At 59.3% G+C, this 56,016-nt stretch carries 61 protein-coding genes and 1 tRNA gene (1 of these 62 only partly in view); 22 read left to right on the top strand and 40 right to left on the bottom strand.

Annotation, left to right across the window (positions count from 1 at the left end):
* From FN828_RS08125 to FN828_RS08105, 5 genes are all read right to left on the bottom strand, one after another.
* Positions 1-1,498 carry the start of an efflux RND transporter permease subunit gene (locus FN828_RS08125; protein WP_142492908.1) on the bottom strand. 1,877 nt of this gene lie to the left of the window's left edge, so 1,498 of the gene's 3,375 nt are visible here — the first part of the coding sequence; it begins with the start codon at positions 1,496-1,498; its stop codon lies beyond the left edge, outside the window.
* Positions 1,499-1,501: 3 nt separating this feature from the next.
* Positions 1,502-2,959: an efflux RND transporter periplasmic adaptor subunit gene (locus FN828_RS08120; protein ID WP_142492907.1), complete on the bottom strand. Its 1,458-nt coding sequence runs from the start codon at positions 2,957-2,959 to the stop codon at positions 1,502-1,504.
* A gap of 99 nt (positions 2,960-3,058) precedes the next feature.
* Positions 3,059-3,601, bottom strand: coding sequence for a molybdenum cofactor biosynthesis protein B (gene moaB / locus FN828_RS08115; protein WP_142492906.1), 543 nt, complete (start codon positions 3,599-3,601; stop codon positions 3,059-3,061).
* A 3-nt stretch (positions 3,602-3,604) separates the two neighbouring features.
* The gene (locus FN828_RS08110; protein WP_142492905.1) at positions 3,605-4,225 is read right to left on the bottom strand and encodes a LysE family translocator; all 621 of its coding nucleotides are present in this window, start codon (positions 4,223-4,225) and stop codon (positions 3,605-3,607) included.
* A 1-nt stretch (position 4,226) separates the two neighbouring features.
* Positions 4,227-5,021 (bottom strand): uracil-DNA glycosylase, encoded by a 795-nt coding sequence (locus FN828_RS08105; RefSeq protein WP_142492904.1) that lies wholly within the window; start codon positions 5,019-5,021, stop codon positions 4,227-4,229.
* A 150-nt stretch (positions 5,022-5,171) separates the two neighbouring features.
* Here FN828_RS08105 and FN828_RS08100 point away from each other — a divergent pair, with 150 nt between their 5' ends.
* Genes FN828_RS08100 through plsY form a run of 8 tightly spaced genes read left to right on the top strand, consistent with a single transcriptional unit; the run spans position 5,172 to position 10,553 of the window.
* Positions 5,172-6,131, top strand: coding sequence for an aspartate carbamoyltransferase catalytic subunit (locus FN828_RS08100; protein WP_142492903.1), 960 nt, complete (start codon positions 5,172-5,174; stop codon positions 6,129-6,131).
* Entirely contained in the window at positions 6,128-6,679 is a 552-nt protein-coding gene (locus FN828_RS08095) for a hypothetical protein (protein WP_142492902.1), read from the top strand. The genes FN828_RS08100 and FN828_RS08095 overlap by 4 nt, the downstream gene beginning before the upstream one ends.
* A 3-nt stretch (positions 6,680-6,682) precedes the next feature.
* Positions 6,683-7,123: a hypothetical protein gene (locus FN828_RS08090; RefSeq protein WP_142492901.1), complete on the top strand. Its 441-nt coding sequence runs from the start codon at positions 6,683-6,685 to the stop codon at positions 7,121-7,123.
* Positions 7,120-7,662, top strand: coding sequence for an aspartate carbamoyltransferase catalytic subunit (locus FN828_RS08085; protein ID WP_142492900.1), 543 nt, complete (start codon positions 7,120-7,122; stop codon positions 7,660-7,662). The genes FN828_RS08090 and FN828_RS08085 overlap by 4 nt, the downstream gene beginning before the upstream one ends.
* A complete protein-coding gene (locus tag FN828_RS08080; protein ID WP_142492899.1) occupies positions 7,659-8,207 on the top strand; it encodes a hypothetical protein in 549 nt (182 codons plus the stop codon). The genes FN828_RS08085 and FN828_RS08080 overlap by 4 nt, the downstream gene beginning before the upstream one ends.
* Entirely contained in the window at positions 8,204-8,671 is a 468-nt protein-coding gene (locus FN828_RS08075) for a hypothetical protein (protein ID WP_142492898.1), read from the top strand. The genes FN828_RS08080 and FN828_RS08075 overlap by 4 nt, the downstream gene beginning before the upstream one ends.
* On the top strand, positions 8,668-9,948 hold the full coding sequence (gene pyrC / locus FN828_RS08070; RefSeq protein WP_142492897.1) for a dihydroorotase: 1,281 nt from the start codon (positions 8,668-8,670) through the stop codon (positions 9,946-9,948). The genes FN828_RS08075 and pyrC overlap by 4 nt, the downstream gene beginning before the upstream one ends.
* Entirely contained in the window at positions 9,948-10,553 is a 606-nt protein-coding gene (gene plsY, locus FN828_RS08065) for a glycerol-3-phosphate 1-O-acyltransferase PlsY (RefSeq protein WP_142492896.1), read from the top strand. Before pyrC ends, plsY begins: the two co-directional genes overlap by 1 nt.
* A gap of 165 nt (positions 10,554-10,718) precedes the next feature.
* Here plsY and FN828_RS08060 read toward each other — a convergent pair whose 3' ends face one another.
* The 4 genes from FN828_RS08060 to FN828_RS08045 all read right to left on the bottom strand — a co-directional run bounded on the left by FN828_RS08060 (position 10,719) and on the right by FN828_RS08045 (position 14,327).
* Positions 10,719-12,089 (bottom strand): glutamate--cysteine ligase, encoded by a 1,371-nt coding sequence (locus tag FN828_RS08060; protein WP_142492895.1) that lies wholly within the window; start codon positions 12,087-12,089, stop codon positions 10,719-10,721.
* A 63-nt stretch (positions 12,090-12,152) separates the two neighbouring features.
* Positions 12,153-12,665 (bottom strand): hypothetical protein, encoded by a 513-nt coding sequence (locus FN828_RS08055; protein WP_142492894.1) that lies wholly within the window; start codon positions 12,663-12,665, stop codon positions 12,153-12,155.
* Entirely contained in the window at positions 12,662-13,609 is a 948-nt protein-coding gene (locus FN828_RS08050) for a phosphotransferase family protein (RefSeq protein ID WP_142492893.1), read from the bottom strand. Before FN828_RS08050 ends, FN828_RS08055 begins: the two co-directional genes overlap by 4 nt.
* Entirely contained in the window at positions 13,590-14,327 is a 738-nt protein-coding gene (locus tag FN828_RS08045; RefSeq protein WP_142492892.1) for a 16S rRNA (uracil(1498)-N(3))-methyltransferase, read from the bottom strand. Before FN828_RS08045 ends, FN828_RS08050 begins: the two co-directional genes overlap by 20 nt.
* Positions 14,328-14,339: 12 nt before the next feature.
* Between FN828_RS08045 and ubiA the strand changes: the two genes are divergently transcribed.
* From ubiA to FN828_RS08030, 3 genes are read left to right on the top strand one after another with little or no spacing between them, the layout of a single operon-like run.
* Positions 14,340-15,311: a 4-hydroxybenzoate octaprenyltransferase gene (gene ubiA, locus FN828_RS08040; protein ID WP_235891434.1), complete on the top strand. Its 972-nt coding sequence runs from the start codon at positions 14,340-14,342 to the stop codon at positions 15,309-15,311.
* A gap of 57 nt (positions 15,312-15,368) precedes the next feature.
* Positions 15,369-17,300: an OmpA family protein gene (locus FN828_RS08035; RefSeq protein ID WP_142492891.1), complete on the top strand. Its 1,932-nt coding sequence runs from the start codon at positions 15,369-15,371 to the stop codon at positions 17,298-17,300.
* Positions 17,293-17,622, top strand: coding sequence for a hypothetical protein (locus FN828_RS08030; protein WP_142492890.1), 330 nt, complete (start codon positions 17,293-17,295; stop codon positions 17,620-17,622). Before FN828_RS08035 ends, FN828_RS08030 begins: the two co-directional genes overlap by 8 nt.
* Positions 17,623-17,632: 10 nt before the next feature.
* On the opposite strand, the gene FN828_RS08025 is transcribed toward FN828_RS08030, so the two are convergent.
* The 4 genes from FN828_RS08025 to pgsA all read right to left on the bottom strand — a co-directional run bounded on the left by FN828_RS08025 (position 17,633) and on the right by pgsA (position 19,536).
* On the bottom strand, positions 17,633-18,103 hold the full coding sequence (locus FN828_RS08025; protein WP_142492889.1) for an MAPEG family protein: 471 nt from the start codon (positions 18,101-18,103) through the stop codon (positions 17,633-17,635).
* 117 nt (positions 18,104-18,220) lie between these two features.
* On the bottom strand, positions 18,221-18,664 hold the full coding sequence (locus FN828_RS08020) for a molybdenum cofactor biosynthesis protein MoaE (RefSeq protein ID WP_142492888.1): 444 nt from the start codon (positions 18,662-18,664) through the stop codon (positions 18,221-18,223).
* A 3-nt stretch (positions 18,665-18,667) separates the two neighbouring features.
* Complete coding sequence (gene moaD / locus FN828_RS08015) at positions 18,668-18,913, bottom strand: molybdopterin converting factor subunit 1 (RefSeq protein WP_142492887.1); 246 nt, start codon at positions 18,911-18,913, stop codon at positions 18,668-18,670.
* Positions 18,913-19,536 carry a CDP-diacylglycerol--glycerol-3-phosphate 3-phosphatidyltransferase gene (pgsA, locus tag FN828_RS08010; protein ID WP_142492886.1) on the bottom strand — a complete coding sequence of 208 codons (624 nt, stop codon included), beginning with the start codon at positions 19,534-19,536 and terminating at the stop codon, positions 18,913-18,915. The genes moaD and pgsA overlap by 1 nt, the downstream gene beginning before the upstream one ends.
* Positions 19,537-19,734: 198 nt before the next feature.
* Here pgsA and FN828_RS08005 point away from each other — a divergent pair, with 198 nt between their 5' ends.
* Entirely contained in the window at positions 19,735-21,519 is a 1,785-nt protein-coding gene (locus tag FN828_RS08005) for a sensor histidine kinase (RefSeq protein ID WP_142492885.1), read from the top strand.
* Here FN828_RS08005 and uvrC read toward each other — a convergent pair whose 3' ends face one another.
* The 12 genes from uvrC to FN828_RS07950 form a co-directional block, all read right to left on the bottom strand.
* Positions 21,520-23,403 carry an excinuclease ABC subunit UvrC gene (gene uvrC / locus FN828_RS08000; protein WP_142492884.1) on the bottom strand — a complete coding sequence of 628 codons (1,884 nt, stop codon included), beginning with the start codon at positions 23,401-23,403 and terminating at the stop codon, positions 21,520-21,522.
* A gap of 299 nt (positions 23,404-23,702) precedes the next feature.
* Positions 23,703-24,482, bottom strand: a complete 780-nt coding sequence (locus tag FN828_RS07995) for an SDR family oxidoreductase (RefSeq protein ID WP_142492883.1) — start codon at positions 24,480-24,482, stop codon at positions 23,703-23,705.
* A 14-nt stretch (positions 24,483-24,496) separates the two neighbouring features.
* Entirely contained in the window at positions 24,497-25,444 is a 948-nt protein-coding gene (locus FN828_RS07990; protein WP_142492882.1) for a calcium/sodium antiporter, read from the bottom strand.
* Between the two features lie 3 nt (positions 25,445-25,447).
* A complete protein-coding gene (locus FN828_RS20480) occupies positions 25,448-25,615 on the bottom strand; it encodes a hypothetical protein (RefSeq protein ID WP_185958968.1) in 168 nt (55 codons plus the stop codon).
* Between the two features lies 1 nt (position 25,616).
* Positions 25,617-26,411, bottom strand: coding sequence for a S49 family peptidase (locus FN828_RS07985; protein ID WP_142492881.1), 795 nt, complete (start codon positions 26,409-26,411; stop codon positions 25,617-25,619).
* 110 nt (positions 26,412-26,521) lie between these two features.
* Positions 26,522-27,040 (bottom strand): SRPBCC family protein, encoded by a 519-nt coding sequence (locus FN828_RS07980; RefSeq protein WP_142492880.1) that lies wholly within the window; start codon positions 27,038-27,040, stop codon positions 26,522-26,524.
* A gap of 248 nt (positions 27,041-27,288) precedes the next feature.
* Positions 27,289-29,343 carry a TonB-dependent receptor domain-containing protein gene (locus tag FN828_RS07975; RefSeq protein WP_142492879.1) on the bottom strand — a complete coding sequence of 685 codons (2,055 nt, stop codon included), beginning with the start codon at positions 29,341-29,343 and terminating at the stop codon, positions 27,289-27,291.
* Between the two features lie 94 nt (positions 29,344-29,437).
* Positions 29,438-29,833 (bottom strand): hypothetical protein, encoded by a 396-nt coding sequence (locus FN828_RS07970; RefSeq protein WP_142492878.1) that lies wholly within the window; start codon positions 29,831-29,833, stop codon positions 29,438-29,440.
* Positions 29,834-29,961: 128 nt separating this feature from the next.
* Positions 29,962-30,038 (bottom strand) — tRNA-Arg (locus tag FN828_RS07965).
* 121 nt (positions 30,039-30,159) lie between these two features.
* Positions 30,160-31,542, bottom strand: coding sequence for a sensor histidine kinase (locus tag FN828_RS07960; RefSeq protein ID WP_142492877.1), 1,383 nt, complete (start codon positions 31,540-31,542; stop codon positions 30,160-30,162).
* Positions 31,543-31,560: 18 nt separating this feature from the next.
* On the bottom strand, positions 31,561-32,976 hold the full coding sequence (locus FN828_RS07955; RefSeq protein ID WP_142492876.1) for a dihydrolipoyl dehydrogenase family protein: 1,416 nt from the start codon (positions 32,974-32,976) through the stop codon (positions 31,561-31,563).
* Positions 32,976-33,719 carry a TVP38/TMEM64 family protein gene (locus FN828_RS07950; protein WP_142492875.1) on the bottom strand — a complete coding sequence of 248 codons (744 nt, stop codon included), beginning with the start codon at positions 33,717-33,719 and terminating at the stop codon, positions 32,976-32,978. The genes FN828_RS07955 and FN828_RS07950 overlap by 1 nt, the downstream gene beginning before the upstream one ends.
* 278 nt (positions 33,720-33,997) lie before the next feature.
* On the opposite strand from FN828_RS07950, the gene rpmH reads away from it, so the two are divergent.
* The 7 genes from rpmH to yihA all read left to right on the top strand — a co-directional run bounded on the left by rpmH (position 33,998) and on the right by yihA (position 39,933).
* Positions 33,998-34,132, top strand: coding sequence for a 50S ribosomal protein L34 (gene rpmH / locus FN828_RS07945; protein ID WP_005980833.1), 135 nt, complete (start codon positions 33,998-34,000; stop codon positions 34,130-34,132).
* A gap of 23 nt (positions 34,133-34,155) precedes the next feature.
* Positions 34,156-34,566 carry a ribonuclease P protein component gene (gene rnpA / locus FN828_RS07940; RefSeq protein WP_142492874.1) on the top strand — a complete coding sequence of 137 codons (411 nt, stop codon included), beginning with the start codon at positions 34,156-34,158 and terminating at the stop codon, positions 34,564-34,566.
* Positions 34,567-34,577: 11 nt separating this feature from the next.
* The gene (gene yidD / locus FN828_RS07935) at positions 34,578-34,811 is read left to right on the top strand and encodes a membrane protein insertion efficiency factor YidD (RefSeq protein ID WP_142492873.1); all 234 of its coding nucleotides are present in this window, start codon (positions 34,578-34,580) and stop codon (positions 34,809-34,811) included.
* A 2-nt stretch (positions 34,812-34,813) separates the two neighbouring features.
* Positions 34,814-35,683, top strand: a complete 870-nt coding sequence (ttcA, locus tag FN828_RS07930) for a tRNA 2-thiocytidine(32) synthetase TtcA (protein WP_142492872.1) — start codon at positions 34,814-34,816, stop codon at positions 35,681-35,683.
* 57 nt (positions 35,684-35,740) lie between these two features.
* On the top strand, positions 35,741-37,264 hold the full coding sequence (locus FN828_RS07925) for a putative bifunctional diguanylate cyclase/phosphodiesterase (RefSeq protein WP_142492871.1): 1,524 nt from the start codon (positions 35,741-35,743) through the stop codon (positions 37,262-37,264).
* A gap of 108 nt (positions 37,265-37,372) precedes the next feature.
* Positions 37,373-39,157: a membrane protein insertase YidC gene (gene yidC, locus FN828_RS07920; protein ID WP_142492870.1), complete on the top strand. Its 1,785-nt coding sequence runs from the start codon at positions 37,373-37,375 to the stop codon at positions 39,155-39,157.
* A gap of 125 nt (positions 39,158-39,282) precedes the next feature.
* Positions 39,283-39,933, top strand: coding sequence for a ribosome biogenesis GTP-binding protein YihA/YsxC (gene yihA / locus FN828_RS07915; protein ID WP_142492869.1), 651 nt, complete (start codon positions 39,283-39,285; stop codon positions 39,931-39,933).
* Between the two features lie 55 nt (positions 39,934-39,988).
* On the opposite strand, the gene FN828_RS07910 is transcribed toward yihA, so the two are convergent.
* The gene (locus tag FN828_RS07910) at positions 39,989-40,723 is read right to left on the bottom strand and encodes an SDR family NAD(P)-dependent oxidoreductase (RefSeq protein ID WP_142492868.1); all 735 of its coding nucleotides are present in this window, start codon (positions 40,721-40,723) and stop codon (positions 39,989-39,991) included.
* Positions 40,724-40,856: 133 nt separating this feature from the next.
* Between FN828_RS07910 and argB the strand changes: the two genes are divergently transcribed.
* Genes argB through FN828_RS07895 form a run of 3 tightly spaced genes read left to right on the top strand, consistent with a single transcriptional unit; the run spans position 40,857 to position 42,885 of the window.
* A complete protein-coding gene (argB, locus tag FN828_RS07905; RefSeq protein WP_142492930.1) occupies positions 40,857-41,741 on the top strand; it encodes an acetylglutamate kinase in 885 nt (294 codons plus the stop codon).
* Entirely contained in the window at positions 41,738-42,379 is a 642-nt protein-coding gene (locus tag FN828_RS07900; RefSeq protein WP_142492867.1) for a ferredoxin, read from the top strand. The genes argB and FN828_RS07900 overlap by 4 nt, the downstream gene beginning before the upstream one ends.
* Positions 42,376-42,885 (top strand): SixA phosphatase family protein, encoded by a 510-nt coding sequence (locus tag FN828_RS07895; protein WP_142492866.1) that lies wholly within the window; start codon positions 42,376-42,378, stop codon positions 42,883-42,885. Before FN828_RS07900 ends, FN828_RS07895 begins: the two co-directional genes overlap by 4 nt.
* Before the next feature lie 71 nt (positions 42,886-42,956).
* Here FN828_RS07895 and FN828_RS07890 read toward each other — a convergent pair whose 3' ends face one another.
* The 14 genes from FN828_RS07890 to rpsM all read right to left on the bottom strand — a co-directional run bounded on the left by FN828_RS07890 (position 42,957) and on the right by rpsM (position 55,827).
* Positions 42,957-43,748 (bottom strand): amino acid ABC transporter ATP-binding protein, encoded by a 792-nt coding sequence (locus FN828_RS07890; RefSeq protein ID WP_142492865.1) that lies wholly within the window; start codon positions 43,746-43,748, stop codon positions 42,957-42,959.
* Between the two features lie 11 nt (positions 43,749-43,759).
* Positions 43,760-45,049: an amino acid ABC transporter permease gene (locus FN828_RS07885; RefSeq protein WP_142492864.1), complete on the bottom strand. Its 1,290-nt coding sequence runs from the start codon at positions 45,047-45,049 to the stop codon at positions 43,760-43,762.
* 1 nt (position 45,050) lies between these two features.
* On the bottom strand, positions 45,051-46,319 hold the full coding sequence (locus tag FN828_RS07880) for an amino acid ABC transporter permease (RefSeq protein ID WP_142492863.1): 1,269 nt from the start codon (positions 46,317-46,319) through the stop codon (positions 45,051-45,053).
* Positions 46,320-46,449: 130 nt separating this feature from the next.
* Positions 46,450-47,466, bottom strand: coding sequence for an amino acid ABC transporter substrate-binding protein (locus FN828_RS07875; RefSeq protein WP_142492862.1), 1,017 nt, complete (start codon positions 47,464-47,466; stop codon positions 46,450-46,452).
* 202 nt (positions 47,467-47,668) lie between these two features.
* Positions 47,669-48,379 (bottom strand): ATP12 family chaperone protein, encoded by a 711-nt coding sequence (locus FN828_RS07870; protein ID WP_142492861.1) that lies wholly within the window; start codon positions 48,377-48,379, stop codon positions 47,669-47,671.
* A gap of 3 nt (positions 48,380-48,382) precedes the next feature.
* Entirely contained in the window at positions 48,383-49,057 is a 675-nt protein-coding gene (locus FN828_RS07865) for an HAD-IA family hydrolase (protein WP_142492860.1), read from the bottom strand.
* A complete protein-coding gene (locus tag FN828_RS07860; protein WP_142492859.1) occupies positions 49,054-50,097 on the bottom strand; it encodes an RluA family pseudouridine synthase in 1,044 nt (347 codons plus the stop codon). Before FN828_RS07860 ends, FN828_RS07865 begins: the two co-directional genes overlap by 4 nt.
* Positions 50,094-50,471 (bottom strand): fluoride efflux transporter CrcB, encoded by a 378-nt coding sequence (crcB, locus tag FN828_RS07855; protein ID WP_142492858.1) that lies wholly within the window; start codon positions 50,469-50,471, stop codon positions 50,094-50,096. The genes FN828_RS07860 and crcB overlap by 4 nt, the downstream gene beginning before the upstream one ends.
* A gap of 78 nt (positions 50,472-50,549) precedes the next feature.
* Positions 50,550-51,863 (bottom strand): replication-associated recombination protein A, encoded by a 1,314-nt coding sequence (locus FN828_RS07850; RefSeq protein WP_142492857.1) that lies wholly within the window; start codon positions 51,861-51,863, stop codon positions 50,550-50,552.
* Positions 51,864-51,866: 3 nt separating this feature from the next.
* The gene (locus FN828_RS07845; RefSeq protein ID WP_142492856.1) at positions 51,867-53,246 is read right to left on the bottom strand and encodes a trypsin-like peptidase domain-containing protein; all 1,380 of its coding nucleotides are present in this window, start codon (positions 53,244-53,246) and stop codon (positions 51,867-51,869) included.
* A 118-nt stretch (positions 53,247-53,364) separates the two neighbouring features.
* Positions 53,365-53,787: a 50S ribosomal protein L17 gene (gene rplQ / locus FN828_RS07840; RefSeq protein WP_142492855.1), complete on the bottom strand. Its 423-nt coding sequence runs from the start codon at positions 53,785-53,787 to the stop codon at positions 53,365-53,367.
* Between the two features lie 135 nt (positions 53,788-53,922).
* Positions 53,923-54,939: a DNA-directed RNA polymerase subunit alpha gene (locus FN828_RS07835; RefSeq protein WP_142492854.1), complete on the bottom strand. Its 1,017-nt coding sequence runs from the start codon at positions 54,937-54,939 to the stop codon at positions 53,923-53,925.
* 111 nt (positions 54,940-55,050) lie between these two features.
* Positions 55,051-55,443, bottom strand: a complete 393-nt coding sequence (rpsK, locus tag FN828_RS07830; RefSeq protein ID WP_142492853.1) for a 30S ribosomal protein S11 — start codon at positions 55,441-55,443, stop codon at positions 55,051-55,053.
* A 15-nt stretch (positions 55,444-55,458) separates the two neighbouring features.
* Positions 55,459-55,827 carry a 30S ribosomal protein S13 gene (gene rpsM / locus FN828_RS07825; protein WP_142492852.1) on the bottom strand — a complete coding sequence of 123 codons (369 nt, stop codon included), beginning with the start codon at positions 55,825-55,827 and terminating at the stop codon, positions 55,459-55,461.
* Positions 55,828-56,016: the final 189 nt, after the last annotated feature.

Below are 56,016 nucleotides of genomic sequence, written 5' to 3'. Positions count from 1 at the left end.
ACCAATGCTGCTTTGCCGAATGTGTCAGCGCATGCGCCATGTGGTTCGGCAGGATCAGGAAACACTCCACCAAGGACGCCGCCAGCACCGCAATCACGGTAAAGGGTATGTCCCCGATCATATCCCCGAACCGCCCGCCAATGGCCGTCAGTCCGAAAAACGCGATAACGGTGGTCAACGTGGCTGAAAATACCGGCAGGGCCATGCGCCGCGCCGCAGTTTCCGCAGCGCCCACCGGCCCATGACCGTGCCGTGACAGATGATCGGCATGTTCACCCACCACAATCGCGTCATCCACCACGATACCCAGCGTGATAATCAGGCCAAACAGGCTGATCATGTTCAGCGTCAGCCCGCCCAGATACATCAGCGAAATAGCCGTCAGCATCGACACCGGAATGCCCGCCGCCACCCATAACGCAGTGCGGGCATTCAGGAACAGGAACAGCAACACCAAAACCAGCACCAACCCCTGAAGACCGTTCTCCATCAGGATATTCAGACGGGCGGTAATAGCCTCGGCGCGAGTGCGGATCAGATCAATTTCCACGCCCTTCGGCAGGGTGGCTTCCATGTCCTGCGCCACGTCTTCGACCTGTCGCTGAATCTTGATCGCATCCCCGGCCTGTGAACGGTCCACCCGCACAGAAACCGCCGGGTTTTCGCCCACGAAATACACCCGGTTGCGATCCGCCCCCAACAGGCTGACCGTGGCCACATCCCCCACCGTCAAGGCCGATCCATCGTCATTCGTGCGCAGCACGATCTGCGCGATCTGATCGACGCTGCGTTTTTCCACGCCGGTGCGGACGCGCGCATTCGCCCCGGTCACATCGCCCGCCGGGTCTGCGTTCACTTCTTCGGCGATGGCGGCGGCAATCTGGGCGATGGTGACATCATGCGCCATCAGGTTCAGGCTGGGAACTTCGATCAGCACCTCGGAGGCGGCAACGCCCCGAATGGTGGTGCGTGTCACCCCGACCGCGAACAGGCGCGTGATAAATTCATCCGCGAACAGGCCCAGTTGTTCTGCTGAAACCGGCCCCGTGATCACCACATCCGTCACCCTGTCACGCCACGCCCCGCGCGTCACGGATGGGTCTTCGGCCTCCTCCGGGAGGGTGGTAATCGCGTCCACCGCCGATTGCACATCGTCCGCAGCCCGGCCCATATCCCAGCCCGGTTCAAATTCCAGCGTGATCGCGCCCCGCCCTTCGCGGCTGGTGCTTGCGCTGCTTTCCACGCCTTCGACCGCCAACAAGGCCGGTTCCAAAAGCTGGATAATCGCAGCATCCACATCTTCGGCCCCGGCCCCTTCCCAGATCACGGAAACGGATACTTCGTCCGTAACCACATCGGGAAAAAACTGCGCCCGCATCCGTGGGGCGGCGGCCAGCCCCAGCACCAAAAGCACGACCAGCAACAGGTTTGCCGCTGTCCGGTGACGTGTGAAATAGGACAGGATACCCCCCGCCGCCGAAGGAATGGGCCGCACCATCGGTTAGCCCCCCATCCGCGATTCAATCCGCTGCACCATATCGGCGGGGACTTTATCCTGTTGCAGCCGCGCAATCAGACGGGTGCGGACATCGGTGGGCATCATCGTGTTGTTTTCAACGAACGCCAGCAACCGCGCCCGGCGTTCCGCGCTTAGCTCCAGCATTTCGGGTTCTTCGGGCTGGGCCGCACCTGTGCTGCGCAGCGGGCGCACCTTGATGCCGCCGCCCAACAGCGGGGTGCGTTGGGCCACCACCTCGCGCCCCGCCAGACCACGGGCGCGCACCAGCACATCATCGCCCTGCCGCCGCAGCAGGCGCACCTCCATTGCTTCCAGCCGATCCTCGGCCCCCAGCACCAGCACCCGGCCCGCCGGGTCCAGCGCCGTTGCAGGCAGGCGCACCACCCGTTCCAGCGCCGGTTCATCCACCGCGACGGATACGAAATCCCCCGGCTTCAGCCCCCGCGCCTTGTCCAGCCCGGCAAAGATCAGGCGCCCGGTCTGACCTTCGCCCACGGCGGCGCTGTCGCGGCTGATCGTTCCCGTTGCCGTCAGGTTTTCGCCATAGACATCCAGCACCACCTGAACCGGGGCTTTGCGCGGTTGCCCCTCTGCGTCCAGCAACCGCGCATATTGCGGGGTCGACACGCGAAACGCCACTTCCAGCGCCTGCCCGTCCACCAGTTCGGCCAGCACCTCGTTCTGGGACACCAGCCCGCCCTGAACCACGTTCACATTGCTAAGCGTGCCATCGAATTCCGCCCGGATCACCGTATCAGCCAGCACCCGTTCCGCCTCGGCCAGTGCGATTTCCGCACGCTCCAGCGCGGTCACGGCCTGATTCACCCGTGCTTCGGCCTGTGCCACGGATTGCCGCCGCGAGACCACCGTTTGCCGGGCCGAAGCGGCCGCCAATTCCGCCGTTTCCACCGTCGCATCGGTGGCCACACCCCGCGCGGCCAAATCTTGTGTGCGCTTGAATGCACGTTCGCGCAGCGCAGCCTGTTCTTCGGTCGCGGACAGTTCGTCCTGCGCCAGCTCCAGCGCCCGCGCGGCGTCCCGCTGCTCGAATTCTGCATCCAGCCGGTTCGCCTTGGCGCGGTCCAGCGCCGCTTGCGGTTCGGTGGGGTCGATCCGCACCAGAACATCGCCCGCCCGCACCTGCCCGCCTTCCTCGAAACCCTCGGCTAGGTCCACCACCGTGCCGCGCTGTGCCGCGCGTAATTCCAATGTCCGGCGGCTTTGTACCGCGCCATGCGCGTTCAGCACCGGCACCACGGTTTCCGGGGTCGCGGTCAACACATTCACGGCAAACACCCGTTCGCGCACCTGCGGCGCGCGGGTTTCGCGGGACATCCGCGCCTCGATCGCGTCACGCACCATTGCCCCCGCATAGACCAGCAGGCCCAATGTGACAGCTACCAGAAACAGCCCCGTCAGGCTTTGGCGCAGAAATCGCATTCGTCGAACACCCCTGTAGACCGGGCCAATCCGCCCGACACATTAACCTAGTGGCATGTGAGAATTTGCCAAGCCACAAGGCTGTTACGCACCTGCGGCTTATTTCCGTCGTTTATGTTCTTCCAGTCGGGGAAAAATTTCCACGAAGTTGCAGGGAAGATGCCGATAATCCAACTGGTATTGCAGGATTTCGTCCCACGCGTCCTTGCACGCCCCCGTGCTGCCGGGCAACGCAAACAGATAGGTGCCGCCCGCAACGCCCCCCGTGGCGCGGCTTTGTACCGCGCTGGTGCCGATCTTTTGCATGGACACGATGGTGAACACTGTGCCGAAGGCGTCGATTTCCTTTTCATAGACATCGCGATGCGCCTCGACCGTGACATCGCGGCCCGTCAACCCGGTGCCACCCGTGGAAATCACCACATCCACCGCCGGATCGGCGATCCAGTCGCGCAACTGCGCGGCGATCTGGTCGCGCTCGTCCCGGATGATTTTGCGATCCGCCAGAATATGTCCCGCCGCCGTGATGCGATCCACCAGCGTCTGTCCGGATTTATCCTGATCCAGCCCGCGCGTGTCCGATACCGTCAGCACCGCGATCCGCACCGGGATGAATTCCTTGGTTTCGTCGATCCGCGTCATGGCTTATCCCCTTTGCAACAGCGCCAGCCGGGCGGCCAGCGCCACGAAAATAGCCGCACTGACGCGGCCCAGCCATGTGGCAAATCCCGCATCCCGCGCCAGTTTGCGCCCCAACCCACCGGCGAAAATTCCCACCAGCCCGTTGATCACGAACCCACCCAGCGCCAACACACCGCCGTAGATCAGAAATTGCGGCAACACCGCGCGGGCCGGGTCCACGAATTGCGGCACAAAGGCCAGCACGAACAGGATCACCTTGGGGTTGGTCAGATTGACCAACAGCCCTTCGCGGAACGCACGGGCAACGGATACGCCCCGCACATCACCGCGCAGCGGCCCCTGACGCAAAGATTGCCACGCCAGCCACAGCAGATAGCCAACACCGATCCAGCGGATCACATCGAACGCCCCCGGCAGCGCCGCCACAAGGGCGCTTAGTCCCAGACCCGCCGCAAGCGCATGAAAAAACGCGCCCGCCGAAATTCCGGCACTGGCGGAAATCGCTGGCCCCGGCCCGGATCGCAACCCTTGCCCAAGACAGAACATCATATCCGCCCCCGGCGTCAGGTTCAGCGCCAAAGCCGCCGGAACAAAGGCCAGCAAAACCACCGGGTCAACGATCATATCAGCCCCCTAACCGCGATTTCAGACTTAGCAAATCCGCCCAAGCCTCGCGCTTGGCATGGGGGGAGCGCAGCAAATACGCCGGGTGAAACATCGGGATCGCAGGCTTGCCATAGGCTTCGGTCCATTGCCCACGCAACCGGGTGATGCCCCGCTTGCCCAGCCCCGCCTGACAGGAAATATTGCCCATCAGCACCACCAGATCGGGCTGCACCAGTTCCACATGCCGCCGCAGGAATGGCAGCAACATCTGAATTTCCTCGGGTTTGGGATCGCGGTTTTGCGGGGGCCGCCACGGCAACACATTGGAGATATACACCGCCTGCACCGGATCGTCCGCGCGCCGGTCCATCCCGATCGCGCCCAGCATCCGATCCAGCAATTGCCCGGCCTTCCCGACAAAGGGCCGCCCTTCGCGGTCCTCGTCCCGGCCCGGCGCTTCGCCGATGATCATCACCCGCGCCGCCGGGTTGCCATCGCTGAATACCAGCGATTTTGCCCCGCGCTTCAGCTCGCAATGCTCATATGCAGCCATCGCGCCCCGCAACGCCACCAGATCCCCCGCGCCCGCCGCCATCTGCCGGGCCACCTGTACCGGGTCAATTTTCGGCTGCGCCACCGGGGGCGGCGGTATTCCGGGACGCACTGCCGCAACTGCCGCAGGTTTTTCCGGCTGCACCTCGTACCGATTGACGGGGGTTTCCAGAATCGTTTCATCCGCGCCCAGTTCGACCTGCCATTCCAGCAGCGCCAGCGCGGTATGATAATCCAGATCAGGGGTATAGGCCGATTCCATGCCGCCAAATCTATGCGGAAATCACGCATTGGGAAACCGCAATAGATCGCTGCGATGCCGGACCTTTTTCCGCAGCCGATCCAGCGCCCCACCTTGCCCCGCGCGACCCTGCTTTCTATAAGCAAACCACCTCGGCCGAAGGAGCGCATCATGGATTTCCGACAAAAGCATCTTCTGGGGATTGAACCCCTTCACCCGTCCGAGATCACGGCGATCCTTGATCTGGCCGACCAATATGTTGATCTGAACCGCCGTGACGTGAAACATGGCGATGCGCTGGCCGGGCTGACCCAGATTAATATGTTCTTTGAAAACTCCACCCGGACACAGGCCAGTTTTGAACTGGCGGGCAAGCGGCTGGGCGCGGATGTGATGAATATGGCGATGCAAGCCAGTTCGATCAAAAAGGGCGAAACCCTGATTGATACCGCGCTGACCCTGAACGCTATGCACCCCGATTTGCTGGTCGTGCGCCACCCGCATTCCGGCGCGGTGGACCTGCTGGCGCAAAAAGTGAACTGCGCCGTGCTGAACGCGGGCGACGGCAAACATGAACACCCCACGCAGGCACTGCTGGACGCGCTGACCATCCGCCGCGCCAAGGGCCGCCTGCACCGGCTGAACATCGCCATTTGCGGTGATATTGCGCACAGCCGCGTGGCCCGGTCGAACCTGATCCTGCTGGGCAAGATGGAAAACCGCGTGCGCCTTGTAGGGCCGCCCACCCTGATGCCCAGCCAGATCGACCAGTTCGGGGTCGAGGTTTATCACGACATGCGCGAAGGCCTGAAAGACGTGGACGTGGTGATGATGCTGCGTCTGCAAAAAGAACGGATGGACGGCGGTTTCATCCCGTCCGAGCGCGAATATTACCACCGCTACGGGCTGGATGCGGAAAAGCTGGCCCACGCCAAGGATGACGCCATCGTCATGCACCCCGGCCCGATGAACCGCGGCGTGGAAATCGACGGCACTATCGCCGACGACATCAACCGTTCCGTGATTCAGGAACAGGTGGAAATGGGCGTAGCCGTCCGCATGGCCGCAATGGACCTTCTGGCCCGCAACCTGCGCCAATCACGCCGCGCCGAACAAGGGGTTATGGCGTGAGCGACCGGATCGAGGTTCCAACAGGCGAAACCGGCGTTGTCCGGTTGTTCGCCGTGGACCTGCCCCCCGAGGATATCGAGGATTTCGCGGATTTTGAACGCGAAGGCTGGCCGCTGATCTCGGCGCTTGGGCTTTACGATCTGAACCCGTCTTATGTGGAAATCTTTCCGGTCGACCAACTGGATGACATGGGGCTGACCGGCTATCTGAATGCGGCGTATAACATTGCCCCAGAAGACCTGCGCGACGACCGGATCGCGCTGAATCAGATCAAGGGCCATGTGGCGCTGATTTCATCGCCCGCGTTCCGGGGTAAGGCCCAAACCCTGCGCCTGCATTCACCGCTGCGCTGGTTGGGGACATGGGCGGAACCCACCCCGGAACTGGACCTGACCCCGATCCGCAGCGATGCCGCCCACGGCACAATCGGGGGCATAGGTGCCCCCGCCCCGCCGCCCCGGTTTCCGCGCTGGATCGGTGCGGCGCTGGTACTGGCCGGGATTGCGATTGGCCTGTTGATCTTTGCCCTGTCCCCGCACGGAGGTTAACCGATGTATGGCGCAATGACCCCCACCACCCCGCTGAACCCGGACGAGGAAGTGCTGCTACAAATCCCGGCGGATCGGTCGACCTATTGGCGCGATCACGCTTGGCTGGCGGCGATTGCAATGGCCGTGGGCATGGCGATCCTGTGGGGCATGGGAAACCCCCATGTCTGGACCGGGGCCGTGGGCGGGTTGGCGGCCATTGCGGTGCGGGCGTTCTATGTCGCGTCGGATGAATTGCAGGCGCGTTGGGATCTGACCAACCAACGCCTGTTGGGTCCACAGGGCCGCGCCGTGCACCTGTCTGAAATCAAACAAATCCGCTCGCTGGGATCGGCCATCCAGATCGTGACCCTGTCGGGCGACAAGCACCTGCTGAAATATCTGGCCGACAAACCCGCCACCCGCGCCGCCATTCAGCGCGTTCAGGCCGGGGGGCGACCATGACCACCGCACAGGGCTGGGAGGACATTCTGGATCAGGACGAACAAATCCTGTGGCAGGGACGCCCCGACGGCGCCGTCGTGATTTCCCCGCTCAGCCTGCTGCCTGCGTTGTTTGGCCTGTTCTTTGCCGGTTTCGCGCTGTTTTGGATGATCATGGCGTCCAAGGCGGGCGGGATTTTCTGGATGTTCGGGCTGATCCATTTTTCGGTCGGGCTAGGCCTTGCCTTTGGTGCGGTCTTTGGCAAACCCTATAAATACCGCCACACATGGTACACGCTGACCAACAAACGCGCCTTTATCGCCACCGATCTGCCCTTTCGTGGCAAGCGGCTGAAATCCTATGCCATCGACAGCACCAGCCCCCTCAGCATGGAAGACGAGGGCCGCTTTGCCGCCGTGCAATTTGCCACCGAAACCTATCGCACGAAAAACCGCACCCGCACCCGCCGCGTTGGGTTTGATCGCATCACCGACGGACATCACGTATACCGGCTGATGCGCGACATCCGCAGCAGCGACCAGCCTGGGCCACAATCATGACCAGACAAGGCATGGACTGGGACGACATTCTGGATGCGGATGAATACATCCTGTGGCAGGGGCGTCCTGATCCGTCCATGTCCCTGTCGGAAATCGGTCCGACCACGGGTCTGTTCGGGCTGTTCTTGCTGTTCAGCACTGTGCTTTGGGCCACCGCGACCGATGAAAAATGGCCGATGGTGATGGTTCACCTGCCGTTGGCAGCATTGCTGCTGTATGTCGGCGTTTTACAAAAGCCCCGCCAATACCGCCGCACATGGTACACGCTGAGCAATAAACGCGCCTATATCGCCACCGATCTGCCATTTCAGGGCAAGCGGCTGAAATCATATGTCATCACCCCCAACAGCCCCGTCGCGCTGGAAGGGAACGCCCCCCATACCGTGACATTTGCCTTTCACATCCTGCCCGACCCCGTCCCGCGACGGCTGCGGGCAGGGGCCAAAAACCCCGCCCCCGCCCCGCGCATCGGGTTTGAACGCCTGCCCGACGGACCCAAAGTGTTCCACCTGCTTCGTGATATTCAGGAAGGCCAGTACCCATGATCCTGTGGCATCAAACGCTGAATGATGTGCAATCCGAACACCCGCTTTACGCCATGATCGCCAAAGGCCCGGTGCCTGCCCTTCTGGGGCTGGGCGGTGCGGCATGGATGGTCCTGTATGTGCAATCGGTGCTGTCTGGGGTGGCCTTAGGGCTGGCCCTGATCCTGCTGCCGGTTGCCATCACCCTGTTGATTGATCGCGCCCGCGTGCGATTTGAAATCACCGAAACCGCCGCCCTGCGTCATCAAGGTGTCATCGAACAATCGCTTCCGTTCGGCACACAGGTGAATTACACTCTGACCCGCGGCCCGATCCGCCGTGCGCTCAACCTGCCCGGACGCCTGACCCTGCACAGCCAGACCGGCATCATGCGCAGCTGGAGCCTGAACTGGCCGATCGCCGCCACCCAAATGCCCGCGCTGGACGCGGCCCTGACCCAAGCCCTTAGGGGGAAACACACATGACCGCCACGCTGATCACCAATGTTCACCTGATCGACCCGGAAACCAGCGCGGTCGAACATGGCTCGATCCTGTTGCAAAACGGCAAAATCGCCGGATATGGCATGGAACTGGCCGTGCCGGACGGGGCCACCGTGATTGACGGACAAGGCAAATATCTGGCCCCCGGCATCGTCGACATCGGGGTAAAGGTCTGCGAACCCGGTGAACGGCACAAGGAATCGTTCAAATCCGCCGGGCTGGCCGCTGCGGCCGGGGGCGTTACCACCATCGTAACCCGCCCCGATACAAACCCCACCATCGACAGCCCCGAAGTGCTGGAATTCGTTACCCGCCGCGCGCAAGAGGCCGCCCCCGTCAACGTCATCCCGATGGCCGCCCTGACCAAGGGCCGCGAAGGCCGCGAAATGACCGAAATCGGGTTCTTACTGGATGCGGGGGCCGTGGCCTTTACCGATTGCGATCATGTGATTGAAAACACCAAGGTATTTTCGCGGGCGCTGACCTATGCCAAATCGCTGGGCGCGCTGGTGATTGCCCACCCGCAGGAACCGGGCCTGTCCAACGGCGCAGCGGCGACCAGCGGCAAATTCGCATCGCTGCGCGGACTGCCCGCCGTATCGCCAATGGCCGAACGCATGGGGCTGGACCGTGATATTGCGCTGCTGGAAATGACCGGCGCGAAATACCACGCCGATCAGATCACCACCGCCCGCGCCCTGCCCGCGCTGGAACGCGCCAAACGCAACGGGCTGGACATCACCGCCGGGACGTCCATCCACCATCTGACGCTGAATGAACTGGACGTGGCCGACTATCGTACCTTCTTCAAGGTTAAACCGCCGCTGCGCTCCGAAGACGACCGCCTTGCCGTGGTTGACGCCGTGCGCCACGGGCTGATTGACATCATCTGCTCCATGCACACCCCGCAGGACGAGGAATCCAAACGCCTGCCGTTCGAAGAGGCCGCCTCGGGCGCAGTGGGGCTGGAAACCTTCCTGCCTGCGGCGCTGCGACTGTATCATTCCGGCGACCTGACCCTGCCCCACCTGTTCCGCGCGATGGCGCTGAACCCGGCCAAACGGCTGGGCCTGCCCGGCGGGCGACTGTCTGCGGGCGCACCAGCCGATCTGGTGCTGTTCGACCCGGACACGCCCTTTGTCATGGACCGCGCCACGCTGCATTCCAAATCCAAGAATACACCATTTGACGGGGCGCGGATGCAGGGCAAGGTGCTGGCCACCTTTGTCGCAGGTCGCCAGGTTTTCGGAGACTTATAATGCCCGAACTGATGTCCCCCCCCGCGATCCTGATCCTTTGGGCGCTGATCGGTTATGGTCTGGGATCTGTTCCCTTTGGAATGATCATTGCGAAACTGATGGGGCTGGGTAACCTGCGCCAAATCGGATCGGGCAATATCGGTGCCACCAACGTGCTGCGCACCGGCAATAAACTGGCCGCCTTCCTGACCCTGCTGCTGGATGGCGGCAAAGGGGCCGCAGCAGTGCTGTTGGCCCGCGCGCTTGCCGCCGAAGACGCCGCACAACTGGCGGGGGCGCTGGCCTTTTGGGGCCATTGCTTTCCGATCTGGTTGAAATTCCGGGGCGGCAAGGGCGTGGCAACCTTTCTTGGGTTGCTGCTGGGCCTGTCCTTCCCGGTTGGGCTGGCCGCATGTGCGACGTGGCTGGCAACGGCTTTTGTCGTGCGGATTTCATCCTTCGCGGCCCTGATGGCGGCCGCCACATCGACCATCTGGATGGTGCTTCTGGGACATGGCGATATGATCGCGCTTGGCGGCGTTCTGACCCTGCTGATTTTCTGGACCCATCGCGCCAATATCACGCGTATCCGCGCCGGGACCGAACCGAAAATCGGCAAGAAATAGACGCGAAACGCCTCTTCTCCGGGTGTGCCCAGTTCAAAGGCATTGGGGCGCTGCCCCAAACCCCGGAGTATTTCAAATCAGAAAGAAACCAACCTGCTTCTTTCTGATCGCCAATACTCTGGGGGTGGGCGCCATAGGCGACCGGGGGCAACGCCCCCTGCCCGATCAGTAACTATACTCGCCGTAAATCCGGGTCAGATCGCCGTTCCAGTCACCATTATAGCGATCCAGCAATTCATCTGCCGGGGTTTTGCCCATTTCAATGGAATCTTCCAGCGCGTGCAGGAAATGCCGTTCGTCCTGCACCATGCCGCCCAGCCCCGGACGCGCACGGGCAATCAGGCCCTTGCGGGAAATATCCAGCACCTCGGCGGCAAGGTCGATCATGCGGCGCCCGCCGACAATGGCCTGCAAACCACGCACCGAGGCTTCTACACGCCATGCCTCGCGGGTTTCAGCGTCCCAGTGTTTCACCAAATCCCATGCCGCATCCAAGCTGTTCTGATCATACATCAACCCAACCCAGAATGCCGGAAGCGCACAGATACGCCGCCACGGGCCACCATCGGCCCCACGCATTTCCATGTATTTCTTGATCCGCGCTTCGGGGAATACCGTGGTCAGGTGATCCGCCCAATCGCTAAGCGTTGGCGTTTCGCCCGGCAGCGCAGGCAATTTCCCGTTTAGGAAATCGCGGAACGATTGCCCCAGCGCATTAATGTATTTGCCATCGCGATAGACGAAATACATCGGCACATCCAAGGCATAATCCACATATTGCTGGAAGCCGAAACCTTCGTCGAACACAAACGGCAACATCCCGGTGCGGGCCGGATCCAGATCGCGCCAGATCCGCGAACGCCATGATTTATGGCCGTTCGGTTTCCCCTCGAAAAACGGTGAATTGGCAAACAGCGCCGTGGCAACCGGCTGCAAGGCCAGCGCCACGCGCAGCTTTTGCACCATGTCCGCTTCGGACTGGAAATCCAGATTCACCTGCACGGTACAGGTGCGGTACATCATGGATTTGCCCATCGTCCCGACCTGATCCATGTAGTCGGTCATCAGCTTATAGCGCCCCTTGGGCATGACCGGCATGTCTTCGTGTTGCCAGATCGGCGCCGCCCCCAGCCCGATAAAGCCAACGCCCACCTTGTCAGCGATGTCTTTCACATCGCGCAGGTGTTCGTTCACCTCATCACAGGTCTGGTGGATGGTTTCCAGCGGTGCGCCTGATAATTCCAGTTGCCCTCCGGGTTCCAGCGACACATTCGCGCCGTCCTTGGTCAGGCCGATCAGTTTCCCGCCTTCTTCCATCGGGGTCCAGCCGTGACCATCGCGTAGCCCTTCCAGCACCGCCAAAACGGACCGTTCCCCGTCATAGGGGATGGGTTTCAACGTATCTTTGCAATACCCGAATTTTTCATGCTCGGTGCCAATACGCCAGTCATCCTTGGGCTTGCACCCGGATTCCAAATATTCGGCCAACTGGCTCATATGCTCGATCGGCCCGCCGCCGGATTGGGGAATGGACATGTCTCGCTCCGGTCTTTTCTATCCCTCAGGTTCGGCAAGAATTGAGGGCTATTCAAACCAAAGTCAATGCAACCGGGCGCCGTTTCGTTGCCAGATCACGACATCGTTCGGCCCAGAGCTGTCCAAAACCCGCAAAAGCGCCTGCATATCCATCCCCGGCAGATTGGCAAAAACGTCAAACAACATCTGAGTGCCGCTGGCATTCACCGGAATAATCAGCGGCGGCGCACTGCGGCTGGTCAACCACCATGCCTTGCCACTATGGCGCTGCACCAGCACGATTTTATCCAGGTCGCCCACCGGAATCGCACCCCCGCCCTCTGGCCCGAAATAGGTGATCGCGGCCTCGTCCACCTCGACCACCCCCGCGCCATCGCTGCCTTGCCAGAACCGGGCGCGGCGGATGCCCAATATCAACAACGCCGCACCGATTGCCGTAAACAGGAAACCAGCCCATTTCACCACGCCCAACCCGGTCAGTCCCAGCGACAGCCCAAACAGGGACAGCCCCACAGCAATCAACGGTTCGGCCCAGCGTTTCAGGGTGGTGGCGGCTTCGGGGCGGATCAGGCTCATGGCGTTCCCAATTCGGTCAGGCAGGCGATCAGACGCTGGCGGGTTTGCACCGGGCAGCCGCGATCCGCATACCCCTGCACCACAGCATGCAGCATTTGCTGCCCGATAAAATAGGGAAAGCTAGTAGCCCGTTCCTGCGCAGGCAACAGCGTTTCCGACGCGAATTGTGCCATATCATCCGCATCCAGCCCCCAGCGCCGGGCCGTATCGCGCCGCGAATATAGATCCTTGGCCACCAGAAACCGCGCGGCCATGCGGGCCAGCGGAAACCGCGTACCGCCCTGAATATCTACCGCCGTGACCATCGCGCCATCGCTGACCATATTCACCGGGGCAAAATCACCGTGGGCAATGGTGTGAACCGCCTTCACGCCCTCAAAGCCTTCGGCGAACCGCTGCAAGCCGCGCAGCAAATCCTGCGCCAGCGCCCGGTCCGGCGGGATCATGTGGTCAAACCGCAGGTCCGCCACCTGCCGATTCAGCCGATGTGGCCCCAAACGGCGCAATTCCTGCCGCAGCGGGGCCACTTCGGCCAGCCAGCCACCGCACAGCCGCAGCACTTGCGCCCGCCGCGCCGCATCGTCGGATTTCAGAATCAGGCTGACCCTTTCGCCCTTTGCCCATTCCAGCACCGCCAATCCGGGGTCTGGCAGCGCCGCCAGCAACCCGTTCACGCGATAGGGGCCAACCCCCAGATGCTCGGACAGAAAGCCCAACTCCTGTTCCATACGCTGCACGGTTTCGGCGGCACGATCCGTCAGGAACCACTTAAAAGCCGCCTCCTGCCCCTGAAACTGGCCGCGCATCACCAGCGCATCGGTGCCGTGTTTCAGAACCTCCTCGATCCGGGCGGTGTTGGGGCCAAAAGCGGCATTCAGATGATCCTGCGCCCGTGCAACATACCCCGCTGCGCCGCGCAGACGGTCAATCAGATTGCGGCCCATCCCAATCCCCCAACGCCTGTTGCCAGACCGTCAGCGCCGCCACCGCCGCCGTATCGGCCCGCAGGATGCGCGGCCCAAGGCTGACCACATGCGCAAAGGGCAATCCATGCAGCTTTGCCCGCTCGGTTACGGAAAAGCCGCCTTCGGGACCGATCAGGATCGCCCAAGGTCCGCGCGGGGCCGCCCCCAAGGCACGGGCCGCGCCCGCCTCGGCCTCGTCACAGAACATCAGGCGGCGAGTGCTGGGCCAATCGGCCAACAGCCGGTCCAATCGCTGCAAATCAGTGACTTCGGGAACATAGGTGCCGCCGCATTGTTCCGCAGCTTCCACGGCATGAGCTTGCAGCCGATCCTGCCGGATGCGTTCGGAATTGGTGTATTCTGTCTGTACCGGGATGATTTTCGCCGCCCCCATTTCCGCCGCCTTTTCCACGATGAAATCGGTGCGGGCCTTTTTGATCGGGGCGAACAACAGCCACAAATCCGGCGGCATCTGTAACGGACGGGTCTGCCGGACACAGGTCAGTTCGCCGCCACGTTTCCCGGCCTGCGTGACCTGCGCCAGCCATTCACCATCGCGCCCATTGAACAGGGCCACGTCAGCGCCTTCCTGCTGGCGCATCACGCCAAACAGGTAATGTGCTTGGTCGCGGTCCAAGGGAACCGTTTGCCCATCCCCCAAGGGATGATCTACATAAAGGCGTATCTTTGCAGTCATGGACACAGTCTTATGCCCGAACACACCCATATGCCAGAGCCTACCGGGCAAGTTTCCGATGCCGTGAAAGGCAACTGGGTCGATCATCTGGCCCCAGCCGCCACCCGCCCCTATCTGCGGCTGTCGCGGGCGGACCGGCCCATTGGCACGTGGCTGTTGCTACTGCCCTGTTGGTGGGGGCTGGCGCTGGCGATTCTGCATGACGGGCAACCGCGCTGGACCGATCTGTGGATTTTCATTGCCTGCGGTCTGGGGGCGTGGCTGATGCGCGGCGCGGGCTGCACTTGGAACGACATCACCGACCGCAATTTTGACGGCGCGGTGGAGCGCACCAAAAGCCGCCCCATCCCATCCGGGCAGGTCAGCGTCAAACAGGCCGCCACATGGATGATCGCGCAGGCGCTGATTTCCTTTGCCATCCTGCTGAGCTTCAACACCGCTGCGATTGCAATGGGCGTGCTGGCGCTGCTGCCCGTGGCGGTTTACCCCTTTGCCAAGCGGTTTACATGGTGGCCGCAGGTATTCCTTGGGCTGGCGTTCAACTGGGGGGCGTTGCTGGCATGGGTGGCCCATACGGGTTCGCTGCATATCGCGTCGGTGGTGTTGTATATTGCCGGGATTAGCTGGACCCTGTTTTACGACACGATCTATGCCCATCAGGACAAAGAAGACGACGCCCTGATCGGTGTGAAATCCACCGCCCGGCTGTTTGCGGAAAACACCCCGCAATGGCTACGCCGGTTTCTGGTGGGAACCGTGGTATTGATCGCGCTGGCGATACTGCTGGCCATGTCAGGCCAATCGGATCGCCCCTTTGCAATCCTGTTGGCGCTGGTCGCACCTTGGGCAATGGGGCTGCACATGATCTGGCAATTGCGGCAACTGGACATTGACGACAACGGGATTTGCCTGCGTCTGTTTCGCGCCAACCGGGATACCGGATTGATCCCTTTGCTATTTTTCGCCGGTGCCATGTTCCTTTGATTGCACCGCCCGGCACATGGCCCTAAAGAAACGGAACGTAATATCTGACGGGTCTCAATGCGACTATCATCCTTGGCCATCATTTCCACAACCTTCGGTCTGGCCGCCGGGCTTAGCCTGATCGGTGCGGGTTTTGCTGTCAAAGCAATCGAAGACGGGTCGGAACTGGGGGTGCGGCGTGCGCTGGATGACCGCGGCCTGCACTGGGCCGAGGTCCACGCCGACGGGCTACAAGTCTTCCTGACTGGCACCGCCCCAACCGAAGCGATCCGTTTCAACGCCCTGTCCGCTGCGGGTGGGGTTGTTGATGCCGCGCGGGTCATCGACAAAATGACCGTGCGCGACAGCGCGAAACTTCAGGCGCCACGATTTTCCATTGAAATCCTGCGCAACGATGGCGGCATTTCCCTGATCGGGCTGGTCCCCGCGTCGACCGACCGCGCCGAGCTGATGGCCAAAATCAGACCCTTGGCCGCGAATGGCAAGGTGACGGACCTGCTGGAAACCGCCGACTATCCGGTTCCCGATGCGTGGGACGATACGCTGGATTACGCGATCCGGGCGCTGAAATCCCTGCCCCGCAGCAAGGTATCGGTGGCCGCCGGAGCGGTTGAAATCCGCGCAATGTCCAACAGTGCCGATGACAAGCGCAAACTGGAAGCCGACCTGAACCGTACCGCACCAGACGATCTGGATCTGACCCTGAATATTTCTGCGCCGCGCCCGGTCATTACCCCGTTTACCCTGCGGTTTCTTATTGATGAAAACGGCCCGCGTTTCGATGCCTGTTCAGCCGAAGACGAAGACGCGCGCACGCGGATCATCGCCGCCGCCGAAAAGGCCGGGATGACCGGAAAACCCAACTGCGTGATCGGATTGGGGGTTCCCTCTCCGAATTGGGCGGATGCCGTTGAAACGGCACTGACCGCCCTGACCGAACTGGGACAAGGGTCTGTGACCTTCTCGGATGCGGATGTCACACTGGTTGCCGCCGAAGGCACCGCACAAGGGCAGTTTGATCGGGTCGTAGGGGAATTGGAAAACGCCCTGCCCGACGTGTTCGCCCTGCATTCGGTCCTGCCCAAACCCGAAAAGAAAGACGCCGCCACCGACGTGCCGGAATTCACCGCCACACTGTCCCCCGAGGGGCTGGTGCAGTTGCGGGGTCGCCTGACCGACGAACTGACCCGCACCGCCGCCGAAACCTTTGCCAAGGCGCGGTTTGGCACCGCCGTCATTCACACAGCGGCGCGGCTGGACGACAGCCTACCCGATAGCTGGGGCTTGCGGGTGCTGACCGCGCTGGACGGGCTTTCGCGGCTATCCAACGGGTATGTTATGGTTACGCCCGCGCTGATCACCCTGTCCGGCAAAACCGGCAATCCCGATGCCAGCGCCGAAATCGCCCGCCTGTTTGCCAATCAACTGGGGGAAAAGGAACGCTTCGATCTGAGCGTTGACTATGTCGAAGCGCTGGACCCCGTCGCGTCCATTCCCACCCCCGAAGAATGCGAAGCCCGGATTGGCGAGATTCTGAAAACCCGGAAAATCAACTTTGAACCCGGATCGGATAAGCCCGATCAGGAAGCCGCTGCCATTCTGGATGACATCGCCGAAATTCTGAAACAATGCGGCGAAATCCGTATGGAGGTTGGCGGCCACACTGACAGTCAGGGCCGCGAGGAAATGAATCAGGCGCTCAGCCAGAGACGGGCGCAGGCCGTGCTGAACGCCCTGCGCGAACGCAAGGTGCTGACCAGTTCCTTCACCGCCAAGGGGTTTGGTGAAGAACAGCCAATCGCCGATAACGAAACCGAAGAAGGCCGCGACGCGAACCGGCGGATCGAATTCAAACTGATCCGCCCCGAGCCAACGCCGGAACCGGAAACCACCCTTGAATCCATCGCGCAATCCGCCCAAGAAGCAGCGACAGAACAAGCCATCGACCCCGCGGATGCGGCGGCGGAAGGAGGATCAAACGATGAATAGAGTTAAATTCATAATCGCCACCGCGATTGTCCTGTTCATTGCCTTCTGTGTGGGCTGGTTCGCCAACTGGCTGATCCACCGTTTTACCCGCGTGTCAAAATCCGACATGGGGGAACTGGAAAAAATGGCTCAGGAACTGCACGAGGCCGAAGAAACCCGCGATCAGGCGATCACCTATTTGCAGCAGCGCGAAGCGGAACTGACCAACCAGTTGGCACAGGCCGAAGCGGAACTTTCTGCCACGATGGACGGTCTGCGCGAAGCCCGGCACGAAGCCGAAGAACTGCGTGCCTATATCGAACGCACCAACGCGGCCCGCTGACGACGGGCGCTTAGGCTGCGCTCAGCACGGCCCACAGCGTATGCAGCGCCATATAGATCACGATCAATGATCCGGTGGTGTAGAATGTTGCCCGTATTTCGTGGGTTTGTTTGGTCGCGTAAGCCACAAAATGCGCCGCGCGGGCCAAGACAAAGCCATACATCAACACCTGCGCCAGCCATAACGCCGGATTGACCGCCACGAAAAGCAACCCAGCGACCCAGAAAGCCGGGATATTTTCCAGATCGTTGCGATGCATCCGGCGAGATCGGTCCACATAATCGTTGCGGTCCAACTGCGCCGGATCGGGGGATTTATTCAATATCCCGCGCTGCACATCTTCGGGGCTGGCTAATCCCGAATTGCTTTTCATCATCCGGTACACAGTCATCCACCCCTGCCCCATCACCTTCAGCACCATCAGGGCCGCCGCAATCACATAGGTTTCAAACACGGGATTGGTCAGGGAAAACAGTGTCATTCTGAGCCTCGGTCCGGGATGCGATCATGCGCACAGGGGACCAGAGTACCATAAACCCAGCCACAAACGTAGCCATTCCGCCCACGGGTGCCGTGTGGAATACCGGGGGGCTAACGCTTACCAGCGGGTCAGCGCGGCCTCGTCCTCGTCCTTGGCTGCCACCCAATCCGCGCTGGCTCCGGTAAATTCCTTTTTCCAGAACGGCGCGCGGGACTTCAAATAGTCCATCAGAAATTCAGCAGATTCAAACGCATCCTTGCGGTGTTTCGATGCAGTGGCAACCATCATGATCCGCTCGTTCGGGGCCAGTGCCCCATAGCGATGAATGATCAACACATCCCCCAAGGACCAGCGGTCACGCGCGTCTTGTTCGATCTTTTCCAGCGCCTTTTCGGTCATCCCCGGATAATGTTCGATCACCATCCGGTCCAGACCTACCCCCGGCAAATCGCGCACGATTCCCGTAAACGTCACCACAGCGCCCATATCTGCCTGCGCATTGGCGAAGGCTTCGGTTTCAGCGCCCAGATCAAAAGCGGCCTGTTGAACCCGCACCGACATGGCTTATCCCCCTGTCATAGGTGGGAAAAACGCCACTTCACGCGCACCGGCCAAGGGCGCATCGAAATCTGTCAGCTCCTGATCCACCGCCACCCGCAAGGCGCTCAGGTCCGCAAATGCCGCAGCATAGCGTTCTTCCCGCGCGCGCAATTCGTCAACCAGTTCAGCAACCGTGGTGGCGTTGGTGTCCACCTTTTCCTTTGGTATGCCGATCCGTTCCCGGACCCATGCAAAATACAAAACATCCATCAGCGCTCATCCCTTAGATACGGAAGGGATTTTCGGAAATAATCCCACCCTGTCACAGCCGTCAGGATAGCGGCCACCCAGATCAGGGCCAGCCCGACATGAGTCGCAAGATCGGCCAAACCGGCCCCGGTTGGAATATCGCCTTCCCCGGCGCGGGGCGCCCGCCCCTTTGCCAGATAATCCAGCCCGGTTCCCAAGAACAGCGTGGCAATCGCCACCATTTGCGCGGTGGTTTTCCACTTGGCCAGTTTCGTTACCTTCAACCGTCCGGAATCCGCACCCAAGAATTCGCGCAATCCGGATACGAAAACTTCGCGGAACAAAATCACGGTAGCAGGCAGAATGAGCCACGGATTCATCCCGGAATAGCCCGTCAGCACCACAAGCGCGATCACCACCATCGCCTTGTCCGCGATCGGGTCCAGCATCGCGCCGAATTTGCTTTCTTGTTTCCACAGCCGCGCCAGATAGCCATCCAACCAATCCGTCGCTGCTGCACTGACGAACAGCAGCAGGGCCAGCCAGTCGGCATAGGGGCGCGTGAAATACAAAAACATCACCGCCACGCCGGGGGCGGCAAGAAGACGGCCAACCGTCAGGATATTCGGGAGCGTCCATTTCATATCCGCTTTCCTACCCGGTTCCTGCGCAACAGAAAAGCACCGTTTACGCAGGCGCGACATCCGACCGATGAACCGTGGAATATCTTTGCAAATACCTTATAAGGACAAACTTATGCCACAGACTCAATTTTTAATTGAGCACACCACACCCTGCGACGGCGCCGGCACGGTGTAAAACACATAACAAGGGACCCAACCGTGATCTGCCTGACACCGGATATTTTCGATCTGCCAGTTGTCGGCACGATGGCGGTATTTACCGGATCATTTCTGTTCGCGCTATGGGTCTGGCGTCAGCACCAGTTCGCGGGCAAGCGGGCGTTTCTGGCGGCCGAAGCCGGGATGCTGTGGTGGCTGTTTGCCGCCGGAATGGAAATGTCGAATCAAACGCTGGGCTGCAAACTGTTCTGGGCGCAGGCCGCTTGGCCCGGCATCATCCTTATGCCATCCGCCTGGACGATGTTCCTGTTTCACTACGCGTTGGGGCATGACGCATCGCTGCCACAACTCAAACGCTTCTCGCTCTGGATCGCGCCGCCGATCATTTCCCTCGTGGCCTTCAGCAATGGCTACCATCATCTGATGTACACCGAAGCCACCCGGCTGACGCAGGTGGATGGCCGTCTTTCTGCACAGTTCGACCACGGGCCATTTTTCTATTTGGCGGTGGGCTATGTTTATGCCTTCATGCTGGCTTCGATCGGAATTGGGGTGGCATCGCTGCGACGCGCCAACCCGCAATTGCGCCCCTTTTTTGTCACGCTTTTGCTGATCACACTGGTTCCGATCACCGGCAACCTTGCCTACGTGCTGGGGGATGTGACGGTATTCGGATTTGATCCGACACCTTTCATGTTCGCTTTCGTGGTAGCGGCCTTTGGCTGGCTGATCGTCAACAACCGAATGATGGATATCACGGCCATCGCCCGTGATATTCTTTTCAATGACACACGCAGCCCCATCATCATTTTCGACGACGAAGGTTTGTTGTCCGGCGCCAATCTGCAAGCCCAAGAAATGCTAGGAATGGAAAAGCTGGCCATCGGTACGGCACTGCGCACACATCCGACGATCGGGCCTTTGGTGGCGCGGGCCGTTACCGGCGGCAGCCTGCCCCCCCAAAGCGCAATGACATGGGAAAACCGCAGTTTTGACCCACGCCTGACCGCCCTGCCCAGCCCCATCAATCCGAAAGGCCCCGCAGTTGGCTGGACGATTGCCTTTATTGACGTCACCGAGCAACAAATGCAGGCTGACATGCTGGCACAGGCCGCACAGCAGGCACAAGCAGCCAGTCAGGCCAAATCAGATTTCCTGTCCACGGTCAGCCACGAATTGCGCACCCCCCTGACGTCGATTCAGGGGGCGCTGGACATCGTGCGGATGACGGCAAAGGATGAGCTTCCTGAACAATCCGCCCAACTGATCGAAATCGCAGCCAGCAACACCCGCCGCCTGAAAGCCCTGATTGACGACCTGCTGGATCTTCAGCGCATGGAACAGGGATTGATGGAATTCAAAATGGAACGGCTGGACCTGCGTCCCATGATCAAAGAAGCGATTGAGGCCAATAAATCCTATCTGGATAGCTATGGGGTTGCGGCCACGGTCGATCTGCCCGCCACCCCCTGCTATATCGAAGGGGATCAGAAACGCCTGTCACAAGTCATGGCAAATCTGCTGTCGAATGCCGCCAAGTTTTCTGACCACGGCAAAACGGTGGATGTCGCGCTGCGGCAAAAGGGGCGGCAGGTTTCCATTACAGTACGCGATCATGGCGTCGGCATCCCGCCCGGCAGCGAAGAAAAAGTATTCGGCCGCTTCAGTCAGGTGGATTCAGCGGCAACACGGTCGCGGGGCGGCTCTGGGCTGGGTCTGAATATCACGCAGGAAATTCTGGAAGCACACGATGGGTCCGTGCGGTACGAAAGCACACTGGGCCACGGCACGACTTTTATCGTCACGTTGCCGCTGGCGGCCTGATCAGCCGCTTTCGTGGAAAAACCCATAAATGGCTTCGGCCAGCGCATCGGAAATGCCATCAACTGCCTTCAGATCCGCAAGGTTTGCGCGGCTGACCGCCTTGGCCGACCCGAAATGCGCCAACAGCGCCCGTTTCCGCGTGGCCCCGACGCCCGGCACCTCGTCCAGCGGGGTTACCCCCACGGATTTGGCGCGTTTGGCGCGGTGGGTGCCAATGGCAAAACGGTGCGCTTCGTCCCGCAAACGTTGCACGAAATACAAAACCGGATCGTTCATCCGCAGCGCAAAGGGACGCTGGCCGGAACGGTGGAATTCTTCTTTGCCGTGATCACGATCCACGCCTTTGGCGACACCGACCATCGGAATATCCTCGACCCCGTACTCCTCCATAATTTCCATCACGGCGGACACCTGCCCCGCGCCACCGTCAATTAACAACAGATCAGGCCACAGCCCCTTGTCCCGGTCGGGGTCTTCTTTCAGCAATCGTTTGAAGCGGCGGGTCAGCACCTCTTTCATCATGCCAAAGTCATCGCCGGGGGTCAGATCATCGCCCCGGATGTTGAATTTGCGGTACTGGTTTTTCATGAACCCGTCCGGCCCGGCCACGATCATGCCGCCAACCGCATTGGTCCCCTGAATATGCGAGTTGTCGTAAACCTCGATCCGTTGCGGTGGACCATCCAGCCCAAAGGCATCGGCCAGCCCCGCCAGCAGCTTTGACTGCGCCGCCGATTCTGACATTTTCCGCGCCAGACTTTCCCGCGCATTCCGCGCGGCCCCGGACACCAGTTCCGCCTTTTCGCCCCGCTGCGGCACCAACAATTCAACCTTGCGCCCCAGCTTCTGGCTCAACGCCTGTTCCATCAGGTCGGCATTTTCGATGGGATGGGACAGGATCACCTGTTTCGGGGGCTCCTTGGTATCGTAGAACTGCCCCAAAAATGCCTCCAGCACCTCGGCGGCTTCGATCCCTTCGCCAACACGCGGATAGAAATCCCGATTGCCCCAATTCTGCCCGGCCCGGATGAAAAACACCTGTACACAGGCCTGCCCGCTTTCCAGATGCAGCGCCACAATGTCGGCCTCGGTCACTGTATGGGGGTTGATACCCTGCGCCGTCTGAACCTGCGTCAGCGCCCGGATACGATCCCGCAATGCGGCGGCCCGTTCAAACTCCATCGCGTCCGAGGCTTCCATCATTTGCGCGGCAAGGGCTTCTTGAATGCCTGTCGATCGACCAGACAGGAATTGCTGCGCATCCTTGACCGATGCACGATAATCGTCTGCGCTAACCTTGCCGACACATGGGCCAGAACAGCGTTTGATTTGATACAGAAGACACGGGCGCGTCCGGGTGTCGAATTGTGAATCCGGGCAATTCCGCAATAAGAACACGCGCTGTAATTGGTTCAGCGTCCGGTTCACCGCCCCCGCGCTGGCGAATGGGCCATAGTAGGCCCCTTTTTCCTTTTTCGCGCCCCGGTGTTTCTTGATCTGCGGAAAGGCGTGGCCGGTCGTCACCAAAATATTCGGAAAAGACTTATCGTCCCGCAGCAACACGTTATAGCGCGGCTTTAGCTGCTTGATCAGGTTCTGTTCCAGCAGCAGCGCTTCGGTTTCTGTTTTCGTGGTCAGAAACATCATCGAGGCGGTTTCGCGGATCATCCGCGCGATCCGTTCGGAATGCCCGGTGCGCCGCGCATAATTCGACACACGCGCCCGCAGGTTGCGTGCTTTGCCCACATACAGAACCCGCGCCTGTGCATCCAGCATCCGGTAAACCCCCGGCGAGGCATCCAGTAATTTCAGATAGGACTGGATCAGGGCATGACCCGTCAAAGGCTGTTTTTCCGCGCTGCGGTTGGGATCGGTTTCCGGCATTGTTCAGACGTTATGATTCTTGAATATGGCTGCAATCTTTACGCATCAGGGGCAAGAGCGAAACCTTCCACGAAACCTGTGGATAACTCTGCCGATAACTTATGGGTATCCGCGATTTTTCCTTGTCTCAAAGCGGTTTCGGCGATTTGCCTATTTTTTAGGCGCATAAATAACCATATGATTTTTAACGATATATTTTTACACCTATAGCAAAACATTGAAATCATTAGCACTTTTGTAACGCTTCCGTAACGGAACCGTGAGCGGTGCACAACTTTTCTAAAGATACTTTTGAAATGCTATTCAACCCCAAGAATATCCGGGGTTTTCCATCCCAAATGTTGACCGCCATCAACGCAAATCAACTGCCCTGTCACCGAAGGGGAATCGATCAAAAACCCCAGCGCCGCCGTCACATCAGACGGGTTTGCACCACGTTGCAAAATCGTCGACTCGCGCTGGCGCTGAAAGTGATCTTCGGTCTGCCGCCCCCCCCGAAGCGTCGGCCCCGGTCCAATCGCGTTGACCCGTACATGCGGGGCCAATCCCTGTGCAGCGGTCTGGGTAAACGCCCACAGCCCCATCTTGGCCAAGGTATAGGTCATAAATTCCGGTGTCAGCTTGCGCACGCGCTGGTCGATCATATTAACCACCAACCCCTGCGCCCTTGGTTCGCCGGTGTCATCCGGCACCGCCTGCGGAACATGTTTCGCCATCGCCTGCGTCAACACGAACGGCGCGCGCAGGTTCGATTCAAAATGCCGGTCCCAACTTGTGCGGCTGGCGGTTTCCAGACGGTCATATTCAAAGATCGAGGCATTGTTGATCAAACAGGTCACAGGCGCCCCAAAATGCGCGGCCACAACGGGCATCAAGGCCTGTGTCTGCGCTTCGTCCAGCAGATCCGCGTGAAACGCATGGGCCGCCCGCCCCATGCCCCGAATGGCGGCGACGACCTCTGTCGCCTCGTCCTCGGAACTGGAATAATGCACGGCCACATCATAGCCCCGCGCCCCCAGATATTCGGCCATCGCCCGGCCCAGCCGTTTCGCGCCACCAGTCACCAGTGCAAGGGGCATATCTGTCTCCGTCCTCAGATGATCAACACAGCCAGAACATACAGGCCATACAGCGCGGTCAGGATCAGCCCCCAGACCCAAGTGATATTCCATTTCAGGAACACAAACGGGAACAGCAATGCCGAAGCGCCCAGCATCACCCACAAATCAAACCGCAGGAATTGCGGGTCCACAGGGATCGGGCTGACCAGCGCGGCAATACCGATGATTGCCAGCAAATTAAATATATTGGACCCAATGACGTTACCCAAAGCCACATCGGCCTGACGCCGCAGCGCCGCCATCACGGTTGTCGCCAGTTCCGGCAAAGATGTCCCAACCGCCACAAGCGTCAGCCCAATCACGGTTTCGCTGACGCCAAAATCACGCGCGATACTAACCGCCCCTTCCAGCAGCAGATTGGCCCCCAGCGGCAAACCAACCAAACCCAAAGCCAGAAACATCCCGATTTTCCACCACGGCATATCCGGGTCCGCGCCTTCGGGTTCTTCCAGTTCCGCATCCTGCCCGGCGGCACGGTGGGCGCGGGCATCCCGAATGGCGTCGTACAGAACGAACCCCAGCGCCACCAATAAAATCCCGGCACTGGCGTAAGAAAACGGCCCCATGAAGGCCAAGGCAATGAACAGCACCGACCCCGCCATCATCATGACATAGCTTTTTCGGGTTTCGCATTCAGAACTGTGCATCGTTGCCAACAGGGCCGGAATCCCCAAAACCAACAGGATATTGGCCGTATTGGACCCAACCACATTGCCCAATGCGATCCCCGGCACACCTTCCAGCGCGGCGGTGATGGAAATCAGCAATTCCGGTGCAGATGTGCCAAAGGCCACAATCGTCAAGCTGACAATCAGCGCCGGAATCCCCACCCGCAGGCTAAGGTTCACCGCCCCTTTGACCAAGGCATCCCCGGCCAGAAGCAGGATCACAAGGCCCAATCCGGCATATACCCAATCCATATCTCAGCGAACTCCTTTGCGGCAGGGGCATGGCCCCGACCCGATCTTGAACCGCCCGCACTGGGGGCAGCGTTTGGATTGCAATTTCTTTTGCCCCGGCAAGCGCAGCTTTCCGAACATGGCCAGAACCGCCATGCCAATCAGGAAAAATGTGACCGCTTTCAGGATCATGTCACAGCCCGAACCGCGCATAGGCTGCGCGTTCTTCGATACCCGTCAGGGCGTCATCGGCCAATTGAGCGCCAAACCGGGACAACAGCCCCCGTTTACGCCCGTAACGGATGAATTTCACCTTGTCCCCGAACAGGTCTTTCAGCTTTGGCTCGGCATGGGCCAGCCCGTCAATCAGGCCCAAGGCCTGTGCCTTTTCGCCCAGCCAAACACGCCCGGTAAACAGATCCGGGTCATCCGCCAATTTGGCCCCCCGGCGGTCCCGCACATAGGTTTCAAACCCCTTGTGCATATCCCCCAGAATTTCCTTTAGCCGGTCCACGTCTTCAGGTTTTTCCGGTTTGAACGGGTCCAGCATCGACTTGGATTTGACCGAGGTATAAACCCGCCGTTCGATCCCGTGCTTTGCCAGAAATTCATGCGCGCCAAATCCGGCAGAAATCACACCAATCGACCCGACGATGGACCCATAATCGGCCCAGATATGATCCGCCGCCGCCGCCAGCCAATACCCGCCAGATGCGGCCACGTCCTCGACAAAGGCGTGAACTGGCACCTGTTTTTCATCCGCCAGACGGCGGATACGCGCGGCAATCAGCGCCGATTGTACGGGCGATCCCCCCGGCGAATTGATGATCAGCGCGACCGCCTTGGGTTTCCCCTTGCGAAAAGCGCGTTCAATGACCGGGGCCAAAGCAGCATCATTCAACGGGGCGCGCCCGGTGCCAATGACACCTTGCAGCCGGATCACCGCCACACGCGGGGGCGTTTTCAGAAAGGGGATAAAGCGTTTCATACAGGCCCATGTAGAATGTCGGACAGTGACAAACAAGAAGGGCCGGGTTCGCACCTGCCAAACCCGGCCCCAAATTTTTGCGTCAGATGCGGAAACTGATCCGCGTGCCGTTATTTTCCCCGTAACTTGCTGAACCAACCCTTTTTCTGACCTTCGTCTTCGTCAGCAGCGTCTTCGCCTTCGTCCGGGCCTTCCAGCGCATCTTGGAAGCGGGTGAAAAATTCGTCCGCCATTTTCTTGGCGAAGCCATCAATCAGGCGGCTTCCCAATTGGGCCAGTTTTCCCCCGACCTTGGCTTCGACGTCATAGCTCAACAGGGTTCCGCCCTCTTCGGCATCCGCCAGCGTGACCTTAGCCCCGCCCTTGGCAAACCCGGCAGCCCCGCCTTTGCCTTCGCCGGTCAGGGTCAACCCTTCCAGTTCGACCATATCAGACAGCGTCACCTGCCCCTTGAAGGTCGCCTTCACCGGGCCAACCTTTTGCACCACGGTCGCCTCGAACCCGTCTTCGGGGTTGCCTGTCACCTCTTGCGCACCGGGAACACATTCTTTCAGCACTTCGGGGCTTAGCAACGCCGCCCAAACCGTCGCCCGGTCCGCCTTGATCACCCGCTGGTCATTCATTTCCATGATGCGCACTCCTTCGCTGTCCTGTTGGCCGAACCCTAGCCCAGCCCCATCCCGACGCCAAGAGAGCGCGAACGAACACCGATGACTACGCCCCCGAAAAGCCATCAAGCCGCATAATTGGCCACCTCCCCCGCCGATGCGGGCCTATACGACAAGCGGGGTGCCGGAGGGAAAGATGCTGCCGCCAAGGATGCCCCGGCGACAGCAAAGCGTGAACGTGGCCCCAATGGGCCGCGCTTATTACTCGATCAGAACCGGGCTTCGAGCTTTACATAAAAGGTCCGCCCCGGTTCATTCACCTGCACCAAGGTCGGATCGAATGAATTCGACCGGCTGAGATGGTTGGCATAGGTTTCATCGGTCACGTTATCGACGCCAGCCAACAGCACAGCGTTTTTCGAGACTTTGTAGCTGCCGAACAAGTCCAACGTTGTATACCCCGGCGTCGCTGCGGGATCGCGGGACGGGTCGATCCGATCCTGCTCCAACGCCCAGTTCACCCGCGCACCGGCCCGCCACAAATCCTGACCGTAAGAAACAGTCAACTGCCCCTGCAACGGCGGAATTTGCGCCAAGGCCCGGTCGTCGGTACGGTTTTGGCCATAGGTCCAGGTCGCATCGCCCAGAATCTCCCATCCGTCCCGTTCCCACGACCCGGACAGTTCCACACCTTTCAGGCGCGCGCTGACATTCCGATAGGTGGTAACACCAGCCACCGAAAACGCATCGCGCAGGATATAATCGTCAACCCGATCCACATAGGCCGAAGCGTTGAAGCTCCAATTATCGCGCCGGGTTTCATATCCAATGTCGAATTGGGTGTGTTTTTCCGGATTAATATCCGGGTTCCCCACCCAGTTGGACCGCGCCATCGCCCGTTCATTGGCATCCGCCGTGCGAACCGAACGCGATAGCCCGACAAACACCATCGAAGCCGGGTCCAGCTTGTATTCCAGACGCGCCAGACCACTGAAATTATGTTCTTCCCGCGCATCATCGAACGTGGTGCCATATTGCGCGGTATAGAAATCATTCGCGGTCATGGTTGCCGAGGCCGCGCCCGGCACCACATCCGCCATACCCGCGCTGGCCCGGACGTAATCATAGCGTGCGCCCAGCTTCAGCAAGGTCTTTGTATTCAGATCCGTTTCGGTTTCCGCATACACGCCGGTTTGGGCGATGGTGACGTCCGGCCAGGACAAGAACACCTCGCGGCTGGGATCGCGGGCTTCGATCGCTGCAATCGGCCCCATGAACCCCTGCGCCATCCGGTTGTTTGACAGGTGGTCCACCCCGATTTTCGCACGGGTGCTGCCAAATTCAAACTGTGCTTCCAGCTTTCCGCCAAACGTGTCCGAAGTCGTCGGCGAGACCATCCCCATCATGGCCGAAGGATTGCGCAGCGAATAATTGTCCATGACGTGATCGACGTTGCTTTGGAACAGGCTGCCCTCGATCCGACGCAAGGCGCCACGGTTCAAATCTATCCCACCACGCAGGCGAATCGTGTTGGTTTCCGACAGCGGGCTATCCATCCCCGCCCCGGCGAACAACACATCCTCGGCCCGGTCGCGTTCCAGATCCAATGCAATTTCCACGCCGTCCTTGGCATATCCCAAAGTCAGCCCAGCCGATTTCTGAGTATAGGCGCTGCGGATTTCGTTGCCGTCCCCATCCTCGTAATTATCCGCGGTCCGCGTTTCAGCGGCGGCTTCCATGTAGAAGCCATTACCCAGATCATAGCTGAACGTGCCTCCTGCCTCTTTGGTGTTGGCGTTCGAGGCGATCCCGGAATGGAATTCAGCGGCCCAGCGTTTGTTTTCGTCAAATTCGGGCGCTTCGCGTTCCAGTATGACCGTACCGCCGCTGCCGCCCGGCCCATGTGTCACACTGGCATAGCCGCGTTCGACCACGATCTTATCCGCCCGCGCCACATTCGCGATGCTGGCTGGCGGGTCCATACGGTTTGGACAGCCGCCAAAGGTGAACGATCCACCATCAATGATGTTCAACTGGTTTTGCGATTGGCCACGAATCACAACCTCCAGACCATGACCGCCCATACGCCCCGCCGTGACGCCGGGAACCGAGGTCAGCAATGCCCCCCCATCGGCTGCGGGGACGCTCATTTGCCCCATAGGCGTAAATTCATACGAACTGGCTTTGGCTTTTACGGCATCGTCTTTCACGACGATTTCGCCCAAATCGGTCACAACTTCGGCTGCTTGGGCCAATGCAAGGGTGGACAGGCTGCACAGCAGCGCTGCGGTCGCGCTCAAGCGCACCGGATAACAGGGTTTCATTCTCTATCTCTCTGATTTTCTATGTATTCAAGACATCCGCAGCACAGCCCCCACCAACAGATGGGCACATGTGAAACGGACAAACAGCTTGGCGTCAGAGAGAAAGAGGAGGCGCCCGAATCGCCTTGGGCCGATCACACAGATCATCCGGCAAATCCAATGCCACGCGCCAAACCGGCTGCACTGGCGTATAGACTGCCGCGACCGGCCCACAATCCGGCGCATCGGACAACACAGCCAGACCAACAACACAAAACGGACATTTGGAAACGACTTCCTGCCCGGAACCTTCGGACACAGAGCCATCGGTCGGGTCAATCGTGATCGTGCGCAGACCACCCGCGCCACAAATGACCACCTGTATGCCATCGCCAGAAGCAACAGCGGCACCGGGGAAAAAGGCAAACGTGACCTGAACAGCCATCAGGAACGACAAGAAAAGCGTGCCGAAGCCGCGCAATGTCTTCCTGTGGGTGGTCTGTCTCCTCATGCGGGCGTTCTTCGCACAAACCAAAGATTTGGCAAGCAGCATTTTGCCGCGCACTTACGCTACATGTCGAAAGATCAACTGCGGCAGCGCCGCAATGTCAGTTGGATATTCAAACACTTAAGGGAAAGTGGCGGACTGGGGAGGATTCGAACCCCCGACCCCTTGATTCGTAGTCAAGTACTCTATCCAACTGAGCTACCAGTCCGTGGAGCCGGGGTTTAGTCTTTGATGCGCAGACATGCAAGCACAAAAGTAACAGAATTTTCCAAGTTTTTTCATCCGCCCTGCCAAGATCGCAATTCGCGTTCTGAAATCCCTTATTTTGTTTACCCCGCCCCGCCACGCGGCAACGAAATTTCAAACGCCGTACCTTCGGCACCGGTAAAGTCCAGCCGTAATTCACCGCCGTGACCCCGGATCAATTCCTGCGCGATGGCCAGCCCCAACCCGCTGCCCCCTTTGGTGGCACCGCCCTGAAAGGGGGTAAACAGGTGTTCACGGGCTTTTTTCGGCAACCCCGGCCCGGTATCGGCCACGCGAATCAACCAACGGGCATCGTCCTCCTCGGCGTGAATCGAAATTTCACCCGGCTCGCCTGATTGCGCAATGGCCTGCCGCGCATTGCGCACAAGGTTAAAGATCACGCGATACAGTTGTTCGGCATCGGCGCGGACCTGCAATGTCGCAGGCACATCCTCGGCAAAAGAAATATCGTGATCCCCTACCGACAGGCGTTCGCTATCCACCACGTCGCTGACAATATCCGCCAGATAAACCCGACTTAGCCGGGGGGCCGGTTCTTCGGCTTTGCCAAAGGCCAAGGTCGACTCGCACAAATGCACCGCGCGCGTGATTGAATTCACCAGCTTTGGTGCCAAACGCTTCACGCCGGGGTCTTCGGACATTTCGATCCGGTCCGTGAACAATTGCGCGCTGGTCAGCATGTTGCGCAAATCGTGGCTGACCTTGGCCACTGCCCCACCAAGCTGCGCCAGACGCTCTTTTTGCTTTAGCGCACTGGTCAATTGGGTCTGCATGGTCGCCAGCGCCTCTTCGGCTTCGCGCAGCTCGCGCAATGATGAAACCGGCGTCATGATCCGCCGCGCATCCTCGGGGTTTGCGGCATAGCTTTGCATATGTGCGATCACGCCCTTGATCGGCCGCACCAGAAACACCCGCACCGCCATAAACAACAGCACAGCAGTAAAGGCCGAAATCACCGCCGAAAGCACCAAAATCCGCAAACCATAATCTATCATCGCCATACGCAACGGCGCGGTTTCCATGGTGATTTCAATCAGCAACCCGGCTTCGCGCACCGGATTGCCAACCACGCGGATCACCCTGGGTTCAGAATCGAATAACCGGATCATTGCGTCACGGATCAATTCAAACGCAGGCGCATTGCGCAGGTCATACGTATCATGGATCGGTTGCGGCAAGGGCGAGGACAGCATCAACTGCCGCGCCTCATCCCGGCGCAAGACCACGTTGAACACTTCGGCGTTGCGCAGCAATTCCTCTTCCAGATCGGGCGAAATCATATCGTCCGCCAAAAGCGCAAGACTGGCGATCTGCGCCCGTTCCAGACGCGACAGCAAATAATCCTCGCGGTAGCGCGCAATCGAGGGAACGAAGATCAGCACTTCGGCCAGCATCACGAAGATGACCGTCAGGATCAGAAATCTGCCCGAAAGCGAGTTCAGCATTGGCGCTCCGTCATCGGGTTATGGCAGCCAGCGTTGCACCAACCGCACCACCCGTTTGACCTTTAGATTATCAAACAGTTTCGGAGAGAAATAGGCACCCGCAGCCCGCTTGTTAAGTTCTGCAATCGTTGGATAGGGCGCAATCATCGCGGAAATGCCGGACATTTTGACGCCATTGGCAATGGCCAAAGACCATGTCGCAATCAATTCCCCCGCCTGATGCCCCACGATTGACGCTCCCACCGGGCGACCATTGACCACCATCACCTTGATCAATCCGCGTGTTTGGTCGGTCGCTATGGCGCGGTCGTTATGGCGATAGTCGAAACGCGCCACCTCCAGCTTTACGCCGTACCGCTGCCGCGCTTCGTGTTCCGTCAATCCGACATGGGCAATTTCAGGATCGGTATAGGTGGCCCACGGGATATGGGCTGTCCGTGCCTTTGCGGGCAGACCGAACAACACCTCGCGGATAATCAGCCCGGCTTGATAGCCCGCCACATGGGTAAATTGCAGCCCGCCAGCCACATCGCCAATCGCGTAAACCTTGCGGTTCGAGCTGCGCAATCGGTGATCTACGACAATCCCCCTGTGATTATGGGTGATCCCTGCGGCATCCAGATTCAGCTTTTCGATATTCGGGCGCCGCCCCACCGCAATCAACAGGTGCGAACCAGCAAAGACCCCGGCGCTTGTTTCGACGCTGATCGCCCCCGCCGCACCCGAAACCGCAAGCGCCTTTGCCCCTTCGACAATATCGACGCCTTCGCCGCGCAAGGCATCAATGGCAATCATCGCCAGTTCGGGGTCATCCTTGCCCAACGCCTTTGCCGCTTCGATCACCGTCACCTTACAACCCAGCCGAACATGCGCCTGCGCCATTTCCATGCCGATGGGACCGCCGCCGATTATCAGCAGATGATCGGGCTTTTCGCGCAGATCGAACAGGGTTTCATTGGTCAGATATGGCACCCGATCCAAACCGGGAATCGGCGGCACCAACGGGGACGATCCCGTGGCAATCACGATCCGCCGCGCCGTGATTTCATGCGTCCCCGCCTGCACGCTGCGCGGCCCGGTGAAGCGCCCAAATTCGCGGATCACCCGCACGCCCAGCGCCTCGAACCGTTCCTGACTGTCCACCGGAGCAATCTGAGCAATCACCCGCGCCACATGATCCTTGGCAGCGGCATAATCCACCTGCGGCGCGACCGGGGTAATCCCCATCGCCGCCCCTGTCGTCATCGCGTGGGCCGCCTGTCCTGCGGCCAGCAGCGCCTTGGACGGGACGCAGCCATAATTCAGGCAATCCCCCCCCATTTTATGCCCTTCCAACAGGGTCACATCCGCCCCCATCTGCGCCGCGCCCGCCGCCACGGACAGCCCGCCCGATCCCGCGCCAATCACCAATAAATCTGTTTTAATCGCCCCCATCAGACCCCTTTCCGGCCCTTCCAGACCTTCACCATCATCGGCAGCATCGCCAAAAGACACAGCCCCAGAATCGGCAACAGAATTTGCGGTTCAAAAATAATACCCAGATTCGGGGTTTCCCCGCGCTCGAACACCTCGCCCAGACCGGCCCCGACCGAAGTATAAACAAGCCCCCCCGGAATGATGCCCAGAAAGGTGGAAATCACGAATCGCCCCAGCGGCACCCCCACCAAGGCGGGCACCAGATTGGCCACGAAGAACGGCACTGCAGGCACCAGTCGGATCAGGAACAGCATGGACCACTGATTCTGATCTATACCATCCTTGATTTTCTTCACCGCGCCCTGACTGGTTTCCATTTTCGCCGCCAAACGTTCCCCCAATCCCCAGCGGGCCGCCAGAAAGATCAGCACCGCCCCAACCGTCGCCGCCGTGACATTGAACGCAACGCCGGGAAAGGTGGAAAACAGAAAGCCCCCGGTTAATGTGGCAATCGCGCTGCCGGGCAGGGAAAATGCCACGATAACAACGTAAACTGTCATGAATACCGCCACCGTGACCCCATAATGGCTGTCCCGAAAGAACAGCAACGCGTGCCGATTGTCGCGCAGGGTTTCAAAGCTCAGCCAGTCCCGCAGCCAGTAGCCCCCGACCAGCGCCACCGCCAGAATCACCAGCAATGGCAGCATCCGGCCCAACCCATTGCGCGGTGCGATACGTTTATCTTCCACAGTTTTCCCCATCTTTGGCGTCCCGGCCAAGATGCGGGTATACGCAGACAGAAGATAGACCTCTCACGCCAGCTTGATCGTCAGTTACAACAAAGCACCTTATTTTCTGGGGCATTGGGGGATATCCCCGCGACCTGAAACATTTCCCCGCAAAATCCGCTGTCTTTTTGTTGCAAAAGCGCATTCGGGGATTTGACTTATCGAAACGCCCCCCCTATAGGACGGGCTTCGGATACCACGGGCCGGGCGAATCCGCTTGTCCAGCCCCCAGATGATTTGGAGACGGAGCGATGAAACGCACCTACCAGCCCTCGAACCTGGTTCGCAAGCGCCGCCACGGGTTCCGTGCGCGTATGGCTACAAAAGCAGGCCGTAAAATCCTGAACGCCCGTCGCGCACGCGGCCGTAAATCGCTGAGCGCATAAGCTCAGTCGATTTCAGGACGGATATGGCACCGCCGGAGGCCCCTATGGATGGCACAGCCAGACAAGGGAATAATCCCCCGGCGGTTTCCGTTTGTCCTGAGGTTCTGGAAAAACGTGCCGATTTCCTGCTAGCCGCCCGTGCGCGGCGACAAGGGACAAAGGGCATGATGGTTCAGGCGCGAAAACGCAGCCCTGATGAACCCGCACGGGGAACCCGCGTGGGTTTTACCTGTTCCAAAAAGGTAGGCAACGCAGTGGCCCGCAACCGCGCCAAACGGCGCTTGCGCGAGGTGGCGCGGCTTATTCTGCCGGAATACGGACAGGCCGGATGGGATTATGTGCTGATTGGCCGGGCCGAAGTAACGGCAACCCGGCCCTTTCCAGACCTGCAAGGCGATCTTATCTATGCGCTGAAAAAGCTGCATCAGACCTGAGACCCACCGCCATGACGCCATTGGCCCATATCGCCGCCCTTCCCGTTCGGGCCTATCGGCTATTGTTCAGCCCTTGGGTTGGCTTCAATTGCCGGTATCAGCCCACATGCAGCGCCTATGCGTTGGAAGCTTTGGAAAAACACGGCGCAATCCGCGGGTCTTGGCTGGCGTTACGCCGCATTGGACGCTGCCACCCCCTAGGCGGCGATGGATATGACCCGGTTCCCGACCCCAGAAAGAAATAACCATGCTGGACACCGAAGACGACATTCATCCGCTGTTTCATGGCGCCCCTAAATCCGCCGATTTCAAAAAGCTGCGCAAGCGGATCGTGCGCTACACGCGTGAAGCGATCGAACAATATGGCATGATCGAACCGGGTGCGCGTTGGCTGGTGTGTCTGTCGGGTGGCAAGGACAGCTACACCCTGCTGGCGGTGCTGCACGAACTGAAATGGCGCGGTTTGCTGCCGGTCGATTTGCTGGCCTGCAATCTGGATCAGGGCCAGCCCGGTTTCCCCGCCACGGTCCTGCCTGAGTTTCTGGAAAAAATGGGCGTCCCTCACCGGATCGAATATCAGGATACCTATTCCGTTGTCATGGATAAGGTTCCACAAGGCCGCACCTATTGCGCCCTGTGTTCCCGCCTGCGCCGGGGCAATCTGTACCGAATCGCCCGCGAGGAGGGCTGTTCTGCGGTGGTTCTGGGCCATCACCGGGACGATATTCTGGAAACGTTTTTCATGAATCTGTTCCACGGCGGGCGTCTGGCAACCATGCCGCCCAAGCTGGTCAACGAAGAAGGCGATCTGTTCGTTTATCGCCCGCTGGCCCATGTCGCCGAAGCCGATTGCGAAAAATTTGCCCGTCAGATGAATTATCCCATCATCCCATGCGATCTGTGCGGATCACAGGACGGGTTGCAACGTGAGCAGGTCAAGCAAATCCTTGATCAATGGGAAAAAAATGCGCCGGGGCGTCGTCAGGTGATGTTCCGGGCGCTGATGAATATCAGACCCTCGCATATGCTGGATCCGAAATTGTTCGATTTTGCCGGTCTGACACTGGGCCAGAACAATTTTCAGCAAATCGACACTGAAATTCCCAAGCTGCGTTAAGGAGTGGTTGAGACTCGGTGACCTAACTTTCCGGTGACTCGGAAAGAAAGGTTCGCCATGACCACGCCCCGCCTGCCGGCCATGCCCCATCTGCGCAAGAAACTGCGCCTTGCTTTGACCGGCCCGCATATTCTGGCTTTTCTGCCTGCCGCGGTACTGGGGGCCTACTGGGTTGGGGGCGAGGCGTATCTGCTGGGCATTTCCCTTGGTTTTCCGATCCTTTACGCGCTGGTTGGTGGATTCGGTCAGTTCTCTCAGCCATCGGAACCAACCGAATTACCTCCGCTGGATGTGGTTCTGGATACCCGCCTGCAATCAGCCCATCACCATCAACGCGCCTTTGCCTGCTACCTGATTGCACTGGATGATTATCAGGAACTATTGGACCGCTATGGGCAGGCCGCAACAGGCCGGGTGATGAACCGGGTGCGGGATCGTGTTGGTGCCGCCCTGCGTCAGGGCGATCTGGTGCTGCAACCGGAACCCGATGTGATTGCAGTGGTATTGTCCCCCGTCAAATTGCTGGATTTGGAAACCGCGATCCAACTGGCCCGCCGCCTGCAAACCGCAGTAGAAGAACCCATAGCGATGGATGCGACCAGCGTCTTTATTTCTTGTTCTATCGGGTTTTCATTGAGCCAGCAAAATACCCACCGCAACGGGATGCGAATGATGCAGAATACGCTGGCCGCGATGGATGATGCCCGCGCCAATGCGCCTTCGGCGATCCGTGCATGGACCGAAGGAATGAAATCCCCCTGCCTGACCCGCAGCAATCTAACAGACCAAGCCGCCAAGGCCTTGGAAAACGGACAAATTCATCCTTGGTTCCAACCGCAAATTTCCACGGACACCGGACACATCACTGGTTTTGAATCGCTTGCACGTTGGATTCACCCCGAACAGGGTATTATCCCGCCCGGCGATTTTCTTCCTGTTCTGCAAGATGCCGGATTGCTGGAACGGCTGGGCGAGGTCATGCTGACCCGCGCGCTGACCGCCTTGCAAAATTGGGATAGCGCCGGGGTAAATGTCCCCATTGTAGGGGTGAATTTTGCAGAACAGGAACTGCGCAACCCCAAACTGGTGGAAAAAATCCGCTGGGAACTGGACCGTTTCGACCTGCCCCCGGACCGGCTGTGTATCGAAGTTCTGGAAACTGTGGTGGCCGCATCCCCGGACGATGTCATTTCCCGCAACATCAATGCGCTGGCCCAACTGGGGTGCAGTATTGATCTGGATGATTTCGGCACGGGCCATGCCTCCATCTCCTCGATCCGTCGGTTTGCGGTCCAGCGGATCAAGATCGACCGTTCTTTTGTCATGAAGGTGGATCGCGATCCCGAACAGCAGCGCATGGTCACGGCAATCCTGTCGATGGCAGAGCGGCTGGGGCTGGAAACACTGGCCGAAGGTGTGGAAACAGCCGGGGAACATACCCTGTTGGCACAGTTGGGTTGCGGCCATGTTCAGGGCTTCGGCATCGCACGCCCCATGCCCTTTGAACAGACGCTGGATTGGATCCGCGCACACGAGTCCCGCGTAAAAGCCCCCCCGCGTATCGGTCGCAAGCAGATTTGACCCCGCGAAGTGCCGCACAACGCCATGTTTCAGGGGGAAACCGCTTGACCTTTTGGGCCGCACTCTGTTGAACCAGCCTGAACTTCACCAGGACAGGCCAGGATCCCGATGGACTCTCAGAACAAGAACCTCATTTTGGCAACAGCTCTCAGCTTTGTCGTCATCCTCGTATGGTTCATTCTTTTCCCACCGCCGGAAAAGCCCGTGGATCCGAATGCGCCCGCCGCAACGTCCGAGGTCGTTTCGACACCAGCCACCCCAAGCACGGCTGAAACGGCCCCCGCACAAGCGGCCGCGACAGAGGCCACCGCGGATGCACCGCGACTGGCCATCGACACCCCACGCGTTGAAGGCTCTGTTTCGCTTCTGGGCGGCCGCATCGACCAATTGGCCCTCAAGGACTATCGCGAAACCACGGACCCGAATTCGCCCATTGTGACGGTTCTGGCTCCGGTGGGGGCTGAAAACGCATTCTATGCCCTGTTCGGCTGGGCCGCAGGCGCGGGCCTGTCGCCCGACGATGTCCCCGGCCCTAATACGCTCTGGTCCGTTGAAAATGGCACCACACTGACCCCAGCCACCCCGATTTCACTGATGTGGGACAATGGCAAAGGTCAGGTTTTCCGCCGCACGCTGTCGATTGACGAAGATTACATGTTCGCGGTTCAGCAATCTGTCACCAACAATGGCACCGGGTCCGTCGCCTTGGCACCCTATGGCATTCTGGCCCGCCACGGAGAGCCGAAGAACATTAAAAAATTCTTCATTCTCCATGAGGGCACGATTGCTATGGCCGATGGGGAACTGACGGAAACGACCTATAGCAATCTGGAAGACATGGATTTCAACGCGGCTGAAGGCACACGCGCAGACGTGACCAAAGTGGCAGAAACCGGCTGGGTCGGTTTCACGGATCACTATTGGATGTCTACCCTGATCCCGTCGAACGGCACCCCGTTCAAATCCGTGGTCAAATACGATGAACGCCGCGGCATTTATCAGGCGGAAGCAGTTCAGCCCACGCAAACCGTCGCCCCCGGCGCAACGGTTGTTGCGGACACCCAACTGTTTTCAGGCGCCAAAGAGTGGGAAACCATCCGCGGCTACGAAAACGCAGGGGTGGCAAAATTCATCGATTCGATCGACTGGGGCTGGTTCTTTTTCCTGACCAAGCCGATCTTCCAATTGCTGCACTTCCTGCATGGCTTCATCGGCAACATGGGCTGGTCGATCATCGCCCTGACTATCGTTCTGAAAGCGATCGTTTTCCCGCTGGCTTATAAATCCTACGCCTCGATGGCGAAGATGAAAGAGCTTCAGCCGAAGATGGAAGAACTGAAGAAAACCGCAGGCGATGACCGTGCGAAACTTCAGCAGGCGATGATGGAACTGTACAAGAAGGAAAAGGTAAACCCCGCCTCGGGCTGTCTGCCAATCCTGATCCAGATTCCGATCTTCTTCTCGCTGTACAAGGTGATCTTCGTCACGCTGGAACTGCGCCATGCGCCGTGGGTCGGCTGGATTCGCGACCTGTCCGCGCCCGATCCATCGTCCATCCTGAACCTGTTCGGCCTGCTGCCCTTTGCAGCCCCGACACCGGACAGCTTCCTTGCGATCATCAGTCTGGGCATTCTGCCGATTCTGCTGGGCATTTCGATGTGGCTGCAACAAAAACTGAATCCGGCCCCCACCGATGCAACGCAGGCCATGATCTTTGCCTGGATGCCTTGGGTATTCATGTTCATGCTGGGTGGCTTTGCATCGGGGTTAGTGCTGTACTGGATCACCAACAACACCATCACCTTTACCCAGCAATACCTGATTATGCGCAGCCACGGGTACAAGCCTGATGTGTTTGGCAATATCAAGTCCAGCTTCAAAAGGAAGAAATGAGCGGCCCTGCCGCTCCGCTTCCTACCCCCGGCGCCCACCGCCGGGGATCTTTAGATGGCGCGCCCTGTGACCGGGGCGCGCCCTTCCCTTTTCGGGGTTCGCCCCGCAACATATGAGGTGCGCCAATGCAACTCCCGTTCCCGCTGGCCGAAGAACCAGATGACATCACCCGCGAAAAAGGCCGCTTGCTTTTTGCCGGGGAAACCGAATTCCTGAAAGGCGTCGTCGCCATGTCCGGGCTGCCGCCCTCTGACCGGATCGAGGTGTGTTTCGCCGGGCGGTCAAACGTCGGAAAATCCAGCCTGATCAACGCGCTGACAGGGCGCAAAGGTCTGGCGCGGGCCTCGAACACCCCCGGTCGAACGCAGGAAATCAACTTTTTCACTGCGGGCGCAGAACACTATCTGGTGGACCTGCCGGGCTATGGTTATGCCAATGCCCCGGTGGCCGTGGTGGAAAAGTGGCAAAAGCTGCTGAAACAATACCTGTCCGGTCGTCAAAACCTGCGCCGCGCCTTCGTACTGATTGATGCCCGCCACGGGATCAAAAAGGTTGACGAGGAAATCCTGTCCCTGTTGGACAGCTCCGCCGTGACATTTCAATGCGTGCTGACCAAATCCGACAAGGTCAAAGCCGCGGACCGGGAAAAAATTCTGCAACAAGTGCGTGAAAAACTATCGAAACACCCGGCCGCATTCCCAGAGATTATCCTGACCTCGTCAGAAAAAGGCGACGGCATCCCAACGCTACGCGCCACCATCGCCACGCTGATCTGACCGAAGTCTTTCAAAGATTTCGGGCCGGATTATTTCAAATAATCCGGCCCCCGGATCAAACGTGCTGCCCGCCGTTCACCTCGATTTCCGTGCCGGAAATATAGGACGACGCATCCGAACACAGGAAAAAGATCGTATCGGCCACTTCGCTGGTTTGTCCCAAGCGGCGCAGCGGAATTTCTTCGGCCAATTTATCCGTCCCCGGCGACAGAATCGCCGTTTCGATTTCGCCGGGGGCGATGGCATTCACCCGCACCCCCATTGGGCCAAAATCATTGGCCATTTCGCGGGTCAATGCCTTCAGCGCCGCCTTGGACGTGGCATACGCGGCCCCCGCAAATGGATGCACCCGATACCCCGCGATCGAGGTCACATTCACCACAGCCCCCTTGGCTGCGGCCAATTCTTCGCGCAACCCCCGTGCCAGAACCACGGATGCAAAGAAGTTCACATGAAAGACATGGCCCCAGGTCATCAAATCCGTGTCGATTGTGTTCAACCGCTCGCCATTCGGGCCTTTTGGGGAAATCCCGGCATTGTTCACCAATGCGTCCAGTTTACCATCTAACCGATCCCGAATCTCTTCGACTTTGTTGATCGTGTCGGTGGGGTCGGACAGATCAATTTGGATGTGGTTATCCTCGCCGCCGCCCCACGGGCATTCCTTTGGGAACGGCGCACGGGAACAGGTGATCACCCGCCACCCTTCGCGATTGAAACGCCGCACGGTCGCATGGCCAATCCCCCGGCTGGCCCCGGTCAGCAGCATTGTTTTTTGATGGCTCGTCATGAAAAATCACCCCATATCCTGTGGCCTGAACCCTAGCATCGCCAACAGCAGTTTCAACGTGGCACTTGGCACAACGGGCCATTCCCTGTAACACAAAACGACTTTCGGGACGCAAGAGATGAAGAAGCAGAATATGAATCGCGACTGGATCGCCACCGCCCGCACCCTCTCCGAGGCTCTGCCCTACCTGCAACGCTTCACCGGCGCGGTTGTCGTCGTCAAATTTGGCGGCAACGCCATGGGCGACGATGATGCAATGGCCGAATTTGCCCGCGACATGGTGCTGATGCGACAGGTGGGCGTGAACCCCGTCGTGGTGCATGGCGGCGGCCCGATGATCAATGACATGCTGAAAAAGCTGGGCATCGAAAGCGATTGGGTGCGCGGCAAGCGTGTTACCGATAAAGCCACTGTCGAAGTCGTGGAAATGGTGCTGTCCGGGCTGGTCAACAAACGGATCGTGCAGGCCATCAATGACGAAGGCGGGCGCGCTGTTGGGATTTCCGGCAAGGATGACGATCTGATGGTTTGTGTCGCGGATGACCCGGAATTGGGTTTCGTCGGCAAGCCGGTTGAAATGAATGTTCAGGTGATCCGCGATCTGTGCGCCGCTGGCATTATCCCCGTGATCGCCCCTGTCGGCACCGGGGTCGAGGATAACGAAACCTTTAACGTCAACGGCGACACCGCTGCCGGGGCCATTGCAGGCGCCTTGCAGGCGGATCGGCTGCTGCTGCTGACGGATGTTCCCGGCGTCAAAGGCAAAGAGGGCGAGGTTCTGACCCAGATCAGCCCCGAACAAGTGCGCGAGATGATTGCAGACGGCACCATTGCTGGCGGGATGATCCCCAAAACCGAAACCGCGCTGGATGCTTTGGCGCGTGGGGTGCGTGCCGTGGTCATTTTGGACGGACGTATGCCCAACGCGACCCTGTTGGAACTGTTCACCGAACATGGGGCCGGGTCGATCATTCGATCCACATCCCCCCGTGTCAAAGCTGTGCATGACGACGAATGACCCAGTCTTATCGTGACATTGAAAATGCCGCCCTTGGGCGGCATTTGCGCATTCGGGGCGCGTTTCATCCAACCGACTTGGAAGGGGTGGCAACCCTGCTCCTGCTGGGACCGGACGAACCCGGATTTTGGGCCGAATTTACCGCCAGCCCGGAATATCAGGACACACAACCCGAACCGATGGATCGCTGGTCTGCGCGCGTGATTACCGAACTGGCGCAGCAATTGGGTGGGCAGGCCTTTTTCCCGTTCGGTGGCCCCCCGTGGCACAGCTTTATCGCCTGGGCCAAGACCAGCGGGCGGGCCTGGCAATCGCCGATCAATCTGTTGGTCCACGATCAGGCCGGATTGTTCATTTCCTATCGCGGAGCATTGGGGCTGTCGCAGCATATCGACCTGCCCCCTGCCCCGATCGCTGCGCCCTGTACCGACTGTGCCCAGCCCTGTCGCACGGCCTGCCCTGTGGATGCCTTTGCAAGCGGCAGCTACAATGTTCCGGCGTGCAAAGCCTATCTTGCAACCACGGCAGGACAGGACTGTATGGAAAACGGATGCGCCGCGCGACGCGCCTGCCCCGTCAGCCAAACCTTTGGCAGATTACCAGCACAATCCGCATTCCACATGAGGGCCTTCGTATGACCCTGCGCCTGATCCTGATGCGCCACGCGAAATCCGGCTGGGATGATCCGCTTCTGACGGATCACGCCCGCCCGCTGAATCCGCGCGGCTATGCCTCGGCCACGGCTATGGGGCATTGGCTGCGCCAACAGGGCTATGTCCCGCAGCAAGCACTGGTATCGGATGCCCGGCGAACACAGGAAACCTTTGCAGGGCTGGAAACAGGTTTGACGACCGATCTGCGGCCCGACCTGTATCACGCCAGTTCGGACAGGATGCTGCGCGCCCTGCAAGATGGCACTGCGCCGTGTCTGCTGATGATTGGCCACAATCCGGGCATTGCAGATTTTGCCGCCCGTTTATTGCACCATTCCCCCGCCCACCGGCGGTTCCATGACTATCCCACCTGCGCCACATTGGTTGCTGATTTCAACGTGGCCGATTGGGGAAATGTTCGCTTTGGCACTGGCACGCCCGTGGATTTCGCCATCCCGCGCGAGGTGTTGGGGGGACAGGCCGGAATTTGAGTATTTTTGGCAACATGAAACGCAAAAGGCGCGCCCGATAATGGACGCGCCTGTTTTGATTTTTCGGCAGTTCAGTGACCCAAAATCTGCGAGAGGAACAGTTTCGTCCGTTCCGATTTAGGATTGTTAAAGAACTCCTCGGGTTCGTTCTGCTCCACGACCTGCCCTTGGTCCATGAAAATCACCCGGTTCGCCACCTGACGGGCAAAGCCCATTTCGTGTGTAACGCACAGCATGGTCATGCCTTCCTCGGCCAGCTCGATCATGGTGTCCAGCACCTCTTTAATCATCTCAGGGTCCAAGGCCGAGGTGGGTTCGTCAAACAGCATGATCCGCGGCTTCATGCACAACGACCGCGCAATCGCCACACGCTGTTGCTGCCCCCCCGACAACTGGCCCGGATATTTATTGGCCTGATCGGGAATTTTCACCTTCTCAAGGAAATGCATCGCCGTTTCGATCGCCTCTTTCCGGGGCGTCTTGCGGACCCAGATCGGGGCCAGCGTGCAGTTTTCCAGAATGGTCAGGTGCGGGAACAGGTTGAAATGCTGGAAACACATCCCAACTTCGGACCGGATTTTATCAATGTTCTTCAGATCCGATGTCAGCTCGGTCCCGTCCACGACGATGCGGCCCGCCTGATGTTCCTCCAGCCGGTTGATGCAACGGATCAGGGTGGATTTCCCCGACCCGGACGGACCCGCGATCACGATCCGTTCGCCCCGGTTCACCGTCAGGTTGATGTCGCGCAGAACATGGAACGATCCGTACCATTTGTTCATATTGGTGATTTCGATAGCCACCTCATCCGAGACGGTCATTTTCGAGCGGTCGATATTACGCTCTACAGCAAGATCAGACATATGCGATCTCCTTAACGGTGGTCAGTTCTGAGCTTGCGCTCAAGATACATCGAATAGCGGGACATGGAGAAACAGAAGACAAAGAACATCAGGGCGATAAAGCCATACAGTTCCCAGACGATCCCGTTCCATGCAGAATCCGCGCGGATGGCATTCGATAGGCCCAGCGGGTCCAGCAGGCCGATCACGGACACCAGCGTGGTATCCTTGAACAGGCCGATAAAGGTGGACACGATACCAGGGATCGAAATCTTCAACGCCTGCGGCATGATGATCAACCGCTGCGCCTGCCAGTAATTCAGGCCCAGACTGTCCGCACCTTCGTATTGCCCCTTGGGCAACGCGGCCAGACCGCCCCGGATCACCTCGGCCATATAGGCGGACGCGAACAGGGTTGCCATGATGATCACCCGCATGATGATGTCGAAATTCGTTCCCGGCGGCATGAAGATATTCAGCAGGGTCGACGCAACGAACAGCAGCGTGATCAGCGGCACCCCCCGGATAAATTCAATGAAGCCAACACAGATTGCCTTGACGATCAGCAGGTCAGACTGACGCCCCAGTGCCAACAGAATCCCAATAGGCAAGGAACAGGCAATCGCCACCACGCCGATGGTAATCGACAGCATCATGCCACCGAAATACCGGCTTGCCACCGGCTCTAGCCCGATATCGGCAATCCCGGTCAGCATTCCGGCCAACGGCGATGCCAGCAGCAACCACCAGATAATAGCGGCAGCCACAGCCGCAATAATTGCAGCCAAGCTTCCTGCCATGCCATCCACCACGCGGTAGACCACATAGCCCAGCACGAACCCGGCAGCAGCCACCAGCGGCCCCCAGATCGCGCCACCCCACAGCAGCCACGGCATAATGAACGGATAGGCTGCGCTGAAATAGATCAGCTTTGCCGGAACCTTGTCCGCAAACAGCACGGGTGCCAATGCCACAGCCAACAGCACAAAGGTCAGGATGGGCCGCCAATACTGGTCCGCCGGGTAGAAGCCGAACAACAACTGCACCCAGCGATCCCGGATCACACCCCAACATGCCCCTTCATGGCCTGCCAAAATCTCTCGGCATTCGCCTAATGAGGTGGCCGCCCAAGTGGGTGAAACCGCCCAGCTCAGCAGGAAACCCGCGATGTAAAAGACAAAAACCGCGCAGATCACCGTAATTGCCGAATTCAGCCAGCCCGAGAACAGGTTTTGACGCATCCAGCCAACCACCCCGACCGAGGTCGCAGGCGGTTCCTGTTGGGGCAGCATTTCGGTACGGACGAAAGAAATATCGCTCATATCACCGCTCCACCAGTTTGACGCTGTTGTTGTACCAGTTCATCGCCCCCGAAATGGACAGGCTGATGCCCAGATAGATCAGCATCCCCAACAGAACCGTTTCCAGCTCGCGCCCGGTTTGGTTCAGGGTGATCCCCATCAGCGTGCCGGTCAGGTCCATGTACCCCACCGCAATCGCCAGAGACGAGTTTTTGGTCAGGTTCAGATATTGCGAAATCAGCGGCGGAATGATGACCCGCAGCGCCTGCGGCAAAACCACAAGGCTCATCACGCGGTTCGGGCGCAGGCCCAATGCGCTGGCGGCTTCGGTCTGGCCCTTGGAAATCGCCAGAATACCGGCACGCACGTTTTCCGCGATAAAGGCCGCCGTATACAGCGACAGTGCCAGCCACAACGCAATCAACGAGTTGCGCATATGGATGCCCCCGGCGAAATTGAACCCCTTCAGCGCCGGATAACCCAGATGGAAGCCCAAAGCGGCCAGAACCACAATCACCGGAACAAACACAGCCGCCAGATTCAGATACCATGTGGTCGGGCGCACGCCGGTGGTTTCCTGAATACGGTGCGCACGCGCGTTGATTTTATGGCGGGCAAAAAGCCCCACAGCCAAGGCAATCAGGAAAGCAATCAAATCCAGCGACACGTCAAACCGCAGGCTGGATTCGCCAAAGAAATGCAGATTGCCCAAGCTGCTGGAAAACAGCGGTTCAGGGATATAAATCCCCCGGTTGGTGATGGCGACCGTATCGAAAAGCTTCATCGTGGCCGCCGGATCGGCCCCACGGAATTCCCGCGGCGCGGGCAGGGTTTCAATCAGGATCGCCATGATAAACACGATCCACAACAGCACAGGCACGTTGCGGAACATTTCCACATAAACGGTCATGATCCGCGCGATCAGCCAGTTTTTCGACAGGCGCAACACGCCGATGATGACCCCAAGTATAGTGGCAGTCACACAGCCCATCACCGCCACAAGCACTGTATTCAGCAGGCCAACAATTGCCGCGCGCAGGTGAACGTTTTGCGAATTGTAATCAATCAGGCGCTGGTTGATGTCATAACCAGCAGGTTCCCCAAGGAACTTGAAACTGGGCTGTTTGCCCAGATCATGAAGGTTCGCGGCAGTATTGCTGATCAGCCATGCAAACAGCATCATGAACCCGATAATCGCCACAACCTGAATGGTCGCCGAACGATACCGGGTGTCGTATATCAGCATAGACAGCCGGAACGACTCCTTTGGGGGGTCGGTTAATGTTGTCATCTGGGTTTTTCCCCGTCTTTCAGCCGTTGGTTTTTCTGCGGTCCCGCTTTGGGCCGCTGGCCGAATTATTTACGCGTTATTTAGTGGGAAGGGCGCAGGTTTCCCCGCGCCCCTCTGAGTTTGTACCCTATTAACGGAAGGGCGGTGCGTACAGCAGGCCACCTTCGGTCCACTGCGCGTTCAGGCCGCGCGCCAGACCGATTGGGGTGCTGGTGCCGATGGTTTTCTCGAAAACCTCACCATAGTTGCCGTTGGCTTTGATCGCTTTCAGCGCCCAGTCAGCCGACAGACCCAGCATTTCGCCCAAAGTGCCTTCGCTACCCAGCAGGCGGTTGATTTCCGGGTTGGTGGTGCCTTTCGCCAGCTCGTCGATATTGGCCGAAGTCACGCCGTATTCTTCGGCGGCAATCAGCGCGTTCAACGACCAGCGCACCACGTCGCCCCACTCGCTGTCACCATGACGGACCAGCGGGCCCAGCGGCTCTTTGGAAATGATTTCCGGCAGAACCACATGCGCCGACGGATCTTCGAACGTGGCACGGGTTGCAGCCAGACCCGATGCGTCGGTGGTGTACACGTCACAGGCACCGGCCAAATACTGCTGTTGCGCTTCGGCGTTGGTTTCGATCGGAACCGGCTCGTAGCTCATGTTGTTGACACGGAAGAAATCCGCCAGGTTCAGTTCGGTGGTGGTGCCGGTCTGGATACATACGGTGGCGCCGTCCAGTTCCTTGGCCGATCCCACGCCCAGCGACTTCGGCACCATGAAGCCCTGGCCATCATAGTAGTTCACACCGACGAAATCGAACTTCAGGTCCACATCGCGGCTGAAGGTCCAGGTGGTGTTACGGGCCAGCATGTCGATCTCGCCCGAGGCCAGTGCGGTGAAACGCGTCTTGCCGGTGGTCGGCACAAATTCAACGGCCATCTGGTCGCCCAGCACAGCGGCAGCAACAGCGCGGCACACAGCCACGTCAAAGCCCTGCCAAACGCCGTTTGCGTCGGGTGTTGCGAAGCCGGGTACCCCGGTCGCCACGCCGCAGTTCAGCTTGCCGCGCGCCTTGACGTCGTCAAGCGTACCGGCAGCAGCAACACCTGCAGCCAGGCCAGCTACGGTCAACACGCCAAGAAATACGGATTTTTTCATGTTTACCTCTTCCTGATTGTCCGCCGATTTGTCCGGCGGTTCACCCGATCATCCCCGATCGGGGGCGGAACTGAAAAGGGCTTATCCCTGTCAGTGTCTGAACTTTGGGCGATTTCAAACCAAAAGGTCAAGGAGTGATCAGGAAAACGGCACTCTCGGATGGTCATTGACCTAAGGGCAATCGCAAAAATTGATCAAATCGTCAGACGTGACACAGGTCGAAGAATCGTTTTGCCTGTACAAAAGCCTGCTTCTTCACCTCTGCCGCGTCGGCGGCTTCTTCGTCTTCGCCCCATTGTTCGGCTTGCCATGTCTCGTCGACTCGGGACAGCGCCCATAAATCTTCGATGGGGCGCAGATCATGCACGGCGGCAAACCCCAGAATCAGCGATCCGCTTAGCCCCACCAGATCATGAAAGGCCGCCAGTTCAAACGGCGTCATGGCACGAACCCGTGCGTGCAGCCGTTCCAGCGTCGCGGCATCCTGCGCGACATACATAACCCCCTGCCCCACGGACAGGCGAGCGTCCAATGCCTGTTCAGCCCAATCCAGCAGGGGATTCCACAGTGCGGCCTGCCGCGCGATCAATTCTTCGGGGTTGTCCGCCCGGTAGCACAACAAATCTGTGCCACCGTAATCTGCGATCAGCGCCGCCACTTCGTCGTGCTGGGTGGCGACCTTATCCAAGGCCGCATTCGCGCCGCGCGTCACGGGCATGATCAGCGGATTGATCTCGCCTTCTTGTGCGGCCCACTCTTGGGCGATTTCTTCGGCCAATGCGCGGGTCGGCACCACCAGCGGCGTTTTTGCCGGAGTTTTTACCCCGCGCCCATCCAGCAGCACGGTAAATCCGCCCTCTGCCTCTGCCACGGTGGTTTCTTTCCAGAACCGCTTTGCCTTCCAACCGCTCATTACCTACTCCCATAGTCCTGCGATGGCCTGCGGCAGATCAGCGGTGCGATGCACCAACACATCTGCGCCTGCCAGACGGTCAGCCGTGTGATAGCCCCAGCTTACGCCAATCGCCCGCATCCCCGCCGCGCGGGCCATGCTCATGTCAAATTCCGTGTCCCCGATCATCACCGCCTGATCTGCGTCGACGCCAGTTTCCGCCAACGCGGCCAGCAACATTGCAGGGTGCGGTTTCGAGGGGTGATGATCCGCAACCTGTTGCGTCAGAAACAGCCGCTCCATGCCATGACCGGCCAATAACGCATCCAGCCCCCGCCGAGATTTTCCCGTAGCGACCCCCAGCAGATATTCCGGCACAGCCTGTAACCCGTCCAGTACCGACCGGATACCGGGATAAAGCGGGCTGCTTTGCTGCGTGCCTTGTGCCGCACGCAACTGCATATAGGCTGTTTTATAGCCCTGAACCATCGCCGCATATGTTTCATCACGCAGCCCCGGTGCCAATTGCGGGATCGCAACATCCAGCGATAGCCCGACAATAGACAAGATCGCAGCCCGATCCGGCACCGGCACCCCGGCGCCCTGAAACGCTGTTGTCATCGACGCCACGATATCCGCCTGACTATCCACCAGCGTCCCGTCCACATCGAATACAATCAGCCGCAGCGGTTTGCTCATTGCAGGCTCTCGAACGGGTCTTCGGCCGCCAAATCCTCGGTCCAGCCAAAGGTTTCCCAGCTATGCGCCATGTGATCCGGCAGCGGTGCGGTAAAGGACATCACCTTTTTCGTGATCGGGTGTTCAATCTTCAGCGTCCGCGCATGAAGATGCAGCTTTTTGCTGATGATCCCGCCCAATTGAGCGCCCCAGCCGTCGCCCATATTTTCCTGACCGGACCCGCCGTATTTGCCATCCCCCACAATCGGGTGGCCGATTTCGGCCATATGCGCCCGCAACTGGTGGGTACGCCCGGTCAGCGGTTCCATCGCAACCCAGGCCGCCCGGCTGGCCACCCGATACAGCGTGGCATAAAGCGTATGCGCCCGTTTTGCGCCCGGCGTGTTCTGAATATCGCGCGGGTGGACGCTCAGCATTTTTTCGCCTTCGCCGCCCTTGCCGTGGCCCGGTGCTTTGACCAGCCCATATTTGATTTCCCCCAAATAAGGGGTCGGCACCCCAGCCACCAAGGCCCAGTAAATCTTGCGGGTTTCACGATGCCGGAACGCAGCAGTCAGCCCCACCGCCGCTTCGCGCGTGCGCGCCAAGATCAGAACGCCGGTGGTGTCCTTGTCCAGACGATGCACCAGACGGGGCTTTTCCTCGTAGCCGAATGTCAGCGCCTCGGACAGGCCATCCACATGTTTCGCCTGTTTGCTGCCCCCCTGTACCGGCAAACCGGCAGGTTTATTCAGCACGATAATATCGTCATCCATATACAGGATTGCATCCTGCATCATCTTTGCGTCAGCCGGGGCAATCCGTTGCTTGGTGATCGGCTTTGCATCCGAAGGCTCCGGCAAGGGCGGAATACGCACCTCTTGCCCCACATCCAGCCGGGTGTTGGCCTTGCAGCGGGCGCCATCCACACGCAATTCACCCTTGCGGCACATCTTCTCGATCGGCCCCTGCCCCAGATGCGGGAACTTCCGCTTTAGCCAACGATCAAGCCGCTGATCCCCTTCGCCGGGGCCTACGATCACATTCTGAACCCGGCTCATTGAACCATACTCCTTGCAAGATAAAGCCCGGCGAAAATCGCCAGCAATGACAGCATAACCGATGCCAATACATATACCCCGGCCAGCACGGGCTGACCACGTTCCCAAATCGTCATCGCGTCCAGCGAAAACGCCGAAAACGTGGTAAAGCCCCCCAATACCCCAGTCATCAACAGCGGTGCAAAGCGGTTCGCGCTTTGATGGGCCAGAACCACCACGACAACCCCCATCACAAAGCTGCCCAGTATATTCACAATCAGCGTCCCCCACGGGAATCCCGGCCCGATCAGCCGGATTGCGGCCAACCCGGTCAAGTAGCGCCCGCTGGCACCGATTGCGCCCCCAAGGGCCACCTGAAAAAGTGTCGTCATCATCGGCTTCCTCTGGGCATCCACGGCCAGAATGTCAAGCAAACCAGCCTTTTCCGGCCAATACTGGCACCACAGCTACAGTTAACCCCGCCGTTGGCGCAGTTTGCTGAAATACTCGACCCGCTTTTTCAATTCACGCTCGAACCCGCGTTCGACGGGTTGATACAAATCGGGCCGCGCCACCCCATCCGGGAAATAGTTTTGACCGGAAAACCCATCTTCGGCATCGTGGTCATACGCATAGCCCGCGCCGAACCCGTGTTCCTTCATCATCTTGGTCGGTGCGTTCAGGATGTGCATCGGCGGCATTGCCGATCCGGTTTTGCGCGCCAATTGCACCGCAGCCTTGTAGCCGACATAGGCCGCATTGGATTTCGGGGCCAACGCAAGATAAACCACAGCCTGCGCCAGTGCCAATTCACCTTCGGGACTGCCAAGACGTTCATACACTTCCCACGCGTGCAAACAGATGGATTGCGCCTGAGGGTCGGCCAAGCCGATATCTTCTACCGCCATCCGTACAATCCGCCGCGCCAGATAGCGCGGGTCTTCGCCCCCCGCCAGCATCCGCGCCAGCCAATACAACGCCGCGTCTGGGTCCGATCCGCGCACCGATTTATGCAGCGCCGAAATCAGATTATAATGCTCCTCGCCGCCTTTGTCGTATTTCGCGGCGCGGCGCATCAGCCGAGTGCTAAGCCCCTCGGGGTCCAGTTTCTTGTCCACCTTCCACGCGGCCACCTGTTCGATCAGGTTCAACAAGGCCCGCCCGTCCCCATCCGCCATTTCCAGCAGCGCCTCGCGGGCCTCTCCGGTCAGGGGCAGATTGCGATCCAGTTCCTTTTCAGCGCGTTGGGCTAACCGTTCCAGATCTTTCAGCGACAGCCGCTCAAGGATCAACACCTGCGCCCGGCTTAGGACAGCGGCATTCAGTTCAAAACTGGGGTTTTCCGTGGTTGCGCCGACCAACAGGATTGTGCCGTCTTCCATATGCGGCAGGAAACTATCCTGCTGCGCCTTGTTGAAGCGATGGACTTCATCCACGAACAACAAAGTCCCCTGCCCGTTCCCGCGCCGGATTTTCGCGGCCTCGAACACTTTTTTCAGGTCTGGAACCCCGGTGAAAATCGCGCTGATTTGCACAAAGTGCAGATCTGTTTCATCTGCCAGCAAGCGCGCGATGGTGGTTTTGCCCACCCCCGGCGGCCCCCACAACACCAGTGACGATAACGACCCCGAGGCCAGCATAACGCCCAAGGGCGCATCCGGTCCCAGCACTTGTTCCTGCCCGATCACCTCGGACAGGGTGCGCGGACGCAGCCGATCCGCCAAAGGGCGCGGCGCGGTCGAGTGCGCAGGTTCTTTCGTCCCGCCAGAATCGAATAGATCAGCCATAAATTACAGCCTGAACCGCATCACCACGCGCTGCAAGCCGCGTTGCACATCCAGCGCCAAGGTCTTCATGCGACCGTTCAGAATTTTCTCAACGTCTTTGGTGGTTTGCATTTCTTCGCCGTTGATCTGGCTTAGGATATCGCCGGGGCGCAGCCCTGCCCGTTGCCCATATGGGCCGGGGTCTTGCACCATCACCCCCTTGGCGGACAGCGGCAAACCATAGTCTGCCAAAACCCCCGGATTGATATTGACCACCGCCAACCCCGGCAGAACGCTTTCTTCCCCAAGCACCCGCTGATCTCGCGCGGGTTGTTCGGGGGCGACCTGCATGGGAACCGCCACCGTATCAATCTGACCATCACGGGCATAGGTGATCTGCGCCTGCGCCCCCAATCCGGCCACGGTCATACGAAACACCATTTCCGCCGGGGCGTTCACCGGATCGCCGTCCACCGCCAGAACCACATCCCCCGGACGCAATCCCGCAGCAGCAAAGGGACTAGCGCTATGCAGGTCGGAAATCACGATACCGCCGGGCCGATCCAATGACAGGCTGGCCGCTAGATCGGCATCGACCGGCTGGCCGCTCATCCCCGCCCACGGGCGCTGAAAACCCGGCTTACCTTCGCGCGCTTGCCGCAGGAATTGTTCCACCAAATTCGACGGGATGGCAAACCCGATCCCGTTTGACCCACCCGAACGGGTCAGGATACGCGTATTCACCCCGATCAACTGCCCATTCACATCAATCAGCGCACCACCCGAATTGCCCGGATTGATCGGTGCATCGGTTTGCAGGAAATAGCCCCGCGCCGTTCCCACCGCAGCCCCCGACCGGGCCAGACCAGAGACAATACCGCTGCTAACGGTCTGCCCCACCCCGAACGGGTTCCCAATCGCCAAGGCTAATTCGCCGACTTCCACGCTGTCACTGTCGCGCAGCGTCAGAAACGGCATGTCCTTGGCCCCATCCAGACGCAGCACCGCCAGATCGGCCTCTTGATCCGCCAGCATCACTTGTGCGTCAAATTCGCGGCGATCATTCAGAACCACACGAATTTCGGTCGCTTCGCCGACGACGTGGAAATTCGTAACAGCAATCCCATCCGCTGACAGGATAACCCCCGACCCCAGCGAATTCTGCACCCGTTGCCGGGTTTGTCCCATGTCACCAAAGAATTGCCGAAAGAACGGATCGTTCTGAAACGGGCTGGACCGTTCCGCAACGATCCGCTTGGCATAAATATTCACAACAGCGGGCGCCGCTTGTTTCACCAGCGGGGCAAACCCCAACTGAATTTCCATCTGTGTCTGTGGGATACGGGTTTCGGCCACAGCCGGGCCAGCGACCGCCAAAAGCGCGGCCAACAGAATACGGATCATACCATCCTCCGTCCGGTTTCCCCTGATATGCGAAGCAGATCGCGGAAATGCAAGCCGCAACGAAAAACCCCCGCCTGAAAACAGGCGGGGGCTGGATCAGGCATCGCTGCCGAACCTCTTATTCTTCTGCGGCTTCTTCTTCCGCAGCAACGCGTGCCTTGTCAGCCGCGCCTTTGGCCGAAACGTCACGATCAACGAATTCGATGATCGCCATCGGCGCCATGTCACCATAGCGGAAGCCAGCTTTCAGGATACGGACATAGCCGCCCTGACGTTCGGCATAACGCGGACCCAGAACTTCGAACAGTTTTGCAACGTCTTTGTCCTGCTTCAGCTGTGCAGCCGCCTGACGACGGGCGTGCAGATCACCGCGCTTGCCCAGCGTGATCAGCTTTTCGATGATCGGACGCAGTTCTTTGGCTTTCGGCAGGGTGGTTTTGATCTGTTCGTGTTCGATCAGCGAACCGGCCATGTTGGCGAACAGCGCCTTGCGGTGTTCATGAGTACGGTTCAGGCGGCGGTAACCACGTGCGTGACGCATTTTTTAGCTCCTAACTTGCGTTTTGCTTTGTCCGTCCGGCGATGCGAGTCACCGGCTCTCCTTGGGGCGTTGGCCCATATAGTCCCCGCCAGATGCGGGCATTGATGGGGTGGGCAAACCGCCCACCCTGTATTCTCAGAACGCGTCTTCGAATTTCTTGGCCAGATCTTCGATGTTGTCCGGCGGCCAATCCTCGACATCCATGCCAAGGTGCAGCCCCATGCCGGACAGGACTTCTTTGATCTCGTTCAGCGACTTGCGGCCAAAGTTCGGGGTGCGCAGCATCTCGGCTTCGGTTTTCTGGATCAGATCGCCGATGTAAACGATGTTGTCGTTCTTCAGGCAGTTTGCCGAACGAACCGACAGTTCCAACTCGTCCACTTTCTTCAGCAGCAGCGGGTTGAACTCCAGACCGTCCTCATCGTCCTGACGCGAGGCCGATTCAGGTTCGTCGAAGTTCACGAAGATCGACAACTGATCCTGCAAAATACGCGCCGCATAAGCGACCGCATCATCCGGCGTGATCGAACCATCGGTTTCGATTTTCAGCGTCAGCTTGTCGTAATCCAGAACCTGACCTTCGCGGGTCGGCTGTACGTCATAGGACACTTTCTTGACGGGCGAATAGATTGCGTCAATCGGGATCAGACCAATGGGCGCATCTTCCGGTTTGTTACGATCCGCAGGAACATAACCTTTGCCGGTGTTGACCATCAGTTCCACGTAAAGATCGGCGCCATCGTCCAAGTGGCAGATCACGTGTTCCTTGTTCAGGATTTCGATGCCTGCGCTGTCGCTGATATCACCAGCCGTCACAGCACCCGGCCCTTTTGCACTGATCGACAGACGCTTCGGCCCTTCGACTTCCATGCGCAGGGCAACCTGCTTCAGGTTCAGAATGATGTCGGTCACGTCTTCACGCACACCAGCCACCGACGAGAATTCATGCAGAACATTATCAATCTGCACGCTGGTGATGGCCGCACCTTGCAGCGAGCTCATCAGCACGCGGCGCAGGGCGTTGCCCAGCGTCAGACCAAAGCCACGCTCCAGCGGTTCGGCAACCACGGTTGCCTGACGCAGCGGGTCATTGCCCGGCTTTACGTCCAGCTGGGTCGGCTTAATCAGTTCTGCCCAGTTCTTGTGGATCATGCGTCCCTCCATTCCTGTCTTGTCCCCATGTCCAAAGGCCAAGACGCCCGAGGTTTCAAAATGACGGAATGGGGCCGTGCAAAGGCACAGCCCCAAACGAGTAATCTGTGATTACACCCGGCGGCGTTTCGGCGGACGGCAACCGTTGTGTGCGATCGGGGTCACATCACGGATCGACGTGATGTTGAAACCGATTGCAGCCAGTGCGCGCAGCGCCGATTCACGACCCGAACCTGGGCCTTGAATTTCCACTTCCAGGGTTTTCACACCATGTTCCTGTGCTTTTTTGCCTGCATCTTCAGCAGCCATCTGAGCAGCGTAAGGGGTCGATTTACGCGAACCCTTGAAGCCCATCGTGCCAGCAGACGACCACGAAATGGCGTTGCCCTGCACGTCAGAGATCAGGATTTTGGTGTTGTTGAAGCTGGAGTTCACATGTGCGACGCCAGCTGCGATGTTTTTGGAGACCTTTTTCTTGCCCCCACGACGGGTATCACGTGCCATTGGTGCAGACCTCCCTTACTTCTTCTTACCAGCGATGGCCTTTGCGGGGCCTTTGCGAGTACGAGCGTTGGTATGGGTCCGCTGACCGCGCACGGGCAGACCACGACGATGGCGCAGGCCGCGATAGCAACCCAGATCCATCAGGCGTTTGATGTTCATCTGAACTTCACGACGCAGGTCACCTTCAACGGTGTAGTTGGCGTCGATATGTTCGCGGATGGCCAGAACTTCGGCGTCCGACAGTTCGTTTACACGACGGGTCGCTTCGATGTTGACGGCTTCGCAGATAGCTTTGGCCGATGCAGGACCAATGCCGGTGATATAGGTAAGGGCGATAGGGACCCGTTTAGAAGTCGGGATGTTTACGCCGGCGATACGTGCCACGTGTCACTTTCCTTTTCGTTGCGGTTCCGTAGCTCCAGAACCTTTTTTCACAACGTAAGCCCGAGGATTTCTCCGCCGGGCCGCAGCTGATCAGGTGATAGATTATTAACGCAGGACTGCGCCAAGAATCGTGATTCTCATGCGAGATAGGGCTGGGTATTGAGAAAAAAGGGGGCCGTCAAGCCCCCC

It is taken from the genome of Thalassovita litoralis (assembly GCF_900182725.1).
Taxonomy (GTDB): Bacteria; Pseudomonadota; Alphaproteobacteria; order Rhodobacterales; family Rhodobacteraceae; genus Thalassobius; species Thalassobius litoralis.
This window is presented reverse-complemented; position numbering and strand designations above follow the sequence as displayed.

Bases quoted from the DNA above. Each gene is read 5' to 3' on its own strand.
- FN828_RS07845 (WP_142492856.1), bottom strand. From the start codon at position 53,246: ATGATCCGTATTCTGTTGGCCGCGCTTTTGGCGGTCGCTGGCCCGGCT.
- FN828_RS07875 (WP_142492862.1), bottom strand. From the start codon at position 47,466: ATGAAAAAATCCGTATTTCTTGGCGTGTTGACCGTAGCTGGCCTGGCT.
- FN828_RS07860 (WP_142492859.1), bottom strand. From the start codon at position 50,097: ATGAGCCGGGTTCAGAATGTGATCGTAGGCCCCGGCGAAGGGGATCAG.
- argB (WP_142492930.1), top strand. From the start codon at position 40,857: ATGAATCGCGACTGGATCGCCACCGCCCGCACCCTCTCCGAGGCTCTG.
- FN828_RS07990 (WP_142492882.1), bottom strand. From the start codon at position 25,444: ATGGATTGGGTATATGCCGGATTGGGCCTTGTGATCCTGCTTCTGGCC.
- FN828_RS08050 (WP_142492893.1), bottom strand. From the start codon at position 13,609: ATGGGCCGCAATCTGATTGACCGTCTGCGCGGCGCAGCGGGGTATGTT.
- moaD (WP_142492887.1), bottom strand. From the start codon at position 18,913: ATGGATGTTTTGTATTTTGCATGGGTCCGGGAACGGATCGGCATACCA.
- moaB (WP_142492906.1), bottom strand. From the start codon at position 3,601: ATGACGCGGATCGACGAAACCAAGGAATTCATCCCGGTGCGGATCGCG.
- rpmH (WP_005980833.1), top strand. From the start codon at position 33,998: ATGAAACGCACCTACCAGCCCTCGAACCTGGTTCGCAAGCGCCGCCAC.
- ubiA (WP_235891434.1), top strand. From the start codon at position 14,340: ATGCCCGAACACACCCATATGCCAGAGCCTACCGGGCAAGTTTCCGAT.
- FN828_RS07980 (WP_142492880.1), bottom strand. From the start codon at position 27,040: ATGGAAATGAATGACCAGCGGGTGATCAAGGCGGACCGGGCGACGGTT.
- FN828_RS07885 (WP_142492864.1), bottom strand. From the start codon at position 45,049: ATGAGCGATATTTCTTTCGTCCGTACCGAAATGCTGCCCCAACAGGAA.
- FN828_RS08105 (WP_142492904.1), bottom strand. From the start codon at position 5,021: ATGGAATCGGCCTATACCCCTGATCTGGATTATCATACCGCGCTGGCG.
- crcB (WP_142492858.1), bottom strand. From the start codon at position 50,471: ATGATGACGACACTTTTTCAGGTGGCCCTTGGGGGCGCAATCGGTGCC.
- FN828_RS07970 (WP_142492878.1), bottom strand. From the start codon at position 29,833: ATGAGGAGACAGACCACCCACAGGAAGACATTGCGCGGCTTCGGCACG.
- FN828_RS08075 (WP_142492898.1), top strand. From the start codon at position 8,204: ATGATCCTGTGGCATCAAACGCTGAATGATGTGCAATCCGAACACCCG.
- yihA (WP_142492869.1), top strand. From the start codon at position 39,283: ATGCAACTCCCGTTCCCGCTGGCCGAAGAACCAGATGACATCACCCGC.
- plsY (WP_142492896.1), top strand. From the start codon at position 9,948: ATGCCCGAACTGATGTCCCCCCCCGCGATCCTGATCCTTTGGGCGCTG.
- FN828_RS07995 (WP_142492883.1), bottom strand. From the start codon at position 24,482: ATGCCCCTTGCACTGGTGACTGGTGGCGCGAAACGGCTGGGCCGGGCG.
- pyrC (WP_142492897.1), top strand. From the start codon at position 8,668: ATGACCGCCACGCTGATCACCAATGTTCACCTGATCGACCCGGAAACC.
- FN828_RS08025 (WP_142492889.1), bottom strand. From the start codon at position 18,103: ATGACACTGTTTTCCCTGACCAATCCCGTGTTTGAAACCTATGTGATT.
- FN828_RS20480 (WP_185958968.1), bottom strand. From the start codon at position 25,615: ATGATCCTGAAAGCGGTCACATTTTTCCTGATTGGCATGGCGGTTCTG.
- pgsA (WP_142492886.1), bottom strand. From the start codon at position 19,536: ATGAAATGGACGCTCCCGAATATCCTGACGGTTGGCCGTCTTCTTGCC.
- FN828_RS08035 (WP_142492891.1), top strand. From the start codon at position 15,369: ATGCGACTATCATCCTTGGCCATCATTTCCACAACCTTCGGTCTGGCC.
- FN828_RS07955 (WP_142492876.1), bottom strand. From the start codon at position 32,976: ATGGGGGCGATTAAAACAGATTTATTGGTGATTGGCGCGGGATCGGGC.
- FN828_RS07910 (WP_142492868.1), bottom strand. From the start codon at position 40,723: ATGACGAGCCATCAAAAAACAATGCTGCTGACCGGGGCCAGCCGGGGG.
- FN828_RS08045 (WP_142492892.1), bottom strand. From the start codon at position 14,327: ATGACTGCAAAGATACGCCTTTATGTAGATCATCCCTTGGGGGATGGG.
- FN828_RS07890 (WP_142492865.1), bottom strand. From the start codon at position 43,748: ATGTCTGATCTTGCTGTAGAGCGTAATATCGACCGCTCGAAAATGACC.
- FN828_RS08110 (WP_142492905.1), bottom strand. From the start codon at position 4,225: ATGATCGTTGACCCGGTGGTTTTGCTGGCCTTTGTTCCGGCGGCTTTG.
- FN828_RS07865 (WP_142492860.1), bottom strand. From the start codon at position 49,057: ATGAGCAAACCGCTGCGGCTGATTGTATTCGATGTGGACGGGACGCTG.
- rnpA (WP_142492874.1), top strand. From the start codon at position 34,156: ATGGCACCGCCGGAGGCCCCTATGGATGGCACAGCCAGACAAGGGAAT.
- yidD (WP_142492873.1), top strand. From the start codon at position 34,578: ATGACGCCATTGGCCCATATCGCCGCCCTTCCCGTTCGGGCCTATCGG.
- FN828_RS08100 (WP_142492903.1), top strand. From the start codon at position 5,172: ATGGATTTCCGACAAAAGCATCTTCTGGGGATTGAACCCCTTCACCCG.
- FN828_RS08085 (WP_142492900.1), top strand. From the start codon at position 7,120: ATGACCACCGCACAGGGCTGGGAGGACATTCTGGATCAGGACGAACAA.
- rplQ (WP_142492855.1), bottom strand. From the start codon at position 53,787: ATGCGTCACGCACGTGGTTACCGCCGCCTGAACCGTACTCATGAACAC.
- rpsK (WP_142492853.1), bottom strand. From the start codon at position 55,443: ATGGCACGTGATACCCGTCGTGGGGGCAAGAAAAAGGTCTCCAAAAAC.
- FN828_RS08120 (WP_142492907.1), bottom strand. From the start codon at position 2,959: ATGCGATTTCTGCGCCAAAGCCTGACGGGGCTGTTTCTGGTAGCTGTC.
- FN828_RS07985 (WP_142492881.1), bottom strand. From the start codon at position 26,411: ATGAAACGCTTTATCCCCTTTCTGAAAACGCCCCCGCGTGTGGCGGTG.
- yidC (WP_142492870.1), top strand. From the start codon at position 37,373: ATGGACTCTCAGAACAAGAACCTCATTTTGGCAACAGCTCTCAGCTTT.
- FN828_RS08090 (WP_142492901.1), top strand. From the start codon at position 6,683: ATGTATGGCGCAATGACCCCCACCACCCCGCTGAACCCGGACGAGGAA.
- ttcA (WP_142492872.1), top strand. From the start codon at position 34,814: ATGCTGGACACCGAAGACGACATTCATCCGCTGTTTCATGGCGCCCCT.
- FN828_RS08060 (WP_142492895.1), bottom strand. From the start codon at position 12,089: ATGTCCATTCCCCAATCCGGCGGCGGGCCGATCGAGCATATGAGCCAG.
- FN828_RS07960 (WP_142492877.1), bottom strand. From the start codon at position 31,542: ATGCTGAACTCGCTTTCGGGCAGATTTCTGATCCTGACGGTCATCTTC.
- uvrC (WP_142492884.1), bottom strand. From the start codon at position 23,403: ATGCCGGAAACCGATCCCAACCGCAGCGCGGAAAAACAGCCTTTGACG.
- FN828_RS07850 (WP_142492857.1), bottom strand. From the start codon at position 51,863: ATGGCTGATCTATTCGATTCTGGCGGGACGAAAGAACCTGCGCACTCG.
- FN828_RS08055 (WP_142492894.1), bottom strand. From the start codon at position 12,665: ATGAGCCTGATCCGCCCCGAAGCCGCCACCACCCTGAAACGCTGGGCC.
- FN828_RS07975 (WP_142492879.1), bottom strand. From the start codon at position 29,343: ATGAAACCCTGTTATCCGGTGCGCTTGAGCGCGACCGCAGCGCTGCTG.
- FN828_RS08020 (WP_142492888.1), bottom strand. From the start codon at position 18,664: ATGTCGGTGCGGGTTCAACAGGCCGCTTTTGATCTGGGCGCTGAAACC.
- FN828_RS07835 (WP_142492854.1), bottom strand. From the start codon at position 54,939: ATGATCCACAAGAACTGGGCAGAACTGATTAAGCCGACCCAGCTGGAC.
- FN828_RS07870 (WP_142492861.1), bottom strand. From the start codon at position 48,379: ATGAGCGGTTGGAAGGCAAAGCGGTTCTGGAAAGAAACCACCGTGGCA.
- FN828_RS08030 (WP_142492890.1), top strand. From the start codon at position 17,293: ATGAATAGAGTTAAATTCATAATCGCCACCGCGATTGTCCTGTTCATT.
- FN828_RS07880 (WP_142492863.1), bottom strand. From the start codon at position 46,319: ATGACAACATTAACCGACCCCCCAAAGGAGTCGTTCCGGCTGTCTATG.
- FN828_RS07900 (WP_142492867.1), top strand. From the start codon at position 41,738: ATGACCCAGTCTTATCGTGACATTGAAAATGCCGCCCTTGGGCGGCAT.
- FN828_RS07895 (WP_142492866.1), top strand. From the start codon at position 42,376: ATGACCCTGCGCCTGATCCTGATGCGCCACGCGAAATCCGGCTGGGAT.
- FN828_RS08080 (WP_142492899.1), top strand. From the start codon at position 7,659: ATGACCAGACAAGGCATGGACTGGGACGACATTCTGGATGCGGATGAA.
- FN828_RS07950 (WP_142492875.1), bottom strand. From the start codon at position 33,719: ATGGGGAAAACTGTGGAAGATAAACGTATCGCACCGCGCAATGGGTTG.
- FN828_RS07925 (WP_142492871.1), top strand. From the start codon at position 35,741: ATGACCACGCCCCGCCTGCCGGCCATGCCCCATCTGCGCAAGAAACTG.